The sequence below is a fragment of the Rhodococcus sp. H36-A4 genome (assembly GCF_027158005.1).
Taxonomy (GTDB): domain Bacteria; phylum Actinomycetota; class Actinomycetes; order Mycobacteriales; family Mycobacteriaceae; genus Rhodococcoides.
On sequence record NZ_JAPVLQ010000008.1, the window covers coordinates 1 to 57671 of the forward strand.

Annotated in this window: 52 protein-coding genes, 1 rRNA gene and 1 pseudogene (1 of these 54 running past the window's edge); 23 read left to right on the top strand and 31 right to left on the bottom strand. The window is 62.2% G+C overall.

From position 1 onward, the window contains the following. The first annotated feature begins 9 nt into the window (after positions 1-9). Positions 10-126, top strand: a 5S ribosomal RNA gene (gene rrf / locus O1W68_RS19310). 250 nt (positions 127-376) lie between these two features. On the opposite strand, the gene O1W68_RS19315 is transcribed toward rrf, so the two are convergent. The 4 genes from O1W68_RS19315 to O1W68_RS19330 form a co-directional block, all read right to left on the bottom strand. Next, entirely contained in the window at positions 377-1129 is a 753-nt protein-coding gene (locus O1W68_RS19315; RefSeq protein WP_269306325.1) for a YqjF family protein, read from the bottom strand. 179 nt (positions 1130-1308) lie between these two features. Further along, positions 1309-4581 (bottom strand): DEAD/DEAH box helicase, encoded by a 3273-nt coding sequence (locus O1W68_RS19320; RefSeq protein WP_269306327.1) that lies wholly within the window; start codon positions 4579-4581, stop codon positions 1309-1311. 40 nt (positions 4582-4621) lie between these two features. Continuing rightward, on the bottom strand, positions 4622-5749 hold the full coding sequence (locus tag O1W68_RS19325) for a hypothetical protein (protein WP_269306329.1): 1128 nt from the start codon (positions 5747-5749) through the stop codon (positions 4622-4624). A gap of 15 nt (positions 5750-5764) precedes the next feature. Further along, a complete protein-coding gene (locus O1W68_RS19330; RefSeq protein WP_269306331.1) occupies positions 5765-6430 on the bottom strand; it encodes an SIMPL domain-containing protein in 666 nt (221 codons plus the stop codon). A gap of 81 nt (positions 6431-6511) precedes the next feature. On the opposite strand from O1W68_RS19330, the gene O1W68_RS19335 reads away from it, so the two are divergent. Beyond that, a complete protein-coding gene (locus O1W68_RS19335; RefSeq protein ID WP_269306333.1) occupies positions 6512-7597 on the top strand; it encodes a DNA polymerase IV in 1086 nt (361 codons plus the stop codon). On the opposite strand, the gene O1W68_RS19340 is transcribed toward O1W68_RS19335, so the two are convergent. The 8 genes from O1W68_RS19340 to O1W68_RS19375 form a co-directional block, all read right to left on the bottom strand. Then, the gene (locus O1W68_RS19340) at positions 7555-8550 is read right to left on the bottom strand and encodes an MBL fold metallo-hydrolase (RefSeq protein WP_269306334.1); all 996 of its coding nucleotides are present in this window, start codon (positions 8548-8550) and stop codon (positions 7555-7557) included. The two genes, O1W68_RS19335 and O1W68_RS19340, sit on opposite strands and share 43 nt — an antisense overlap. Positions 8551-8644: 94 nt before the next feature. Beyond that, the gene (locus O1W68_RS19345; protein ID WP_269306336.1) at positions 8645-9055 is read right to left on the bottom strand and encodes a DoxX family protein; all 411 of its coding nucleotides are present in this window, start codon (positions 9053-9055) and stop codon (positions 8645-8647) included. A gap of 29 nt (positions 9056-9084) precedes the next feature. Beyond that, positions 9085-9501 carry a VOC family protein gene (locus tag O1W68_RS19350; protein ID WP_269306337.1) on the bottom strand — a complete coding sequence of 139 codons (417 nt, stop codon included), beginning with the start codon at positions 9499-9501 and terminating at the stop codon, positions 9085-9087. Positions 9502-9570: 69 nt separating this feature from the next. Next, complete coding sequence (locus O1W68_RS19355) at positions 9571-10449, bottom strand: sucrase ferredoxin (RefSeq protein WP_269306339.1); 879 nt, start codon at positions 10447-10449, stop codon at positions 9571-9573. Further along, complete coding sequence (locus O1W68_RS19360) at positions 10446-11705, bottom strand: cupin domain-containing protein (protein WP_442972417.1); 1260 nt, start codon at positions 11703-11705, stop codon at positions 10446-10448. The genes O1W68_RS19355 and O1W68_RS19360 overlap by 4 nt, the downstream gene beginning before the upstream one ends. Continuing rightward, positions 11702-11956, bottom strand: coding sequence for a BatC protein (locus tag O1W68_RS19365; RefSeq protein ID WP_269306341.1), 255 nt, complete (start codon positions 11954-11956; stop codon positions 11702-11704). Before O1W68_RS19365 ends, O1W68_RS19360 begins: the two co-directional genes overlap by 4 nt. Before the next feature lie 174 nt (positions 11957-12130). Beyond that, positions 12131-12418 (bottom strand): hypothetical protein, encoded by a 288-nt coding sequence (locus O1W68_RS19370; RefSeq protein WP_269306343.1) that lies wholly within the window; start codon positions 12416-12418, stop codon positions 12131-12133. A 25-nt stretch (positions 12419-12443) separates the two neighbouring features. Next, positions 12444-14150, bottom strand: a complete 1707-nt coding sequence (locus tag O1W68_RS19375; RefSeq protein ID WP_269306345.1) for a sodium:solute symporter family protein — start codon at positions 14148-14150, stop codon at positions 12444-12446. Positions 14151-14303: 153 nt separating this feature from the next. Between O1W68_RS19375 and O1W68_RS19380 the strand changes: the two genes are divergently transcribed. Genes O1W68_RS19380 through O1W68_RS19390 form a run of 3 tightly spaced genes read left to right on the top strand, consistent with a single transcriptional unit; the run spans position 14304 to position 17271 of the window. Further along, on the top strand, positions 14304-15086 hold the full coding sequence (locus O1W68_RS19380) for a DeoR/GlpR family DNA-binding transcription regulator (RefSeq protein WP_269306347.1): 783 nt from the start codon (positions 14304-14306) through the stop codon (positions 15084-15086). After that, positions 15083-16180, top strand: a complete 1098-nt coding sequence (galT, locus tag O1W68_RS19385; RefSeq protein WP_269306348.1) for a galactose-1-phosphate uridylyltransferase — start codon at positions 15083-15085, stop codon at positions 16178-16180. Before O1W68_RS19380 ends, galT begins: the two co-directional genes overlap by 4 nt. After that, positions 16177-17271, top strand: a complete 1095-nt coding sequence (locus tag O1W68_RS19390; RefSeq protein ID WP_269306350.1) for a galactokinase — start codon at positions 16177-16179, stop codon at positions 17269-17271. The genes galT and O1W68_RS19390 overlap by 4 nt, the downstream gene beginning before the upstream one ends. 23 nt (positions 17272-17294) lie before the next feature. Here O1W68_RS19390 and O1W68_RS19395 read toward each other — a convergent pair whose 3' ends face one another. Further along, a complete protein-coding gene (locus O1W68_RS19395) occupies positions 17295-18650 on the bottom strand; it encodes an MmgE/PrpD family protein (protein WP_269306352.1) in 1356 nt (451 codons plus the stop codon). Between the two features lie 164 nt (positions 18651-18814). Between O1W68_RS19395 and O1W68_RS19400 the strand changes: the two genes are divergently transcribed. Both O1W68_RS19400 and O1W68_RS19405 read left to right on the top strand, forming a co-directional pair. Continuing rightward, positions 18815-19627, top strand: coding sequence for a cyclase family protein (locus O1W68_RS19400; RefSeq protein WP_269306354.1), 813 nt, complete (start codon positions 18815-18817; stop codon positions 19625-19627). Further along, the gene (locus O1W68_RS19405; protein WP_269306356.1) at positions 19624-21048 is read left to right on the top strand and encodes an MmgE/PrpD family protein; all 1425 of its coding nucleotides are present in this window, start codon (positions 19624-19626) and stop codon (positions 21046-21048) included. The genes O1W68_RS19400 and O1W68_RS19405 overlap by 4 nt, the downstream gene beginning before the upstream one ends. Before the next feature lie 3 nt (positions 21049-21051). On the opposite strand, the gene O1W68_RS19410 is transcribed toward O1W68_RS19405, so the two are convergent. Both O1W68_RS19410 and O1W68_RS19415 read right to left on the bottom strand, forming a co-directional pair. Continuing rightward, complete coding sequence (locus O1W68_RS19410) at positions 21052-21891, bottom strand: HpcH/HpaI aldolase/citrate lyase family protein (protein ID WP_269306358.1); 840 nt, start codon at positions 21889-21891, stop codon at positions 21052-21054. Continuing rightward, entirely contained in the window at positions 21888-22688 is an 801-nt protein-coding gene (locus O1W68_RS19415; protein ID WP_269306360.1) for an IclR family transcriptional regulator, read from the bottom strand. Before O1W68_RS19415 ends, O1W68_RS19410 begins: the two co-directional genes overlap by 4 nt. Positions 22689-22929: 241 nt before the next feature. Between O1W68_RS19415 and O1W68_RS19420 the strand changes: the two genes are divergently transcribed. Genes O1W68_RS19420 through O1W68_RS19460 form a run of 9 tightly spaced genes read left to right on the top strand, consistent with a single transcriptional unit; the run spans position 22930 to position 32275 of the window. Further along, positions 22930-24150: an ABC transporter substrate-binding protein gene (locus O1W68_RS19420; protein WP_269306362.1), complete on the top strand. Its 1221-nt coding sequence runs from the start codon at positions 22930-22932 to the stop codon at positions 24148-24150. After that, positions 24147-25136, top strand: a complete 990-nt coding sequence (locus O1W68_RS19425) for a branched-chain amino acid ABC transporter permease (protein ID WP_269306364.1) — start codon at positions 24147-24149, stop codon at positions 25134-25136. Before O1W68_RS19420 ends, O1W68_RS19425 begins: the two co-directional genes overlap by 4 nt. After that, positions 25133-26176 carry a branched-chain amino acid ABC transporter permease gene (locus tag O1W68_RS19430; RefSeq protein ID WP_269306365.1) on the top strand — a complete coding sequence of 348 codons (1044 nt, stop codon included), beginning with the start codon at positions 25133-25135 and terminating at the stop codon, positions 26174-26176. The genes O1W68_RS19425 and O1W68_RS19430 overlap by 4 nt, the downstream gene beginning before the upstream one ends. Continuing rightward, positions 26173-26895, top strand: coding sequence for an ABC transporter ATP-binding protein (locus tag O1W68_RS19435; protein WP_269306367.1), 723 nt, complete (start codon positions 26173-26175; stop codon positions 26893-26895). Before O1W68_RS19430 ends, O1W68_RS19435 begins: the two co-directional genes overlap by 4 nt. Next, complete coding sequence (locus O1W68_RS19440; protein WP_269306369.1) at positions 26892-27596, top strand: ABC transporter ATP-binding protein; 705 nt, start codon at positions 26892-26894, stop codon at positions 27594-27596. Before O1W68_RS19435 ends, O1W68_RS19440 begins: the two co-directional genes overlap by 4 nt. A 13-nt stretch (positions 27597-27609) precedes the next feature. Then, positions 27610-28242 (top strand): hydantoin racemase, encoded by a 633-nt coding sequence (locus O1W68_RS19445; protein WP_269306370.1) that lies wholly within the window; start codon positions 27610-27612, stop codon positions 28240-28242. Beyond that, positions 28239-29594 (top strand): FAD-dependent oxidoreductase, encoded by a 1356-nt coding sequence (locus tag O1W68_RS19450; protein WP_269306372.1) that lies wholly within the window; start codon positions 28239-28241, stop codon positions 29592-29594. The genes O1W68_RS19445 and O1W68_RS19450 overlap by 4 nt, the downstream gene beginning before the upstream one ends. A 30-nt stretch (positions 29595-29624) precedes the next feature. Next, the gene (locus tag O1W68_RS19455; protein ID WP_269306374.1) at positions 29625-31088 is read left to right on the top strand and encodes a dihydroorotase; all 1464 of its coding nucleotides are present in this window, start codon (positions 29625-29627) and stop codon (positions 31086-31088) included. Next, positions 31085-32275 (top strand): CaiB/BaiF CoA transferase family protein, encoded by a 1191-nt coding sequence (locus O1W68_RS19460; protein ID WP_269306377.1) that lies wholly within the window; start codon positions 31085-31087, stop codon positions 32273-32275. Before O1W68_RS19455 ends, O1W68_RS19460 begins: the two co-directional genes overlap by 4 nt. Positions 32276-32399: 124 nt before the next feature. On the opposite strand, the gene O1W68_RS19465 is transcribed toward O1W68_RS19460, so the two are convergent. After that, positions 32400-33131, bottom strand: a complete 732-nt coding sequence (locus O1W68_RS19465; RefSeq protein WP_269306379.1) for an alpha/beta fold hydrolase — start codon at positions 33129-33131, stop codon at positions 32400-32402. Positions 33132-33204: 73 nt separating this feature from the next. Between O1W68_RS19465 and O1W68_RS19470 the strand changes: the two genes are divergently transcribed. Then, the gene (locus O1W68_RS19470) at positions 33205-33903 is read left to right on the top strand and encodes a helix-turn-helix transcriptional regulator (RefSeq protein ID WP_269306381.1); all 699 of its coding nucleotides are present in this window, start codon (positions 33205-33207) and stop codon (positions 33901-33903) included. 158 nt (positions 33904-34061) lie between these two features. Next, the gene (locus O1W68_RS19475; RefSeq protein WP_269306383.1) at positions 34062-35669 is read left to right on the top strand and encodes an MFS transporter; all 1608 of its coding nucleotides are present in this window, start codon (positions 34062-34064) and stop codon (positions 35667-35669) included. Positions 35670-35693: 24 nt separating this feature from the next. Here O1W68_RS19475 and O1W68_RS19480 read toward each other — a convergent pair whose 3' ends face one another. The 3 genes from O1W68_RS19480 to O1W68_RS19490 form a co-directional block, all read right to left on the bottom strand. Further along, entirely contained in the window at positions 35694-36638 is a 945-nt protein-coding gene (locus O1W68_RS19480; RefSeq protein ID WP_269306482.1) for an ABC transporter substrate-binding protein, read from the bottom strand. 41 nt (positions 36639-36679) lie between these two features. Continuing rightward, positions 36680-38968 (bottom strand): excinuclease ABC subunit UvrA, encoded by a 2289-nt coding sequence (locus O1W68_RS19485; RefSeq protein ID WP_269306384.1) that lies wholly within the window; start codon positions 38966-38968, stop codon positions 36680-36682. 112 nt (positions 38969-39080) lie between these two features. Then, complete coding sequence (locus O1W68_RS19490; RefSeq protein ID WP_269306386.1) at positions 39081-39458, bottom strand: PLD nuclease N-terminal domain-containing protein; 378 nt, start codon at positions 39456-39458, stop codon at positions 39081-39083. 252 nt (positions 39459-39710) lie between these two features. Between O1W68_RS19490 and O1W68_RS19495 the strand changes: the two genes are divergently transcribed. Next, entirely contained in the window at positions 39711-40970 is a 1260-nt protein-coding gene (locus O1W68_RS19495; RefSeq protein ID WP_269306387.1) for a DUF4185 domain-containing protein, read from the top strand. 10 nt (positions 40971-40980) lie between these two features. On the opposite strand, the gene O1W68_RS19500 is transcribed toward O1W68_RS19495, so the two are convergent. From O1W68_RS19500 to O1W68_RS19515, 4 genes and pseudogenes are all read right to left on the bottom strand, one after another. Beyond that, positions 40981-41232: a DUF3253 domain-containing protein gene (locus O1W68_RS19500; protein ID WP_269306484.1), complete on the bottom strand. Its 252-nt coding sequence runs from the start codon at positions 41230-41232 to the stop codon at positions 40981-40983. A 15-nt stretch (positions 41233-41247) separates the two neighbouring features. Continuing rightward, a pseudogene (locus O1W68_RS21560) lies at positions 41248-41529 on the bottom strand (DUF2256 domain-containing protein); the annotation flags it as partial. Further along, a complete protein-coding gene (locus O1W68_RS19510; protein ID WP_269306388.1) occupies positions 41435-42973 on the bottom strand; it encodes a glycerol-3-phosphate dehydrogenase/oxidase in 1539 nt (512 codons plus the stop codon). The gene O1W68_RS19510 and the pseudogene O1W68_RS21560, both read right to left, overlap by 95 nt. After that, the gene (locus O1W68_RS19515; protein ID WP_269306390.1) at positions 42970-43551 is read right to left on the bottom strand and encodes a TetR/AcrR family transcriptional regulator; all 582 of its coding nucleotides are present in this window, start codon (positions 43549-43551) and stop codon (positions 42970-42972) included. The genes O1W68_RS19510 and O1W68_RS19515 overlap by 4 nt, the downstream gene beginning before the upstream one ends. A 62-nt stretch (positions 43552-43613) precedes the next feature. On the opposite strand from O1W68_RS19515, the gene O1W68_RS19520 reads away from it, so the two are divergent. Together O1W68_RS19520 and O1W68_RS19525 are read left to right on the top strand one after the other, a co-directional pair. Continuing rightward, positions 43614-45194, top strand: a complete 1581-nt coding sequence (locus tag O1W68_RS19520) for an FAD-binding oxidoreductase (protein ID WP_269306486.1) — start codon at positions 43614-43616, stop codon at positions 45192-45194. Further along, positions 45191-46123, top strand: coding sequence for a diacylglycerol kinase (locus tag O1W68_RS19525; RefSeq protein WP_269306392.1), 933 nt, complete (start codon positions 45191-45193; stop codon positions 46121-46123). Before O1W68_RS19520 ends, O1W68_RS19525 begins: the two co-directional genes overlap by 4 nt. Positions 46124-46125: 2 nt before the next feature. On the opposite strand, the gene O1W68_RS19530 is transcribed toward O1W68_RS19525, so the two are convergent. Further along, positions 46126-47076, bottom strand: a complete 951-nt coding sequence (locus tag O1W68_RS19530; protein ID WP_269306394.1) for a hypothetical protein — start codon at positions 47074-47076, stop codon at positions 46126-46128. Between the two features lie 125 nt (positions 47077-47201). On the opposite strand from O1W68_RS19530, the gene O1W68_RS19535 reads away from it, so the two are divergent. After that, the gene (locus O1W68_RS19535) at positions 47202-48713 is read left to right on the top strand and encodes an acyl-CoA synthetase (protein WP_269306397.1); all 1512 of its coding nucleotides are present in this window, start codon (positions 47202-47204) and stop codon (positions 48711-48713) included. A gap of 73 nt (positions 48714-48786) precedes the next feature. Next, a complete protein-coding gene (locus O1W68_RS19540) occupies positions 48787-49248 on the top strand; it encodes a hypothetical protein (protein WP_269306398.1) in 462 nt (153 codons plus the stop codon). 31 nt (positions 49249-49279) lie between these two features. Here O1W68_RS19540 and O1W68_RS19545 read toward each other — a convergent pair whose 3' ends face one another. The 7 genes from O1W68_RS19545 to O1W68_RS19575 form a co-directional block, all read right to left on the bottom strand. Continuing rightward, a complete protein-coding gene (locus O1W68_RS19545; protein WP_269306400.1) occupies positions 49280-49966 on the bottom strand; it encodes a TerD family protein in 687 nt (228 codons plus the stop codon). A gap of 55 nt (positions 49967-50021) precedes the next feature. Continuing rightward, positions 50022-51269, bottom strand: a complete 1248-nt coding sequence (locus tag O1W68_RS19550; RefSeq protein WP_269306402.1) for a T3SS (YopN, CesT) and YbjN peptide-binding chaperone 1 — start codon at positions 51267-51269, stop codon at positions 50022-50024. Positions 51270-51611: 342 nt separating this feature from the next. Further along, the gene (locus tag O1W68_RS19555) at positions 51612-52988 is read right to left on the bottom strand and encodes an NAD-dependent succinate-semialdehyde dehydrogenase (protein ID WP_269306403.1); all 1377 of its coding nucleotides are present in this window, start codon (positions 52986-52988) and stop codon (positions 51612-51614) included. A 115-nt stretch (positions 52989-53103) separates the two neighbouring features. Continuing rightward, positions 53104-54495 carry a hypothetical protein gene (locus O1W68_RS19560; RefSeq protein WP_269306487.1) on the bottom strand — a complete coding sequence of 464 codons (1392 nt, stop codon included), beginning with the start codon at positions 54493-54495 and terminating at the stop codon, positions 53104-53106. Between the two features lie 100 nt (positions 54496-54595). Beyond that, on the bottom strand, positions 54596-55183 hold the full coding sequence (locus tag O1W68_RS19565; RefSeq protein ID WP_269306405.1) for a TetR/AcrR family transcriptional regulator: 588 nt from the start codon (positions 55181-55183) through the stop codon (positions 54596-54598). Next, the gene (locus tag O1W68_RS19570; protein WP_269306407.1) at positions 55183-56415 is read right to left on the bottom strand and encodes a cytochrome P450; all 1233 of its coding nucleotides are present in this window, start codon (positions 56413-56415) and stop codon (positions 55183-55185) included. Before O1W68_RS19570 ends, O1W68_RS19565 begins: the two co-directional genes overlap by 1 nt. 96 nt (positions 56416-56511) lie before the next feature. Beyond that, on the bottom strand, positions 56512-57671 hold the 3' end of the coding sequence (locus O1W68_RS19575; RefSeq protein ID WP_269306409.1) for an ATP-dependent Clp protease ATP-binding subunit. 1252 nt of this gene lie beyond the right edge of the window; 1160 of the gene's 2412 nt are visible here — the last part of the coding sequence; its start codon lies beyond the right edge, outside the window — the gene reads right to left on this strand; its stop codon occupies positions 56512-56514.

The following is a 57671-nucleotide window of genomic DNA, read 5'->3' on the forward strand; positions in this document are numbered from 1 at the left end:
TCATGGAGTTACGGCGGCCATAGCGGAGGGGAAACGCCCGGTCCCATTCCGAACCCGGAAGCTAAGCCCTCCAGCGCCGATGGTACTGCACTCGACAGGGTGTGGGAGAGTAGGACACCGCCGAACATATTTTGCAGTGAAGCCCCCAACCGTCAGGTTGGGGGCTTTTCTGTGTTCATCCCCCCTTTTTTTTCTTTTGCTGCCGCCCGCTGCAGCGAAAGCGTCGGTGCATTCACACGGGTGCTTGATCGTCGCTTCGATGGCATCGTCGCCACTGTCGCTTCGATGGCGCTTCCACGCTATTTGATCGTATGAATGGACCATTCAAACGATCAGTTGAGCGGCCTGAACTGTCTGGAAGTCGTCAGCGGGTCGATCAACCGAAAGCACGCACCGCGTAGGGCCGTCCGAACTGTGTTGTGACCTGATCCGAGTACAGCACCGATTCCGGTGATCTGCCGGCGGTGCTCGGTAGACCTGCAGTCTCGATCAGCTGATCGGAGAAATGAGTCAGCTCGGCGTCGAGTAGTTTCCAGCGGCTGTGCAGGTTCGGCACATACATGAGCCGGCCGGCGACCGATGTATGTAAACCCCAACGTGCCGTGAGGAATTGGGCCAGCGGGTCGTCTGACATGTCACGAGATCCGCGCGCGACGGCGAAGTCGGTCGATGCGCCGCGGTGTGGTGGAATGAGGCGCCTGCTTCGGTATCTGATGGTGGATTTGTCGTCGTCGATTGTCATCGACGCCCACCGATACGGAACACGAGCCAGGTTGGTTCCCAAGACCACTGCGAGCCGGCTAGCTTCCAATGATCGGAAGACCACTCCGCGCCGTCCCTCGCCATCGATGGAGTACAGCCGAACGTTGATTTCGGGGAAGGTCCCGAAGTAGGGGACTGGTCGGCGGTATCCGAATCCGGCTCCGGCCATTTCGAAACCGATCAGACCAACCCAAGACGAGCCGTCGAATTTGTCCGGTGTGCAGCCTCGGGGCAGCAGCGGAGAGACGACGGCACTCGGGATCCTCCAGTGCAGGAACACCACACGTTCCCAGCGCTGGTCCATCAAGATCGGTCGCGGGAGAATTGGCGGCCGGGGCCAGAGGCGTTGTGCACTATGTCGGTCCACATCTCGAGCCTAGGCGTGGACGAGACGGTGGACGAACTCCGGCGGTCGATCTGTTCGTTTGTCGGTGTCAATCGTGATGTGTTGCCGCTTGAATGGCGCCCACAAGTTATCTGATCGTATGAATGGACCATTGAAGCGGAGGGGAGGGAACCTACCAACGCACTCCCCTCCGCCAGTGCCTACTCGATCAACCCGCGAATGTCGTCTGCTGTGAGTCCGCCGGCAAAGGCGCCGCCGTCGTCCATGACACTTGCGAAGAGTTTGGCCTTGCGCTCCTTGAGTTGCATGACCTTTTCCTCGATGGTGCCGCGTGCGACGTAGCGGTTGACGAACACGGTGCGCGCCTGACCGATGCGATGAGCACGGTCGACTGCTTGCGCCTCGGTCGCGGGATTCCACCAGGGATCGAGTACGAAGCAGTAGTCGGCTTCGGTGAGCGTGAGGCCCACGCCGCCGGCCTTGAGGCTTATCAGGAACACAGGTGCTTCCCCGCTTCGGAAACGTTCGACGACATCACCACGGTTTCGGGTACTTCCATCGAGGTAGACAAGAGCAATGCCTTCGGATTCGAGGCGGTCTCGTACCAATGCCAGAAATCTGGTGAACTGGCTGAAGACGAGCGCTCGGTGGCCACCTTCGATGATCTCGTGTAGTTGATCGACCAGCTCGTCGATCTTGGCGCTGGGTATGTCCGAGTGCTTCTCGTCGACCAGCGAAGCATCCAAGCTGAGCTGACGCAGAGTGGTCAGTGATTGCAAGATCGTGACCCGGTTGCGTTGGAAGTCGTCGAGCAGCCCGAGTATCTTCTGACGCTCCCGGGCCAACCGCGTTTCGTAGACGCGCTGATGGCGTGGATGAAGGTCGACCTCGACGGTCTGCTCCTGCTTCGGGGGAAGATCTTGCACCACAGTATCTTTCGACCGTCGTAGTACCAGCGGCTTGATGCGTCGCCGAAGGGTTCTCAGCTGTTCGGTATCACCGTCTTTTTCGATGGGATTACGGTAGTTGTCGGTGAACTTCTTCGGTGAGGGAAAGAGTCCGGGTGCGGTGATCGACAGCAAGGACCACAGCTCCATGACGTTGTTCTCCATCGGGGTGCCAGTGATGGCGAGCTTGTATGGAGCGGACAGCCGCCGAGCGCACTGGTAGGACTTGCTCTTGTGGTTCTTGACGTATTGCGCCTCGTCGAGGATGAGCCCTGACCAGGACACTGCTTCGAAGTCTTCGTAGTCGAGGCGAAAGACTGTGTAGGACGTCACGACGATGTCGGCACCGAGAGCGATGTCGCCCACCGGGCCTCGCCGTCGTGCTCGGGTTTCACCGGCCGTGACCACGTTGAGGTCGGGCGCGAACTTTTCTGCTTCTTTTGCCCAGTTGTGCACCACGCTCGTAGGGGCCACGATGAGGAACGGGGCCGGCAATGTTCCGCTCTCTCGAATCTTGGTGATCATCGCCAGCGCCTGGATTGTTTTGCCGAGCCCCATATCGTCGGCGAGGATTCCGCCGAGACCGTGGGTCCACAGGAAGAGCAGCCATGAGTAGCCTTCGAGCTGGTACGGCCGCAACTGAGCGCCTATACCCGCAGGAGCGGGCTGAGGGGGGATCGAATCGAGTTTCAACAGCGCTGTGACCTGCTCGCGCCACGCTGTTGCCTGACGAGTCACTTCACCGAGTTCGGCGAGCTCCTCCCATAGCGAGGCTTGGTATCGGCTGATTCTCAACGGTCCGTTCACGTTGTCCTGCAACGACCGCGCTTCTTCGACCAGCCGTCGAAGGGTGAGCAACGAAGAGCGCTCCAGTGAGAAGAACCGGCCGTCGGAGAGCATCAGGTGGGTCTCGCCGCGAGCAATGGCAGTAATGACCGTGGCGAGTTCGACATCGGTGCCGTCGACAGTGACTGCGATGCCGAGATCGAACCAGTCGTTGTCTCCTCGAATTGCGTTGGTGGACAACGATATGCCGACGTCGTCGCTGACATTGCGAAAATCTGGAAGCTCACCGACAGTCGTCACATACACGTTGTCGTACTCGTTCAGGAGTGGTAGCTGGTCGGTGACCAGGATGCCGGCCGCGATGCCGACGGCAGTGAACGAGATGAATTCGTTGCCAGGGGGTCGGCTCAGTACCGGAAGGACTCTGCGCAGCAACGCAACCTCCGAGTCGGGATCGCGAATTCCCTCGGCTGATCTGTAAACGTCTGCGGGATAGTCGAGTTCGGCACTGTCGAGGTAGTAGCGCCACTGGGCGGCGAACGTCAGTCGGTTGTCTCCGGTGTGGGTCACCGTGATGTGGAGTTCGGGCCCGGTGACGACGGGTGCGGTGTACGAGCCGTCCGAAGATACGACATCGCTGGCTCGCTCGAGTGCAGGAAGATACTTCGTCGTGAAGTCTGCACGATCCGAGGACGGTATCTCGATGGGGTCGATGGTCGTGGCGATCCGTCGAAGCGCGGACGGGACCGGCCTCGACAACCGCGCGAGTCGAAACTCGCGGGTTGCGTGGTTTGTGTGCGCTTCGTCGTCCCAGTACACAATCCCTGAACCGTCATTGCCGAGGAAGCTCCGACGGTTGGGCGGAATTATAGTGCTGTCGAGGGTGATTCGGCCGACCACGGAAAGGGATCCGGAATCACCGGAAGTGATGTCGACGGTGAACTCTCCTTCTCCTGGCCAAGGGATTTCACCGAGTATGCGATGTGCGTTGATCAACGGAAGTTCGACTTCGCGTGCCTCGCCCAGCAGATCCCACAGCAGCCGACCGGAGATGTCTGCGAGGTCGATCGTCGCGGAGTCGGTCCGTTGGAACGAGTATGCCGAGCGCCCACGCGAGCGCACTTGATGAAGCGCATACAGCTCCCGCAAAATGTCGACCTGACGCTGGACGCGTCGATCCGTGGTGGACGGCAGCGACGACCACGAGACGCCGCCGCCGACCCAGGCTTTACGCTCGTTGAACATCACCGGGCGGGCCAGTAGTCGAATTGCGTCGGCTCGGTCGACCGACGGTTCCAAGCCCAATTGAAGCCCCACGCGAATGCGCCCGCTGCTCGGCCTGTCGAGCTCGGCGGGCTTGGCGGAGATGACGGATGCAAGCACCTGTGACCAATGGCCCGCTGTGTTCACAGGTCCGCGCGTCGGCGTTCGGACGCTGTCGGCTTTTGCCTGCAGAATCAGCGCGACGGCGTGTTTGCAGTTGAAGACGACGGGGCAATTGCAACGGCCGTATTCCACGGCCACGATGGCGCCCATCCGGGTCGACATGGTGGCCACTGTCGAATACGGGGTGGCTCGGTTGCCCCGTACTCGAGAGGACAGTGTGGAGGCCCGTCTATCCCACGTGACCTGCCCAACCCTGCCCTCCTCGAAGTATTTCGATCCGCGCGTGAACGTGTCGGTCCCGAAGCGGATTTCGAGGGCGTCGACTTCTAGCTCGTCCATGGTAGGAATGGTCACGGTTACCCATGGTAGGCGTGATCTCCGACAGGTCGCAGGCTCAGGTCACATCGAGGCCGTCAGCAGTGGCGATCGTTTCGAGGACGTCGAAGGGGAGGGGTTCCGCGCCGGAAGAACGTACGACAATTCGCGTGCCGGATGCTTTGGTTACTGTCACGATGTCGGTCCGTGGTGTCATGTCGTTTCCTTGCCCGGTCGACGACTTCGTCGAGCGTTCGACGACGAGTCCGTCGGGCGGGATGCGCGGAGTAACCCCGCCCACTGCCGGCGGAAACGGTTGACCTCCGATCACTTCTACCGTCAGTTCCATCGCGCCACCGACGGCGTGCAGAGTCTCACATACTCCTCCGGTCATCCATTCTTCCGGAAGCAACGATCCGAGCCGGCGGTCGAATTGCAAGCCGCTCAGAGGAATTGCGTCGAGCACGTCGTTGAGTCGCCGAGTGGTCTTCTCGTCGATCGGTGGTGCGGTCGAGGAGACGGAGTCGATCGTGCAGATGCCAAGCGCACCTGCGGTCGCAGCAGGAACCGGCGTCGACACTCGCAAGCCGGGCGCGGTGACCAGGTCGAGGAGTTGCTCGATGGTCAGCGTGTTGTCGGCCGAGGCATCGATCGAGGTTCCCTCCGGCGTGTATGCGCGCACTGCGCCCTTGCGGAGATCGACGACGGTGCCGTCGTCGAGGGTGCGTCGCTCGTCGATGTATCCCTCGAAGCACGGGCCGGGCGGCTCGTCGGACTTCTGGACCGAGACTGTCAACGGGCCGGTCTTGCCGCCGACGGCGATTGTGCCGCGGGCCGTCGTGATGCCACCGGCCGGGTTTCCTTCCTGGCTGCCGATCGGCCCGAAGTACAGCGCGCGTGCTGGAGCATCGAAGGCAACATCTGTTCCGGCTGGTAAGGACTGTGCCAGGGCGTCGGACATCGCGGTTGCCTTGGTTTCGGTGAACCAGGGGTGGTCGGGGTTGTCGTAGGACTCTTCGCCGACGAACGCGAAGTTGATCCGTTGTGCTTCCTCGGGTTGGACGACCTCTTCGCACCCAGCAATGTCGGTTGCGGGATCTTCGAGCAGGCCCGCTACGGCGGTACCTGCGGCGACGATCGAGAGGATGACAGCGACAGTCGACCACTTCGAGCTGTGCGTCCCTGCGGTCTTCATACGACCCTTCATGCGAACACGGTCCGATCAGTTGGCGGCGAACCGCGCGTGCACTTCGGCCCGTAGGGCGATGTCCTGGGGCTTGAATTCGAACCCCTCGGCTTCTCGGCCGGCGTAGGCGCGTGCGGCCATCCCGTAGTCCTGATGTCCTGCGGTAACGCCGAGCAACCCGGGGTCGGCGATGGCCAGTGCCTTCACCGACACGAGTCCGACGCTCTGGGCGTACACCTCGGCCTTGTCGAGAGCATCTTGGACTGCCAGCTTGCGAACGTGCCGTGTGTTTTTCTGCACGCTCTCCTCGGTCAGCGTCCAGTCGAAGCTGCCGATGTCGACGCCGTCGAGCGCGGACACCGCATAGACGAACGCGTCGATGACATCGAGCTGGCTGAACTCGACGTCGATGGAGGCTACGGCCTGATAAACGTAGGGGAGTTGCTCGCCATCGTGATTGAACGGCCGATTTCGGCTGTGCCGCACCTGGTCGAGAGACCACCTGTCGATCGGGCCGGACTTCTGGTTGTAGAGCGGATCGATGAGTTCGGTCAGCTCTCGGACCAACCGGTGGGCGGGCTCGGTAGCAGCCTCCGCGGAGCGGCCGTCGGACCTCACCGTCAGCGATATCGTGCAACGTTCCGGTGCAAACGTGGCCTGGCCCTGTCCGAGGACGGTGATTTCGACGGGGTTCGAGTCCATGGTTGCGAGTGTTCCACAGCGCTGGAGGTTCATCGTCGCAAAGGAACGCGCGTGCGCCGGTAGACGGGTCACAATGAACTTATGACGATCTCGGCGAGCCGACGATGGGTCATGCATGTCGATATGGATCAGTTCATCGCCGCGGTGGAGGTGCTTCGTAATCCGGCACTGGCGGGCAAACAGGTGGTCGTCGGCGGCCGCGGCGATCCGACGGAACGCGGGGTGGTCTCCACCGCGTCGTACGAGGCCCGGGCTTTCGGTGTCGGATCCGGGATGCCGCTACGAGTCGCCTTGCGAAAACTACCTGACGCGATATTCCTGCCCGTCGACGCCGAGGCATACACCGCTGCGTCGAAGAGTGTCATGGACACGCTTCGATCGCTGGGTGTCGTCGTCGAGGTAATGGGTTGGGACGAAGCATTTCTCGGGGTCGACACCGCGGATCCGGTGTCGTTTGCGCGGTCGGTGCACGACGCCGTGTTCGCGGCGACGGGGCTGCATTGTTCGGTGGGTGTCGGCGACAACAAGTTGCGGGCCAAAATTGCCACGGACTTCGGTAAACCCCAGGGCATTTATATGCTCACAAAAGAAAATTGGTTCGAGGTGATGGGGGAGCGAACAACCGATGCACTGTGGGGGATCGGAAGGAAGACTGCGAAGAAGCTTGCGGTGCTGGGGATCACCACGGTATCGGAACTGGCGTCGACGGACGATGGGCTACTTGCCACCGCGTTCGGCTCGAAAAATGGTCCGTGGATCGGGACGAAGGGCCGCGGCGTCGACGATTCGCCGGTGTCGGCGGAGCCGTGGGTTGCGCGCTCGCACAGTCGCGAAGCGACATTCCAACAGAATCTGACCGATTGGGTGGCGGTGCGCCAGGAGATACGCCGACTCGCCCGCCGCGTTCGTGACGATCTACTCGCCGAGAAGAGGCAGGCGGTGCGCGTCACCCTGAAGATTCGGTATGCACCGTTCGAAACCCACACCACCACAGCAGCGCTCGCCGCGCCGACGTTCGATGTTGACACGATCGTCGACGCGGCTGCTGCTCTCGTCGATCGCCTGGATCATGCGAGAGAGGTCAGGCTGTTGGGTGTTCGGCTCGAGATGACTCCGCCGATCGATCAGACTCTGGCGAAGAGGGCAGGCGAGGAATCCTGCACCTGAGCAACTCGGTTCAGTGCCACCAGGTGGCGGAGGTGTGCAGCTGCTTCGGACAGTGCCATGGTCTTGCCGAACGGAGAGATGTCCGCCCACGGCTTGTACCACTTCATTCGTTCGGCAACCTGCCACACGGTGATCTCGTTGTCGCCGAATGCCTCGTACAGGTGATCGAGTCGTTCCCCGTGATGGCTGATCAGTTCACCCGCACGGCCTGCGACGTCGTCGATCGGGATGCCGTGCGCCCCGAGGCCACGAGTGATGTCCAACGTTTGGACGCGTCGAAGTGAGTCCATGAACTCAGCGAGCGCGTCGCGTTCTTCCAAGGGATAGACAAAGTTCCCGACGTGTGGCGTCGTCTTCTGAAGAACGTGGTCGCCGGTGAACATGACGTCGGATTCGGGTAGATAGAAGCACACATGGCCTGGGGTGTGCCCCGGGGTGTAGACGACTTCGAGTTCGCGGCCGGCGAGCTTGATGATCTCGCCGTCGGTGAGCACGCGGTCCGGGGCAGACTTCGGCCCGGTAGGGGCCGACGGTGCGTGCTTCTGCCATGCCTCGATGTCGGCAGCAGGGGCGCCGGCAGACACGAGGTTCTCGAGTTCCCGATTCGACCACTCCGGGCCGCGAACGGCAGTCATGGCCTCGAACTGCGAGTGATCGGCCTCGTGCATTGCGATCCATGCGCCGGAAGCTTCCCGGACTCGACCGCACAGTCCGATGTGATCGGGATGAAAGTGCGTCAGCACGACGCCTTCGACGTCGGTGATCGAATGCCCCAGCGACTCGAGGCCGGTGGTCAGGCCGTTCCAGGCGTTGTCGTCGTCCCACCCTGCGTCGACCAGGATCAACCCGCCGGGGGATTCCATTGCGTATACGAGGGTGTTACCCAGCGGATTGTCCGTGATGGGGACCGGGATCTGGAAGATACCGTCGCCGATTGCTGCTGCATCGCTCACTACGCCACCTCGTTGCTTAGTTCATGTAATCAGTTGTACTTACCTCCATACTGACCGTGCGGTTACGGGCGGTCGCATCCGGGTGCTGTTCGAACTACCGCACCCGGGCACCTGATCGCCGCGATCGCCAGGCGGCCCACGCACCTGTGCACCACAACGCCCATGCCACGAGTACTGGTTGGAGGAGCAATCGGATACCGCGAGCTGCATCGGTATCGAGGCCGAAAGCATCGCTGTGAGTGAGGAATTGCGAGATATTGCCGGGGAAGACGGCAACGAAGAATGTTGCGACGATCCAGCCGAGAGCTACTCGCCGACGTACCAGCACGACAAGGGCCAGGCCCAAGGCGATCTCCACTACGCCGGAGGCCAGTACCACGAAGTCCGCGTCGAGCGGCACCCACGAGGGAACCTGGGCACGAAACGCCTCACGCGCCCAGAACAGGTGACTCAGCCCGGCGAACATCAAGAACGAACCGAGCAGAATACGTGCAATCGTCTTCATCGGTTCATCGTGCACCCAGTGCTATCCGATCAAGAGTGGGTACCGGTGATGTTGACCAACCAGCTGATGCCGAACTTGTCGGTCAGCATGCCGAAGGTATCGCCCCACGGTGCTTTCTCGAGCCCCATCGTCTGCTTCGCGCCGACGACAAGTTTGTCCCAGTAGCCCCGCAGTTCCGCTTCGTCTTCGCCGCTGAGGGAGACGGAAATGTTGTCGCCGACGCTCAACGCCATGCTCGCGGGGGTGTCGGAACTCATCAGGGTCAGCCCACTCGGCGAGTCGAGTTGGCCGTGCATGATCTGGTCCTTTTCGGAAGGTTCGGCGACGGCCCCGAACTCCCCGAAGGTGCTCAAAGTCAGTTCACCCCCGAGCACGTGCTGATAGAACTCCAACGCCTCGCGTGCTTGCCCGCGGAAGTTCAGGTAGGGATTGAGTCGAGTAGGCATGTGTCCTCCTCTATCGATGGGTTCGTCGACCATCGTAGGCAGGTGGAAGGGCAGCCTGCGGGATTTCTGCTACGGCATCGCGATGTCGATCAACTCGAAGGTTCTGACGGCGCCGGAGCGCACTGCCGCGCAGGTCGTGTTGATGGGCTCGGACACGCCCTGCTCCAGCGTCACGACGATACGAGCGCCGTCGTGGTCGAGCTCTACGGTCCATGTGCTGCCGTCTTGCGCTGTCGACAGCGGGTTCAAAGTGTCGATTCTTTCCTCGCGCAATGCCGCACGGGCATGATGTTGGGCGACCTGGACCTGGGCCGACAGTGAGCTTCGGCCCCGGAGGAAGCGGGGATCGAGAAATCCCGACCGGTGCCGATCGACGATCGTCGCGACGTCGGCGTCGTCGACGTTGCCGTAATACAGGCCCTGCGGAAACACGATCATTGTTCCGGCGAATCGGTCGCCGCCCAGGTGAGAGCACTCCCAGGTCACCGACTCGTGGTGCTCCCTCAATGCCGGGAGCACCTTCCGTCCACGGACGGCGCAGCAGCGGTCGTGGCGGCCGTGAGTGCAGACAGCGACGATCTGATCCGGCGACGGTTCTCCGGTCGATCCGTCGAGTGGAACATCGAGAAGCGCCTCGTAAGCGTCGACCTCACCCCATAGGATCGACTCCGAACCTACCTCGCAGTCGACAATGGCCCATCTCATTCGGGCCTCGCTCAGCCGCCGAGCAGGTCGCCTGATGGCAAGCGTGCGCATGCCGGCACCTTCGATGCGGCGAACTATGCGCAAACCGAGGTCCGGATCGATCACCCTGGCCGAATTCAAGAAAGCAGAGTGTCCCCAGGGGCCGTCGATCTCGACGAGAAACCACCGACTTCCCGGCGACCCGGACCCGGCCAAGGCGTCACCGCGCTCGCGGGCGCGGTCGCTGCAGCCAGGCCCGCTCATTGCGCCGGTACCAGTACTCCCTCGCGGAGCAGACGGCGAGTCACGACGATGGCACTTTCGGTGTCCAGGCCGGCTAGATCGCCGACGCGGCAGACCTTCCCTGCACGAAGTTGGATCACCGCCGCCGAACACTCGGCAGGGAGCGAGATCGTTGTGCCGCGAAGACCGAGATGAACTTTGCCTCCGTCGACGTCGATGGAGGCAGTCGATCCGCGACGCCACACCACCGAACTGTCGGCGTCGAGCGAGGTCATGAAGGCGACAGTTTTCAGCGGCTGCACAGGTTCGGGTCGCGTGGCGGCGACGAAGCGTTGTGCGAGTCCTCTGGCGATGCGGCGTCGGAGTTCGGGGTCGCCTTGGATGTCGGCGAGGATCGATCCGATGGAGTCGAGCACTCGGTCGATATGCGGTGCGAGAGCGTCGGAGTCGGTGAGGTCGATGCCGGCGGGTAGCGGTTCACGAAGACCGGCGTCATTCGCGAGCAGTCCGATCAGCTGGGTCGCTACGTCGAAATCATTGAACGATGCAACGCCGATGGTGAGGTGAATAGTGGTATCGCCCAATGCTTCTGCCGAGTGTATCCATCCACGTGGCAAATACAGTGCGTCGCCGGCCGCGAGCACCGTATCGACAGTGGGCACCTCGCGTGCCTGCTGCTCGACGGCACTGCGCCGGTCGGACCAGGGCTGATCGGCCAAGGGGTGCGTGTGCACGGGCGGATGGAGAATCCACCGCTTCTCACCGCTGATCTGGAGGATGAATACATCGTGCACGTCGTAGTGCGGATCGAATCCCCGAGACGAGGCCGGGGTGATGTAGGCGTTGACCTGTGACGGGTGACCGATGTCGTCGACCAGATCGCGGACGAAGTCGATCAGGGGAGGCCACAACCGATGCAGGCCTTGTAGAACAAGAGTGTGACCTGCGGCGAACGCGGACAGAATCGCCGCGGAGTCGAGCTGATCGGGCATCTCGGCGCCGAAACCACCGGACGAAGTGAACTGGGATTGGTCCAGCAGTGAGCCATCTTTGGCCATCCTCGCGAAGGGAGTGCGCACCCCGCGACGCGATATCAGTTCGTCCGCGGCCGAGGGCGTCATCAAATCGTCGAACGAAGCGGTGAGGTCGGAAGCCCGCGAGAGGAGCGGCTTCTTCCCCCAGTACTCATCGGCGAAGGTTCGCCCGTCGACGGATATCAAACGACCGAGCGCGGACCGGAATTCCGGTCCGCGCTGGTCGATATCTGTCAGGCTCAAGCCGCGCCGTCCGCACCGCCGTCGTGGCCATTGGGGTTCGATCCGCCATCGGCTGGACCCTCACCGGATCCGGCTGGGCCGTCGGCGCCACCGTCGTGGCCACCTGGATTGGAGCCGCCGTCCGCTGGGCCTTCGCCGGGGCCAGCCGTGCCGTCGGCCCCGCCGTCATGTCCGTTGGGGTTGGAGCCGCCGTCGGCTGGGCCTTCGCCTGCTCCGCCGGTTGTGGTGATGTCGTCGTCGTTGATGTTCATCGAATACCTTTCGCTCGACGGTAAAGAAGGATCGACGGGTCTAACCCGTACCAGCGAGTGGATTGACGAATCTTTCACATTCCAAACACTGTTCTCGACTGTTACATGTTCCCTCCGGTTTGGGGCCACAACCCTGGAAAGAGACAAGAACACAGAAGTAACGGTGCGCGGGAATTACTCGGTCGCCGCGCCCACGACTGCGGGTCGCGCGATTGCCCAGACGGCGAAGATGAGCGCGACGGCGAGCATGACAAGACCGACCCACAGGTTGGCGCTTGTTCCTACGCTCATATCGACGACGTTGTTCGACGGAGACGAGTGAGTCTTGTTGCCGAATACCGAGGGAAACAGGCCTGCGAGTGTAAGCAGGATTCCGTAGATACCCAGTAGAGCGCCGATGACGGATCGGATGTCGAACAGTCTTGCGACTAGACCTGGTGATGTCTTCTCGGGAGTGGCCATGGCAGTTACCTTTTCGAATCGGATGTCAGTGGAAGACGATGTTGAGGACGACGACGAGCCCCAGGGCGAAGCCTGCCAGTGGGACTGGGCGTCGGTACCACGGGTTGGTGGCGTCCTCTGGATCGGTGAACATCTCGCGCGGTGTCTCCGAGTAGACGAAGCCGACCAGTTCCTTCACCGGTTTAGGCTGCGTGACCATGCTGACGCCGATGCTGACGACGATATCGACGACGAACGCCGCGGAGGCCGCTACGAACGGCATTCCTTGCCCGGGCAGATCGATGACGCCTACCTGGGAAAGGATGAAGACGAATATGGCCGCACCGGTTCCCGAGACCAGTCCGATCCACCCTGCTGCGGGGGTCATCTTCTTCCAGAACATACCGAGGATGAACGTCGCGAACAGCGGAGCGTTGAAGAACCCGAACAGTGTCTGGAGGTAGTCCATCAAGTTGGAGTAACCCGACGCGATCAGCGCGGTGAAAATGGCGAGGACAGTCGCGGCCACCGTCGCGACACGACCCACGGAGATGTAGTACGTGTCCTCTCGATCCTTCACGATGTACTGCTGCCACAGGTCGTAGCTGAAGACAGTGTTGAATGCCGAGATATTCGCGGCCATACCGGCCATGAAGGCTGCCATGAGACCTGCGATCGCGACGCCGAGCAGTCCGTTGGGGAGAATGTCGCGCATCATCAGCAGCATGGCGTCGTTGTAGGTGATGTCGCCGGTGCCGGTCTTCTTGAGGTTGATCATGTCGCCGATTGCGGCGGCCGCGATCATGCCGGGAACGACTACGACGAAGGGCACCAACATCTTAGGAATGGCGCCGATGATCGGGGCGCGCCTGGCTGCAGACATCGAACTCGACGCCATGGCGCGCTGGACCTCGACGAAGTTGGTGGTCCAATAACCGAAGGACAGGACGAAGCCGAGTCCGAACACGATACCCACGATGGAGAGGATGGGGGACTCGAAACCGCTGAGCGCTTGTCCTGGCCACGACGAAAGTTGCTCTGTCGTCGAGGCCGTGATGGACCCGTCGGTGACGGTAGGTACGACTTTGTCCTTGAGGCCGGACCACCCGCCGACCTTGATCAGACCGATGATCGTCAGAGGTACGAGGGCTGCGAGTATGACGAAGAACTGCAGGACCTCGTTGTAGATCGCGGCAGACAATCCACCGAGCACGGTGTAGGTCAGCACGATCGCCGCGGCCACGATCAGTGATACCCAGAGTGACCATCCCAGAAGTACTTTCACGACCGTTGCGAGCAGGAAGAGGTTGACGCCGGCGATGAGGATCTGCGCGACGGCAAAGCTGACGGCGTTGACGAGATGCGCCTTGGCGTCGAATCTTTTGCGCATGAACTCGGGGACGCTTCGGACTTTCGACCCGTAGTAGAACGGCATCATGACGATGCCGAGGAACAGCATGGCAGGAATGGCGCCGATCCAGTAGTAGTGCATCGTCGCGATACCGAGTTGGGCGCCGTTGGCCGACATGCCCATGATCTCGACGGCGCCGAGATTCGCCGAGACGAAGGCAATACCGGTAACCCAGGCCGGCAACCTGCGTCCGGAAAGAAAGAAGTCGAGGCTCGTCGACAATTGTCGTCGAGCGACATAGCCGATCCCGAGAACAAAAACGAAATACACGGCGATGAGTACGTAGTCCAGCGCGTTCGTGTTGAACGAAAGAGCGCCTTCTGCCGCAAGGTTCGACGTCACGCGTCAACCTCCCTGGTCGAGTGAGCTGGCTCACGGGCGTGAGCGATCTGAACACAAAGTAACAGGTCCAAACAATTACTTACATCAAGAGTGGATATTTCAAGAAGGAATGTTTGGTAATGTTCGTTTCACCCGATCCAGAGGTAGGTGCGGATGCTAGCAGCCGAGCGGCACGCCAAGATTCTCGCTGCGCTTCGCAGCGACGGTGCAGTGAAAGTGGTCGATTTCGCCGAACTGTTCGATGTCTCCGAGATGACGATCCGACGCGATCTCGACGTTCTCGACGAGCGGGAACTTCTACGGAAGGTCCACGGTGGTGCGATCGCCAGAAACAATCGCGGAGAGGAACCACTCTCGACGGCCAAAGCTGCCCGTCAACATGCCGAAAAGGTCGCCATCGGGCGGGCTGCAGTCGATACGGTCGAGGACGGTATGACGATCGCCGTCAGTGCTGGGACGACAACACTCGAACTTGCTCGTCTGCTGCGCGGCCGGGCAGCGATCACCGTTGTCACGAACTCGATTTCGATCTTTCAGGAGCTGACAGGTCACCACTCGGAACCCAACCCGATCGTCTATTTGACGGGTGGCTCTCGGACGCCATCGGACGCGCTTGTCGGACCCATAGCTGACGCCGCCCTCGCCGCTTTTCGTGTCGACGCCGTCTATCTGGGCGTTCATGGATTCGACGTCGAATCTGGCCTGACCACACCGAACATTGCTGAAGCAGAGACCAATCGGAGACTCATCGCAACCGGTCGGCGTCTCTTCGTACTTGCCGACAACACCAAACACCGAGAGGTAGGGACCAACGTGTTCGCACCGATCTCGGCGGTGAACACCCTCGTCGTCGACGATGGGCTCGGCGCGTCCGACCGCGCTCTGCTTGCACCACATCTAGAGACCATCCTCGTGGCCGAGACGGAGAAGTTATGAGCGAGCGCAGGGAGCCCGTCACCAGCGTGCTCGCCGACGGCCGAGAAATTCTGTTCTTCTCGCTGCCCGGTCACGCTCCTCTCCCGGTACCGGATCTGCGTCCCTTGGCGGCGAGGTCCGCGACCACAGCGTCGGAAGTTCGCCTGGACCGACAGACCGGCGACTGGGTTACGGTGGCCGCACTGAGGCAGGATCGGACGTACAAGCCGCCAGCAGATCAGTGCCCGTTGTGCCCGTCACCTCGAGGTGATTCGAGTGAGGTGCCTGCGGCGGACTACGACGTCGTAGTGTTCGAGAATCGATTTCCCAGTTTGTCTCATGCCGGGGACGGAGCCGAGGTCCTGCGGGAAGGATCGGTGTCCTCTCCCGGAATCGGCCGGTGCGAGGTCATTTGTTTCTCCAGCGATCACACGACGTCGTTCGCCGAGCTGAGTCACCAGCACGCGCGACTGGTGTTCGACGTATGGCGACAACGTACCGAAACGCTGTTCGGCTTGGGCGGCGTCGAACAAGTCTTCTGTTTCGAGAATCGAGGCGAGGAGATCGGCGTGACGCTGTCTCATCCGCACGGGCAAATCTACGGCTACCCGTACCTGACGCCTCGAAGTACGTCCATGTTGCGCCGAGCGGAGCGTTTCGCGGAAGCGAACTCGGGCACAAATCTGTTCGCCGACATACTCGCTCGCGAACTCGACGAAGGCACAAGGGTCATCGTCGAAACCGAGCACTTCACGGCGTTCGTTCCATTCGCAGCGCGATGGCCGGTAGAAGTGCACATTTTCCCGAACAGACACGTGCACAACCTGACAGAGTTGTCGAGGGATGAACTGGACGATCTCACTGCCGTTTATCTCGATGTGCTCGGGAGATTCGATCGGATGTATCCGATTCCGTTGCCGTACATCTCGGCGCTGCACCAGTTCCGGCCAGACCGTGGCCAGGAACGCGGATACTTCCATATCGAATTGATGTCGGTGCGAAGAGCTGCGAACAAGCTCAAGTTTCTGGCCGGGTCGGAATCGGCGATGGATGCTTTCATCACAGATGTCACTCCGGAACAGATGGCTGATCGATTGAAGGGGTTGGCTTCGTGAATGTAGTGGTGGCGCGGGCGCCCGGGCGGATCAATCTGATCGGTGAGCACACCGACTACAACCAGGGCTTCGCAATGCCGATTGCCCTGGAAGAGCGCACCACGGTCCGATTCGAGCCGGACGGCTCCGATGTCATCACGGTCGGGAGCACTCAGGAGGTCGGCAGGTCCACCTTCGCATTACAAGTGCAGGCAGGCGAGGTCGAAGGCTGGGCTGCCTACCCGGCTGGGGTGGTGTGGGCACTCCAGGCAGCGGGGCAGCCGGTGGTCGGCGGCGTTATGTCGGTGACGAGCGACGTGCCGATCGGTGCCGGGTTGTCCTCCTCCGCTGCGCTGGAATGCGCTGTGTTACTTGCAATCAACGCAGCCACCGGGACGAATCTGGAACTACTCGAAGTGGCCCGTATCGCGCAACACGGAGAGAACGATTTCGTCGGAGCCCCCACCGGGTCGATGGACCAGCTGGCGTCCCTGCACGGTGAAGTCGATCGAGCACTGCTCATCGACTTCGAGGACTCTTCCGTCACGCCGGTGGTCTTCGATCTCGCTGGCCATGGGCTCACCTTGCTGGTGGTGGACTCCAATGCGGCACACCGTCATTCCACCGGGGAGTACGCATCGCGCCGGGAATCGTGCACACGGGCTGCGGCGGCTTTGGGCGTTGATTCGCTGCGACGGGTTCAAGGCGACGACGACGCAGCGTTGTTGGAGCGTATCGATGACGAGGTGGATCGCCGCCGCGTGCGGCACATCATCAGTGAGAACCAGCGTGTGCTCGATTGCGCGAAGGCGCTGCGGGCGATGGACTTTCGTAAGGTCGGTGAGCTGATGACGCAATCGCATGCCTCGATGCGTGACGATTTCGAGATTACGACCGCGCATGTGGACCTGATCGCGGATTCCGCCGTACGTCACGGTGCTTTGGGTGCGAGGATGACGGGTGGTGGTTTCGGCGGCTGCGTCATCGCGATCGTTCCCGCCGAGGATGTCGATGCGATTGCCGGCGCCATCGAAGACGACATCACCCGCGGCGGCTTCCCGGCCCCTACGGTATTCACGGCCAGAGCGGGAGCGGGCGCGTCATGGTCGTGAGCGGAGGTTGAGCGCTGAACCTGCTAGGGGAGACGCTCGAACAGTTCTGCGACATCGGTGGTGTCGGCGATGCTCGATACGACCGCTACGAGAGCGGCCGTATCCACTTCTCCGATGAGCTGTGCGACCTTTGCTTCGATTGCCGGGTAGTCCATCGGAAAATGGTCGACGTCGCCGACCGGATTCGGTGTCATCGCGGATATTTCCTCTCCGCTGTGTAGGACGACCGTGACCTCGGCGGATCGACGTCGGGGCAGCAGTTCATCCAATTCTGTTGCTGCGGTTACGTGTACTCGATTACTGAACTGTTCGGCGATCGTGAACACCGGCCCCGCGGGGTCGAGGGCTTCGGTGTCGATTCTGTCGGTGACGAATGCGGCTGCGACCGCGAACGGCAGGGAGAACATCGCACCGAGTCGTGTTGTGGGATGACGTTGAAATAGTGGTGCCGCCAGTGAATGTGTCCGTACCCGAACATGTTCGACGTCTTCGGCGTTCCATGGTGCATGGGCCCGCAGGCTCTGCACGGTGTCGATGGCGGCATGGGTGTAGGAACAGCTTGCGTGTTGTTTCGCGTAACCCTCCATGGTGAGCCAGTGTGCGCCGAGGTCGTTGGTGAGGCGGGGGTAGTCGAGGGTGCCGACAATGTCGCCGAGAGAATGCACAAGCGCCCCCGAGTTGTCTACCAGCGCAGCCTCGGACAGCCGTGCGGCATCGAGTCCGGCACGAACTGCGCCTGCGATCCAGAAGTTTCGAGCGAAGTTTCCCTCCAGCACGACGCCCCAGGGAGATACGTGGATCAACGCCGCCGATGCGTCGATCGCGGCGGCGACTCGGTCGGCGTCGGCGCCCCAGATGCAAGCCGCTGCGGCAGCGGCTCCCGTCGCGCCCCAATGGCCGTGCGTGTGCCATCGCGAGTCGCGGGTGAGAGCGTGACCGAACCTTGCCGCGACCTCGTACCCTGCAACGACCGCCGCGAGGAATGCGTGGCCGTCGACGGGCGTCGAGGACATCCGGACCGCGGCTATGGCGGCGGGAACCACGTGGGCTGCCGGGTGCCCTGCGGCGTACTTGTTGCCCTCGTCCAGTTCGAGGCAGCACGCCGCTATCGCGTCGAGTTCGGCTGCCGCGGTGACCGTGGTTTCGATTCTGCTTCCCAGAGTGCGGGTTCTACCTTCTTCCAGTCGCCAGGTGGCCGACAATGCTCGCAGCTCGTTCGTGCGCGCGCCGGCAATGGTGACGCCGAGCAGATCGAGCAGGATCGACCGAGCGCGCTCGCTGAGTTCGGGTGGGATATCCCCGTCGCGCAGTTCGCACACCATCCTTGCCAGTGATGCTGTCGAACGTTCCGCTGAAAGGAACGTAGGGTCGGACGTCATCGGTCAACTGTACGAATTCCGATTGGTGTGGTCAATGAACGGAGATTAAAAGACCAGCGATGCTAGCCTGTGAAGCACGGCAGCCACCCTCGATGCATCGTTTCGTTGAGCGGAACGGCACGACTCATCAGCCGTTCATGTTGCGAGCGAAGGAGACAAACGCAATGTCCGATCAACTTCTCCAGGCAGTTCAAGCTGGGGTACAGATCGTCGACCTGGGTCGGCAATTGCGCGTGGGAATGCCGCAATCGCCCAATCACCCACAGTTCTGGCATACGTTGCCTCGCCGTCACGGCGACATGACGCGATCGGACGGCGGTAGCGCTGCCAACGACATGATCACGACCGGGACGCACGTCGGCACCCACATCGACGCGCTCGCGCATGTCTCACACGACGGCAAATTGCACGGTGGCGCCGATGCAGGCCAGTCCTGCATCGGTGGAAAATATGTCGAGCACGGGGTTCATACCATTGCACCGATGGTCAGGCGCGGCGTCCTACTGGACATTCCATCGGTGCTCGGAATCGACCGCTGCGAAGGCGGATACGAGATCACCGTTGCCGACTTGGAAGCGGCCGCGAGCGCGGAGGGGGTAGCGGTGTCCGAGGGGGACGTCGTACTGATCCGCAGCGGTTGGGGTCAATTGTTCGACGAGGGCCAACCCTACGTTGGGGGTCCTTCGGGAGTTCCCGGCGTCAGCGAAGCAGGCGCGCAGTGGCTCGCATCCAAGAAGGTGCATGCCGCAGGTGCCGACACGATCGCGTTCGAACAGCTCGCGCCAGGTGGTGGGCACGCACTTCTTCCTGCCCACCGAGTTCTTCTCGTAGAGAGCGGGATCTACATCATCGAAGCGCTCGACCTCGAAGAACTGTCCACGAAGAAGCAGTACGAGTTCACCTTCGTGCTGGTCCCGCTCAACATCTTCGGCGCTACAGGTTCCCCTGTTCGACCGCTGGCTGTGACCAACTCATGACCGATACCACTCTTGCCCAGCACCTGGCGCGCTTTGCCGCCGGGACCACGTTCGAGGACCTGCCCGACGCAGTCGTGGACAGCGTCGGAATGCGCGTACTCGACACGTTGGGTATCGCCATTGCGGCGACCGATCTCGATACCAGCCGCGCCGCAATAGCCTGGGCAACCGAGCAAGGCGGAGCGGCAAAGGCTTTCGCGGTAGGCGTCGAGGCTGCCCTCCCGGGACCGATGGCTGCCTTCGTCAACGGCGTGCTGGCACATTCTCTCGACTTCGACGACACCCACCTGCCCTCGATCCTGCACCCGAGCGCCACCGTCGTACCTGCCGCACTGGCGGCGGCCCAACAACACGGTGCCGACGGTCGAACGCTGGTTCGTGGCATAGCGATCGGCTTGGAAGTGTGTGTCCGGATCGGGATGGCAGGTTTCGACCCCGAGACCCAGAACTCGGTGTTCTTCGAGCACGGTCAGCACGCGACGTCGATCTGCGGCGCCATGGGTGGAGCGGTAGCAGCTGCCGTCATCGGCGGCGCATCGGAAGCGAAGATCGTCGACACTCTCGGAATCGCTGCGTCGATGGCGTCGGGAATCATCGAGGCGAACCGCACCGGCGGCACCGTCAAGCGCATGCACTGCGGGTGGGCAGCACATTCGGCATTGGCTGCCGCGGGACTTGCGCGACACGGCATCACCGGCCCGCCGACCGTGCTCGAAGGCCGATTCGGCTTCTTCGAAGCGTGGCTGCACCAACCGGGCCGGGCGTCGGAGATCGTCGACGGCCTCGGAACGGATTGGGCTGTACCCGATATCTTCTTCAAGCCTTACCCGGCGAACCACTTCACTCATGCTGCGGTCGACGCGGGTGCTGCACTTCGCAATCGTGGCATCGCACCGTCCGATGTGGAGAAGTTGGTTCTCGGCGTGCCGGCGGCGAACCTGCGAACCATCGGTGAGCCGATCGAGGTCAAGCGCACACCGACGACGGGATACATGGCCCAGTTCAGCGGACCGTATGCACTTGCAGTGGGCATGTTCGGCGGCGGCGGGCTCGGAGCAGCGTTGGAAGATTATTCGGACGAACTGGCCAATGCCGAGGACCGCCGAGCACTGATGGCCAAAGTCGATGTGGTTCCGGATGCTCGCTGCGACGCCATCTTCCCGCACCAGTTCCCGGCAGTGCTGACCGCAACGTTGACCGATGGAACCACGGTGGTCGAGGAAGTCCTCACCACCCGAGGTGGCCCCGAGCGACCACTGTCCTTCGAGGAGGTCTCGGCGAAGTTCCGTGCGAACGCCGGACCGTTCATGTCCGAATCGGATGTGGCCCAGCTGGCCGAGCGGTGCCATGGACTGCCCGATCTGACGGACATCGGCACCCTGCTCGCCCCGCTGAGGAGAATCGGTACTGTCACTCGGTAGTGACTACGCCCGAGCCAGGACTTCCCGCGCACCGCGCATCACGGCTTCGTCGACGAAGCGGCCATGGTCGTCCACAGTCGGACCGCCGTCGGACAGTTCGTACAGTTCCACCAATCGGCGGGCCGAGGCGATTGTTTCGTCCGACGGCGTCAAGGCAGCGTTGATGATGGAAACCTGGCTCGGGTGCAGTGCTGTTCGGGCGCGGAAGCCCATGTCCACGAAGTGCTGGGTGGTGGTCACGAAGCCGTCGAGGTCCCGGAAGTCTGTCGACGTCGGGGCAACGGGAGCAGCCAGAGATGCTGCAGCGCAACCTATGACGACCTGCATGCGGATGGTGTCGATCACGGCTTCGGTATCCGGGGTGCGCGCGATGCGCAGGTTGGCAAGCAGGTCCACCTCGCCGATCCCGAAGGTGCGAACACGCGCGCATTCGGCCATCGCGGCAATGGAGCGTAAGGCGTCGGCGGTTTCGAGTAGCCCGATCACGGCGAGGGTGTCCAGCGTGCGTGTCGACTCGAGTTCGGTGAGGAGCACGTCCGCGCGGGCCAGCGTGGCGGTCGAGCATTTGGCGATCATGATGCCCGCGACGCCGGACTGGACGGCTGCGTCGAGATCCTCTGCCAAAAATTCGGGAGTGATCCGGACCCAAATCTCGGTATCGGTACACTCGCGCGTCTTCAACCATTCGCTGACGGCTTCTCGTGCACTTGCCTTCTGGGACAGAGGTACCGCATCTTCGAGGTCGATGATGACGGCATCCGTGTCACCGCGGACAGCTTTGTCGAAAAGAGCGGGTTTGATTGCAGGGACATAGAGGAACGAGCGAGGATCTGTGCGAGTCATCGAGTAGCACGAGCTTCCAGGATCTGGGTGATCGACCGAGCCGCGGTGACCACCTGGCGGGCGTGGATGGCATGTTTCTCGTCCGCGGTCGAGGCGTAGCGGAAAGCAGGGCCGGAGGAACTGACCGAGCCCAGAACATGATTGGACGCGTCGAAGAACGGTGCAGCGATGGATGCCGCGCCCGTGTTTCTTTCGTTGATCGATGTCGCGTATCCGATGTCGCGGATCTCGGCGAGACGCTCACGAAAGGACACAGCGTCGACGTCGGGGGTGGTTCCCCGAAGTTCCTCGAGTGCTTCGACGGCGAAGTGGTCCGGCAGGAAGGCCAGGATTGCGCGGCTCGATGCCCCCGAATGCAGCGGGAACTGGGGACCGATCTCGACGACCATCTTCACTTCCTGTGGACTTTCGTACTGATCCAGATAGACGCGCCGGTGGCCGACGAGAACGGACAGTGTCGCCGTCTCACGGGTTTCCGCGCGCAGTGTCCGAAGCACCGGGGCGGCGATCGATCGGACGTCGAGTTGGCTCCATGCCTTCATGCCGAGGCCTATTGCAGCCGGGCCGAGCGAGTACGTCGATTCGCCGGCCATCGGCTGCACGATCGAGCGTGAGGCCAGCGACTGCAGAATCCGATGCACGACGGCTTTGCTCAGGTGCAGGCGTCGGGCGATCTCGGACACTCCGAGCGCGCGGTCGGACTGTGCGAATGCGAGGAGCACATCTGCCACACGATCTGCTGACTCTGTGCCGGTGGATGTTTCGGCCAGTGATGTGGAGCTGGGCGGCGTGACCATTCGGCCATCCTTCCGGATTCGGGGGGAAATTGTGGTTCACCAAGCGAGTCGACTGTAGCGTTCCGCTGAGCGAACCGTATGCGTAACAAGAATTTCATCAAAGATGCTGTTCTATGGCCGTGATGCGTGCCATACTCGGTTTTACGCGAATAGATCACCGATTCCCTGGTGCGCTGAGCGGAACGCTCGACGCAGTGGGAGACGGTTCGACTCGACGCCTCGTGGGCGCGAAAGGCAGACAATGAAGAAGCTTGTAGGCGTGCTGAGCGCCGTCGCGGTAATGGGTGCAGCAGCGTGTGGATCCTCTTCGGGGTCCGACGACGCGGGCTCCATCAAGATCGGCTCCATTCATCCCACCACTGGTGCCCTCGCGGGGGTCGGTGGATTGATGAACGACGGTGCCGCATTGGCGGTTGCCGATATCAACGCCGCCGGTGGAATCTCCTCGCTCGAAGGCCGGCAGTTGGAGCTCGTCTCCGGTGACAGTCAAGGCAAGGCGGAGGTCGGGCAGAGTGAGGCGCAGCGGTTGATCGACGAGGGTGCCGTCGCACTAGTCGGTACCTATCAGAGTGACGTCACGCAGAATGTCGCCTCGGTCGCCGAACGGTCCCGCGTGCCTCTCGTCATCGATGTGGCTGTGGACGACAAGATTCTCGATCAGGGTTACCAGTACTCGTTCCGTATGCAGCCCAACGCATCCAGCATGGGAACCGACGGCGCCAAGGCATTGGCGGCAATCGAACAGCAGACCGGACAATCGATCGACAAGGTGTCCTACCTGCACATCGAAGGATCGTTCGGAGACAGCGTTTTCAACGCATTCGAAGCGGAAGCCGCCAACCAGGGCATCTCCTCGGTGCAGGAAATCACTTATCCCGCAACGAACTTCTCCGACGCAACCACTCAGGTTCGGGAAGCATCCGTCAGCAACCCCGACGTCATCGTCGCCACCGGTTACTACCCGGACGGTCTCCTTATCGCCAAGGCGGTTCAGCAGCTGAACCTGAAGGTCAAGGGCGTCTACGGAATCGCCAACGGCGCCTTCGACGACAGCTCCTTCCCTGCTGCGGCCGGAGCTGCCGGTGAGGGTGTGCTCAGCGCCAACTACCACTTCGACGCGACGAGCGAGCGCACCAACGAGATCCGAGGCCGCTTCCAGCAGCAGTTCGGACGCCCGATGGAGACCGCAGCGATGCTGTCCTACCAGGCCGTCGAGGTCATCGCTGCAGGCCTCGAGGATGGGAAGGACTCCGATCCGGAGGCTTTGCGCGAGGCCATTTCCGGTGTCTCCGTCGAAGATCCACTGCTCGCGTTCGACGGACCCATCGAGTTCGACGAGACCGGTCAGAACAAGAACGCAACGGTCATCGTCATGCAGGTCCGCGATGGTGCAGTAGCGCAGGTCTTCCCCGAAGAATTCGCCACGGACGCAATCGAGTTCCCGGTCGGGGCCGGACAGTGACCGACGCAGCAACTGCGACGGTACCGGTCAAGCGGCGCACGCTGTCGGGGATGAACCCCGCAGTGGGCGTGGCGGCCGTCGTCGTGGTGATCATGGCCGTCATTTATCTGGTGGGCGGCAAAGATCAAGGGCTGGTGACCCAGTCGCTGGTATCAGGACTGCTTCTCGGTGGCGTGTACGCACTGATCTCGGTCGGTCTGACACTGATCTTCGGAGTACTGGGCATCGTGAACTTCGCCCAGGGCGCGATGCTGACGATGGCGATGTACATCGTGTACGCACTGTCCACCGCCGGGCTGCCGGTGTATCTCGCCACCGTCATCGCGGTGCCACTGATGTTCGTGTTCGGCATGATCGTTCAGGCAACTCTGCTGACCAAGCTGACGATCAGCGGTAGCCACGACGGCCCACTGCTGGTCACACTCGGTCTGTCTCTGCTCATCATCAACGTCCTGCTGATGGTCTTCGGGGGAAGGCCGAAATCGGTTCAAGCCCCGATCGACGGCTCGGTTTCGATTCTCGGAGCCGTGGCGTCGTGGCCGCGGGTTCTGGCCTTCATCGGAGCCGCTCTCGTCGCCGTCGCATTGACTGCCGTGCTCAAGCGCACCCCGCTCGGGCTGTCCATTCGCGCAGTGGCGTCGAACTCCGAGGGAGCCAAACTCGTCGGAGTCGACATCGGCCGCGTCTACGCCCTGACCTTCGGCATCGGTGCGGCATGCGTCGCCGTCGCCGGGGGATTGATGACCCCGTTCACCAGTCTCACCCCGTCGGTGGGAGAGCAGTTCACCATCCTCGCGTTCGTCATCGTCGTGCTCGGCGGCCTCGGAAGCGTCGTCGGTGCCGTGATCGGCGGTTTGGTGATCGGCCTGGTGCAGACGGTCGGAGCTCTCTTCCTTCCCGGTACCGGGTCACTCATTCTGGTGTTCGCGGTGTTCATCCTCGTCCTGTTTCTCAAGCCCGAAGGATTGTACGGAGCCCGCCGATGACCGCCACTGTGACAGCACCGACGTCAGTGCCAGAAGATTCTCGTTTGAAAGACACCTGGCTGAAACGGCAGCTCATCGCACTCGTCATCGGATTCGCGGTCGTAGCGGCGCTGCCACTGATTCTCGGTGAGCAAGCCCAGACCGTTGCAGTTCGGACGCTGATCTTCGCCCTCATGGCAGTGGCGTGGAACATCATGAGCGGCTTCGGCGGGATGTTCAGCTTCGGCCACGCCGCGTTCTTCGGTATCGGTGCGTACACCGGGGCCTACCTGCTGGTGGATCACGGAATTTCGCCTTGGATCTCGATGGCGGTCGCCGCGGTGATCTCGGCCTCGGTCGGAACGCTGCTCGCCTATCTGTGTCTGCGCTATCGGCTCGCCGGTTCGTATTTCGCGTTGGCTACCTTCGCCTTTGCGCAGATGTTCCTGTTGCTGGTGCAGAACCTGGAGGTCTTCCACAAGACCGAAGGATTCAATGTGCCGCTCCTGCCTCGTGATTCGTGGTGGATGCTGCAGTTCGAGAAGGGCAGTCCCAACTACATCTGGATCCCGTTGGTGATTCTCGCGCTTGCCGTGCTCGGCACCATCTTCTACGTGCGGTCCCGAGCGGGCCAGTTCGTGCAAGCGGTGCGCGACGACGAGACCGCAGCCGCGTCGCTGGGCATCGATACGATGAAATACCGCCTCATCGCGGTCGCAGCCAGCTGTGCACTTATCGCGGTCGCCGGCGTGTACTACACGCAGTACTACTTCTTCGTCGGTCCGGAACAGGCCTTCGGATCCGCGGTATCGGTGGAAGCCATCGTTCCTGCCGTCATCGGTGGGATCGGCACGATCTGGGGCCCAGTCCTCGGTGCCGCAGTAATCGGGCCGCTGTCCGAGATCATCAACGAACTGCTGCGCAACCCACCGGGATTCCTCGGATTCCTCGATGGCGCTATCGGTCTCGACGTAGCGGTCTACTCGGTGATTTTGATCCTGATCGTCATTTTCCTACCCAAGGGAATCTTCGGCACTATCCGTGAGAGGTGGTTTCGATGAGCTTGCTGAGCATCGAAGGTCTGAGTAAATCCTTCTCTGGAATTCATGCCGTGCGAAACGTCACCCTGGACGTTTCCGAGCACGAATTTCTGGGCATCATCGGTCCCAACGGTGCGGGGAAGACCACACTGTTTTCGCTTCTGTCCGGTGAGCAACTACCCACCGAGGGCCGAATCATTTTCGACGGCAAAGACATCACCGGTTGGCCGGCCAACAAGATCGCACGCAGCGGACTCGTTCGAACCTTCCAGCTCATGCGACCGTTCGAATCCATGTCCGTGCTCGAGAACGTCACCGTTGCAGCGCTGAGTAAGCGTCGCTCGCGCAAGGACGCGCGCCGACACGCACTCGAGGTACTCGATCGAGTGCAGCTCTCGGATCAGGTCGGCGGCAACGTGTCGACCATGTCCACTGCCGGTCTCAAACGGCTGGAGCTGGCACGTGCCCTGGCCATGGAGCCACGTGTCGTGCTGCTCGACGAGGTACTCGCCGGATTGGTACCAGCCGAGCGGGCACCGATGATCGAGTTGCTGCGCACTCTGCACGACGAGGGCCAGACCGTGTTGTTCGTCGAACACATCATGGCGGCCGTCATGGCGCTGTCCGAGCGACTCGTCGTCATGCACGAAGGTGCGGTGTTGACCTCCGGGGATCCACGCACGGTCATCGAGGACAGTCGCGTCGTCGAGGCATATCTCGGTGAGGAGAAGACGGCATGATGCTCGAGATCGACAACTTGCACGCCGGATATCGGCGTCTGGAAATTCTGCATGGACTGGATCTGTCCATCGCCAAGAACGAAATCGTGTCGCTCATCGGCGCGAACGGCGCAGGCAAGACGACGACCTTGCGAGCATTGTCGGGGCTGGTCTCACCGACCGGTGGTCGAATCATGTTGGACGGGGTCCCCATTCACGGGATGCGGGCCGACCGGATCGTCAAGGCGGGCTTGGTCCATGTGGCACAGGACCGTGCACTGTTCGGTGCCCTGCCGGTCTTCGAGAATCTCGAAATGGGTGCTTACACACAGAAGCGCATTACGGTCAAGGAGTCCCTGGACCAGGTATACGACTTGTTCCCCATCCTCGCCGAGCGTCGTGATCAGCTCGCCGCCACCATGTCCGGCGGACAGCAACAGATGCTTGCCATCGGTCGTGCGTTGATGGCGAAGCCCCGGCTTCTCACGCTCGACGAACCATCGGTGGGGTTGGCCCCCAAACTGGCCGCTCAGGTCCTGGACGCAATCGTGCGTATCCGCGATACCGGTGTGACAGTGCTCATCGTCGAACAGAACGCTGCTCAAGCGCTCGACATCTCCGATCGCGCCTACGTGATCGAGAGCGGCTCGATCGTGCTCACAGGCACAGGATCCGAGCTTGCTCACGACGATCGCGTCAAGGCCGCCTACCTCGGAATTTAGGAGTTACGCCTACATGCGCCTCTTGGCATTCACCCCCATCGATGTCGACGACACAGAACTGCGTCGTCGACAGGAACGCTACGATCAGCTCGCACCGGAGACAGTGTCCGTCGAACTACGAAACATCGGCGCAGTCGCACCTTCGGCTCTCGACACCGAGGAAGAGATCCGAGCATCGGAAAAGGTTCTTGCAGAGGCATTTCGGACAGTCGATCCGACCGGATTCGACGGGTTTCTACCAGACTGCGTTCTCGATCCATGTGCGGAAGAAGCAGATTCGTTCACGCGTCCGCTGTACGGATTGTCACGATTGACAGCCTCGTTCTTCCTCTCGCAGGGTCTGCACGTCGGCGCACTGGCTCGAAACGAGGCCATCGCAGCGGAATTGGACCGTCGATTGGCGTCGTACGACATCATTGCCGATCCGACGAAAGTCCTCGGCCTCGATGTTGCCGATATCGCCGACTCGCAGGCCTGGGGCCGCGCGGTGACCGAGCGTGCGGCATCGATGACCTGTGACATCGCCATCAACGCCTGCTCGGCGGTGGAACTGGCTGATCCCCCCGTGCGACCACTGGTCGTCGACCCGACCGCGATTGCGCTCCAACTCTTGGGGCTGCAGTCGAGATGGGTGACGTCGGCATGAGCGAGAACGGACCCGACCTCGTCGTGGCCGGAGCGGGCGGCGGACTCGTCGCGGCGCTTCGGGCCGCCGAACGTGGGCTCGATGTCTTGGTCGTCGAGGCGAGCGAGCACTTCAAGCGCGGCAACAACACCGCGATGTCGACGGCCATGATTCCAGGGGCCGGATCACGCTGGCAGCGTGAGTCCGGGATCGATGATTCGCCTCGACAGTTCGTCGACGACATCTTGCGTAAGACCAACGGTACGGCCGACGAACGCCTTGCTCACACTCTGGCGAATGTCAGCGCGCAACTGGTGGAATGGTTGGCCGATTACCTGCAGATGCCGCTGGAACTTGTTACCGACTTTTCCTATCCGGGTCACTCGCAATTGCGTTGCCACACAGTCGAGGGCCGCCACGGTACCGCCATCGTCGATCATCTGGTCCGCGCAGTCGCCGAGGAGCCGAAGATCGATCTGTTGGTGCCGGCTCGGCTCACCGACGTCACAGTCGATGTCGAAGGCAGAGTCGACGGTGTTGTGATCGTACTTCCCGACGGCAGCACCGAATCGATACCGACGAAGTCTGTGCTGTTGGCTACCAATGGTTACGGTGCCGACCCCGATCTCGTCGCAGACTACGTTCCGGAGATTGCGGCGGCCCGGTATCACGGCAGCGAATATTCGGTAGGCGATGCGCTGAGTATCGGTGCGCGCCTTGGCGCCGAGTCGAAGTTCCTCGATTCCTACCAAGGGCATGCGGCGCTGTCGAAGAAGGCCGGAACACTCGTCGGTTGGGCAACGGTGATGCACGGTGGAGTCGTGCTCGATCTGGAAGGCCGACGGTTCGGTGACGAGACCACCGGCTACTCCGAGTACGCGGCCGCCCTCGCGGCCCGACCACACTCCGAGGGGTGGATCATCATCGATCGCTCGATCTACGAAAAGTGCCTGTCCTTCACCGACTTTCGGCAGACTGTAGAGTCCGGTGCGCTCGTCTGGGCGGACGACGCCGCGGAGCTTGCCGAGGCGACAGGTCTACCCTCGGACGCAGTCGTGGACGAACTCTCCACTCTCGACAGCTTCGCCCGGGGCATACTGGCAGATCCATACGGTCGCACCTCGTTCGAGCACCGGATGGCAGCGCCGTATGCAGCGATCAAGATCGTCCCAGCGTTGTTCCACACCCAAGGTGGACTCGTCGTCGACGAGAATGCTCGGGTGCTGCGGCCGTCGGGCACGGCTATCGACGGGCTGTTCGCGTCGGGCGGTGCGGCGATGGGAATTTCCGGTCACGGTGCCGCTGGTTACCTTGCGGGTAACGGATTGCTACCTGCTCTCGGCCTGGCGTACCTCGCTGCCGGCTACATCTGATTTTCTCCCCATTTCGAAAGGATCCACCAGATGTCTACGTTGATCACCAATGCACGTGTCGTCCGTCCAGGCGCGGATGCCCCCGAAGACGGTGAGCTCCTCGACCTGCTCATCGAAGACGGCAAGTTCACTCGAATCGAGGCCGGGATTTCTGCCGACGCGGCGGACACCGTGATCGATGCTGCAGGCAAGATCGCCTTCCCCGGAGTGGTTGATGCACACCAGCACTGGGGTATCTACAACCCGCTCGGTGAAGATGCCGAAACCGAGTCTCGCGCCTGCGTGCAGGGCGGCGTCACGACGTCGTTGTCCTACATGCGCACCGGGCAGTACTACATGAACACTGGTGGGTCCTATGCGGATGTGTTTCCGAAGGTCCTCGAAGCAACCGAGGGGCGCCCGTACGTCGACTACGCGTACCACCTGGCGCCGATGTCGAAAGAGCACATCGCGGAGATCCCCTCGCTCATCGCCGACCACGGCGTGACGTCGTTCAAAATCTTCATGTTCTACGGCAGCCATGGCTTGCACGGGCGCAGCGTCGATCAGAGCGAGTTCCTGATGACGCCGGAAGGTGAGCGGTACGACCTGGCGCATTTCGAATTCGTCATGCGTGGAATTCAGGCCGCCCGTGAACAGCTGGGCGACAAGGCCGAACACATCTCGCTGTCGCTGCACTGTGAGACCGCCGAGATCATGAGTGCCTACACCAAGATCGTCGAAGAAGAAGGAACCCTGCAGGGCCTCGCCGCCTACAGCGCGTCCCGCCCGCCGCATTCCGAGGGACTTGCGGTCACCATCGCGGCGTTCCTGGCAGACGAGACACAGTTGCCGAACATCAACTTGCTGCACCTGTCCTCGCGTAAGGCAATGACGGCCGCGATGCGGATGGCGAAAGCGTTCCCGCACGTCAACTTCCGTCGTGAGGTCACCATCGGTCACCTACTGGCCGATATCGAGACCGCCTACGGACTCGGCGGTAAGGTCAACCCGCCACTTCGCCCGCGAGACGACGTCGAAGCACTCTGGGAGCACCTGCTCGCCGGTGACATCGACTGGGTCGTCAGCGATCATGCATGCTGCAAGGACGAGAAGAAGTTCGCCGAAGATCGTGGCGACATCTTCGCCGCGAAATCCGGTTTCGGTGGTGCCGAGTACCTGCTCCCCGGTTTGGTCTCCGAAGGCCGCAAGCGTGGACTCAGCTGGCGTCGCATCGCCGAGCTCACTTCGCTCAATCCAGCTTCGCGCTATGGACTTCCGGGTAAGGGCGACATCGCTGTCGGCATGGATGCGGACATCGCACTCGTGGACCCTGATCACACGTGGACCGTGCGTCCGGAAGATTCGGAGTCGACTCAGGAGTACACCCCGTTCGAGGGCTTCGAGCTGGGAGCGAAGGTGACGGACACGTTCGTCCGAGGACAGCGTGTGCTGGCCGACGGTTCGGTATCCGGCAGCCCGGCCGGCCGCTACCTGCATCGCCCGTACAAGTGACCGGCCCACTCGAGGGCATCAAGGTCCTCGACATCTCCACGATTCTCGCCGGGCCCTTGGTGGCGCAGATCCTCGGCGACTTCGGTGCCGAGGTCATCAAGATCGAACATCCGACCCGGCCCGACGGTATGCGCGGGCACGGGTTGGACAAGGACGGTCACCCGCTGTGGTGGACGATGGTGAGCCGAAACAAGCGCACCATGACGTTGAACCTGGGTGAGGAGAAAGGCGCAGAGATCTTTCGCCGTCTCGTCGCTGAGGCCGACGTCGTGGTCGAAAACTTCCGGCCTGGCACCTTGGAGCGCTGGGGTCTCGGCTACGACGTGTTGTCGGCAGACAACCCAGGTTTGATCCTGTTGCGTGTGACAGGCTTCGGCCAGACTGGGCCCTACGCGAAGCGGCCTGCGTTCGGAACACTCGTCGAATCGATGAGCGGATTCGCGCACCTGACCGGTCCTGCCGACGGACCGCCGACGTTGCCTGCTTTCGGCCTCGCCGATTCGCTGGCCGGAATCGCAGGCTCTTCGGCAGTCTCCATGGCATTACTGCATCGAACGAACAACGGTGGTAAAGGCCAGGTCATCGACTTGGACCTGCTGAGTCCGATCATGACTGCGGTGGGGCCGGGGATCATCTACGCCGATCAGCTCGGGATCGATCTCGAGCGCTCGGGCAATAGGTCGAGCAACAATGCACCGCGAAATCTCTACAAGACCTCCGATGGTTTCTGGCTGGCCATCTCCACGAGCGCGAACTCCATCGCCGAGCGGGTGTTGCGGTTGGTCGGTCACGCGGAGGTCATCGACGAACCGTGGTTCGCGACGGGGCGTGAGCGTGCCGCGCATGCCGATCTACTCGACGGATACGTGGGCGGTTGGATCGCAGATCGAACCCGTGACGAAGTCGTCGCCGAGTTCGAAAAGGCCGGTGCTGCGGTGGCTCCGGTGTACAAACCGAGTGAACTACTCGATGATCCCCAGGTGAACGCGATCGAGATCGTGACCACCGTCGAGGACGAGGATCTGGGTCCTGTCCGCATGCAGAACGTCATGTGGCGCATGGGTGACAGTCCCGGCAGCATCCGGCACACCGGGCGCGCGCACGGAGCCGACACCGACGAGGTCCTCGCGGAGTTGGGTTGCAGTGTGGATTCGATCGAGGAACTGCACAGATCCGGCGTCGTCTAACTGTATCGACCGGATACTCGAGCAATAGCAGCGGGCGCAGGCCCAGCAGTCGGCCCATAGTGCGGCGTACGCATTCGAAGGGGCCAGCCGGATTCTGCTGACCCCTTCAGGTTGTGCGTGCGGTTCAGTTGGTGCGAGAAGCCGCTGAGTGAATGGCCTTGGCGAGTTCGAGGGGACGGCTCCACATAGGCCAATGCCCCGTCGGGAGGTCGATGACGTCGAGAAGTTCGAGGTTCGCGACCTCGGCGAACATGGCATGGCCTGCTCGGGCCAACTCGAGCACCTGCGCGCTCGAGATCGAGCAGCACACCAGGGTGGTCTGGACCTTGCGGCGGGCGTCGTTCGTGAGCTCGACCTGTTGACGAAGTACGGGGCCGGGTTCGGGGACGGCCCGGGCCCGAAAACGCTCGAGGACCTCTGCGCTGAGTCCTTCGAGGCTCGCCTGCTGCGCGAGGATGTCGAATGACGGCAGCGGAAGATCCTCCGACTCCTCCGGGAGGTCTGGGGCGTGGACACTTCCCGTTGCTACGGGGCCGGAGTCGACCCACACCACCCGCTGGACAAGCTCAGGGTGTCGGTCGATGACGAGACTGACAGGGGCGTTGGCCCCACTGTGAGCGACGAGAATCGCGGGCTGATTCCCGTGTCGAGCAATGACGTCCAGGATCGCCTCGGCTTGGTCGTCGAGAGTCCTCGCCGCACGCTCCGGATCGTCCCTGTCGAGGCCTGGCAGTGTTATCGCGACTGCATGTGACTGGTCTGTTTTCAGGTGTTCGAGGACTTCGTCCCACGCCCAAGCACCCAGCCAGTGGCCGGCAACAAGGATGATGGTCGGACTGCTGATAGTGGTCGACATGCCACAACTCTCGCAGGCCTGATGGACAGTGGTATGTCACTATTTGTGTCATGAATTGGCCGCGGTCCGATTAGTGAAGCGAGCAGAACGGCTCCATGCTCTGTCAGAGATGTTGCACCGCAGTGGCGCGCGTGGGGTATCCGCCGAACGGTTGGCGAGAGAGTTCGAAGTGTCGGTGCGGACAATCAAGAGAGACCTCGACGCGTTGGAGAACAGCGGCAGGCCTCTATGGTCGCGCCCAGGTCCGGGCGGTGGATACGGATTTGCCAAAGGCGCGTTCTTGCCGCCCGTCAGTCTGTCTCCGGCGCAGGCTGTGGCGCTCATGGCGGCCGTGTCCGCCGCGGCCGATGCCCCCTACTCCGATCTGGCAGCAGCCGGCATCCGAAAGGTCATGGACGTTCTCGATCCCATCACGCGTGCAAGGGCCGACAATTTAGCTCGCCGTGTGTGGGTAGACGCGGGTCCCTCATCGTCACGCTCAACCAAGTCGGCCATGGAAGAGGCGATGGCCGAGCAGCGAGTGCTCCGTATTCGCTACACATCGAGAGACGGCGCCACGACCACCCGCGACGTCGAGCCCGTGCTGTTCGCCTCCACGAACGGCCTGTGGTACTTGATTGGATGGTGCCGCAAGCGCGACGCAATGCGATGGTTTGCTCTCTCGCGCGTCGAGCGGGCCACCGTAACCAAGACGGCCTGCAGCGGCCATACCATCGACGAAGTCGGCGAACCCCCGGCGAACGCCAGACCGGTAACCGGCCGGGGGGAGTGAATCGATCGATCAACCTGTGCGATCGAGACATCTGGACACCTTGCTGGTGATCCCGCCTCGGCGATGGCGGTTGCGGGTGATCGGCCTTGGTCACCTTCAACGGGTGATCTCCGGCGGATCCAGCTGCGCAATACTGAGCCCCTAACACAGGGGTGTCCATGACTGCCACAACGAAGACTGGCTCGGGACTGGTGCTGACGGTGCTCGCATCGAGCCAGTTCTTGATGACTCTGGACAGCTCGGTCATGAACGTGTCGATGGCTACGGTTGCCGAGGATCTCGGCACCACGATAACGGGCATCCAAACCGCGATCACGCTGTACACGCTCGTCATGGCGACGCTGATGATCACCGGCGGAAAGATCGGCACCATCCTGGGAAGGCGAAGAGCTTTCGCACTCGGACTCGTGATCTACGGGGTCGGGACGTTGACCACCGCAGCGGCTCCCAATCTTACGGTGCTGTTGATCGGGTGGGCTTTCCTCGAAGGCGTGGGCGCGGCGCTGATCATGCCGGCGATCGTGGCTTTGGTCGCGGCAAATTTTCCGCCGGAAAAGCGAGCTGCCGCATACGGTTTGGTTGCCGCCGCAGGTGCCATGGCGGTGGCAGCCGGCCCGCTGATCGGTGGTGCGGTCACTACGTTCGCGTCGTGGCGATATGTCTTCGTCGGCGAGGCATTTCTGGTCGTGGCAATCTTGATGGTGTTGCGCCGCATCAATGATGTTCCGCCGGTCCGTGTCCGACTCGATCTCGTCGGCTCCGCATTGTCGGTGGCAAGCTTGGGAATGCTCGTCTTCGGAGTTCTCAGATCGGGGGAGTGGGGGTGGATTCGTCCCACCCCGGGCGGCGCCGAGATAGCAGGACTGTCCCCGGTGATCTGGCTACTGCTGGCAGGCGCGTTGCTCCTGTACGTGTTCATGAGATGGCAGACGCACCTTGCCGAGAGCGGACGGGAGCCGCTGATCGATCCCAAGGTGCTTCGCAACCGGCAACTTTCCGGCGGCCTCACGATGTTCTTCGCGCAGTTCACGGTTCAAGCCGGCGTCTTCTTCACAGTGCCGTTGTTCCTGTCGGTGGTCCTGGAACTGAGCGCACTGCAGACCGGGCTTCGGATCCTTCCACTCTCGGTCGCACTCCTGCTCGCGGCCGCAGGTATTCCCAAACTCTGGCCCCGCGCCAACCCTCGTCGAGTAGTTCGATTGGGTTGGGGGGCGATGATCGTCGGCATTCTCGTACTGGTCACCGGATTGGATCCCGGAGCCAATGCGAGCATCGTGGCGGTCCCGATGGTCCTGCTGGGGCTGGGACTCGGGGCATTGGCCTCGCAACTTGGCGCCATTACCGTCTCCGCCGTGCCGGATTCGCAGAGCGCGGAAGTCGGCGGGTTACAGAACACCGCAACGAACCTCGGAGCATCACTCGGAACCGCACTGATCGGGTCGGTACTCATCGCCACCCTGAGCGCGGCGATCGTTGCCGGCGTGCAGCTGAACCCCGACGTTCCGGACTCGGTGAAAGCGCAGGCGAGCACCGAACTCGCGAGCGGCGTTCCATTTCTTTCGGACACGCAGCTCGAGGCAGCACTGGCCGGCGCAGCGGTCCCGCAGTCGAGTGCCGCGCAGATCGTCGACGTCAATTCCGATGCTCGCCTCGAGGCCCTGCGTGTGGCCCTTTCCATTGCCGCATTGATCGGCGTATGCGCCCTGTTCTTCACCGGTAGGGTCCCGCGAGAGGCGCCTTCCACTTCGGTGACCGCAGATCCGTGAGTGGACCTGGCAAGAGCGTCGGGGTTATTTGTCGCCGGTGAGCACCGCTGCAATCGCCTCGACCTGATCGGCGATACGTGGGCCCCATCGGCTCGAGAGGTCCTCGTCCATCGCGTAGATCCGTCCATCCCGCACAGCCTGCATCGAACTCCACCCAGGCCGCGCGGCAACCAATTCTGCGGTGACGCCGCAGCACTGCGAATCCGCCAGAAAGATGATGTCGGGATCGTCCGTCACCACCGACTCGGCGGCGAGTTGCGGGTAGTTGCTTCCCGCGCCGTCGGCGATGCTCGTGAGACCGAACAGTCCGTAAAGTTGGCCGACGAAACTCTGGCTCGTCACGGTGTACAGCTCGGCGTCGAGTTCGTGAAAATAGGTGAGCTCGCCTGCGGGGACACTGGCGACCGCGTCCTCGATGCGGGTCCGAGTCTGCTCGACCACCGAGTCGGCTTCGGCTTCACGACCGGTGGCGTCACCGACTCGCTCGATCTGGGCGTAGGCGTCGTCGATGCTCGTTGCGGCAGGCAGCAGCAGCGTCGGAATCTGTGCCGTTACGAGGCCGGAGACCAACCCGCCGATATCGTCCGAGGCGATGACGAGGTCTGGTTCGTATCCCACGATCGCTTCGAGACTGGGGGTGTAGGCCGACAAGTCGGTCTTCGGCGCATCGGTCGGATAGTCCGACTGGCTGTCGACGGCAACCACCTGATCGCCCGCACCTATGGCGAACAACGTCTCGGTGGCAGTCGGACTGAGAGACACGATCGACTTCGGGCGCGACTCGATGGTGATGTCGACTCCGGAATCGGCGGGACCGGAAACCACAGTCTTGGGAAACGAGCCGTCGGCCGATGACGTCGACGAATCCTGTGCCGATATGTCTGGCGGGTCGTCAGCTGACCCACTGCATCCGCCCACCACCAGGGCGAGTACTGCCGTGCCGAGTATGGCCTTGAACGATCGCCGCATGTGCACGAAAAATTGACCTCCAGCTCGTCGGACGAAATGAATTAACGCCCGAGACTACGAGCCAAGTATGTCCCGGTGTGCGTCTCGGTCTGCACCAGGTCTGCCACAGTTCCGGTGAAGGTGATCAGCCCACCATTGTGGCCACCATCCGGGCCGAGATCGATGACCCAGTCCGCAGCAGCGACGACGTCGAGGTTGTGTTCGATGACGATGACAGTGCGTCCCTCGTCGACCATGCCGGACAGCAGTTCGATCAGGTTGGCGACATCCGACGGATGCAAGCCCGTCGTCGGTTCGTCCAACACCAGAATCGGTGACGACCCGACGAGTTCTGCCGCCAGTTTGAGGCGCTGGCGTTCGCCACCGGACAACGACGACAGGTTCTGTCCAAGCGAAAGATAGCCGAGGCCGACGTCCATGCATCGACGAAGAATGTCGCGAATCTTCTTGACGTCGAAGAAGTCCTGAGCGTCCTCGACGGACATCTCGAAGATGTCGGCGATGCTGACGCCGTCGACGCTGTGCCGGATGGCTCCGGGGCGGAAGCGTCTGCCCTGACACGTTTCACACGTGCTCGAAACCGGATCGGTGAATCCGAGGTCGGTGAAGATGACGCCGCTTCCTTGACAATCGGAGCACGCGCCATCGGAGTTGGGGGAGAACAACGACGCCGGTTGGCCGGTCTTCTTGGCGAAGTACGCGCGAATGGGATCGAGCAGACCCGTGTACGTGGCAGGCGAGGATCTTCTGGACCCGCGAATCGGTGCCTGGTCGATGATGACGGCATCGGGTGCAACCTCGCGAAGATGCCCGTGAACGAGACTCGACTTGCCGGAGCCGGCGACGCCGGTGACGACCGTCATGACGCCCAGGGGTATCTCGACGCTGACGTTCTGAAGATTGTGGGTGTTCGCTCCACTGATATGCAGGTACCCGGTCGGAGTCCTGGGTGTGCGGACCGTGGCATTCTCGCGTCGCAGGGCGACGCCCGTACGTGTATCGGCCTCGGTGAGCTCTTCGTACGTGCCCTCGAATACGACCGTTCCGCCGGCTTTACCTGCACCGGGACCGATTTCGACGATGCGATCTGCAATCGACATGACCTCGGGATCGTGTTCGACCACCAAGACGGTGTTTCCCTTGTCTCGCAATGCAAGCAGCATCTCGTCCAGCCGGTGCACGTCGCGTGGATGCAACCCCGTGGTGGGCTCGTCGAAGACGTAGAGCATGTCGTTGAGCGTGGCGCCGAGATGCCGGACCATCTTGATGCGCTGCGATTCGCCCCCGGAGAGTGACGCCGTGGCGCGATCGAGGCTGAGATAACCGAGACCTAGGTCGACGAGTCTGCGCAGTTGAGTCACGATCTCCATGCGCGGACCGTCGAGATCTTTCAGCCTCCACGTGTCGATGCGGTCCGCGAGATCGGAGACCTGCATGGCAAACGCGTCGGGAAGGGAGAGGCCTTCCAATGTCGCATTGCGGATGGTCTCGTTGTATCGAGTGCCGCCGCAGTCCGTGCAAGTTCCGCGAGTGACGATGCGATCGTAGGCGAGCTTCGCTTTGCCCTTGAGCGCGTCGGCATCCTTGGACAGATAGCTGCGCCGAAACCGAGAGAGGATCCCCTCGTAGCTCTTCATCACGGCATCGGGGTTGAGCACGTCGATCTCACCTGGTTTGGCGTCGAAGAAGATGTGGCGTTCGCGGGCGGAGTATTGCTCCACGGGCACATCGAGATCGAACAATCCGGAATCTGCGAAAACTCGGTACGGCCATTTGCCGGGTTCGAAATCCGGATGTTTGAAAGGTCCCTCGCGCAGTGACTTCGACACGTCGACGAGTTCGTCGCGATCGACGACCTTGGCCTCGCCGAGCCCGTCGCATTCCTGGCACATACCCGCAGGGTCGTTGAAGGAGAAGGCGTTGGCGTACCCGATGGACGGCGTGACTCCCCGCGACCACAGCATGCGTAGCCAGTCCCCGATGTCGGTGATCGTGCCGACCGTGGACCGGGGCCCACCGAAGAGTCGCTTCTGGTCGACGACGATGACCGCAGAGAGATTGGCGATGAGGTCCGCGTCGGGCCGTCCGTAGGACGGGAGAAATGTTTGAGCGAAAGCCGTGAACGTCGAGTTGATCTGCCGCTGCGCTTCGGCGGCGATGGTGTCGAACACGAGGGAGGACTTGCCCGATCCGGAAACTCCCGCGAATACGACGAGCTTTCGCTTCGGAAGGTCCAGATCGACCTCGCGGAGATTGTTCTCGCGTGCTCCGCGCACAAGGATGGTGGACAGTGGGTCGGCCGAGGTTGTGATGGGAGTGTCACCTTTCACGGAGCCGGATGGTCTCGCACTCGAAGCGTGCAGCTCGCCATCCTACCGTACACTGTACGGTGACGCTAGTAGTGACGCGTACTCGCCCGCCTGTAGTTCGCCCGCCTGGCGTTCAGTTGCCGGCTTCTCGTTGACGCCGCTCGCGCTCGGTCCTTCGTTGGTCCTCTGCTCTCGCCCGGCACTGGCGCAGAAACTCCTCATCTGCCGCCGGGTCTTGCGCAAGATGACGACCCGGGCGGGTTTCGTATTCCGGGAACTCGGACGAGTTCTGCCGCCGCGCGATACTTCCGCCGCCGGCTCCGCCCCAGATGCCGCCACCGATAGGTCGGCCCGCCACCAGCCATACAACCGACCCCGCCAACGGAACGAAGACCACGAGCAGCAACCACACCATCTTCGGCAAGTACCGCACCCCGCCGTCGTCCGCGGTGATCACGTCGATGAGACAGAACACCCACAGCAGCGTCACCAGTAATCCGAAATAAGGCATTCCGACACCCTTCCACATCCGAGACCACACGGTCTTTTACCGATGGGATCGTAACAATCGCCACCAGTCGGGCATCCTTGCGCTGGGCCCGGACGAATCCCATGTGTGTAACTCTGCCAATTGCGCATTTGTCAAGTATCGACACGCCTCGGCTTCTTGCGCGATGAAACGATTTGAGTAACACTCTCCCCAACAGTCGCAGTGGCAACACCAGTAACACCACGAAGGACACACCAACGAGTGGGAGCGTTCATGCGCGCACGTAGTCGGCAGATCGCGGTGGGTGCGGTCCTGACCCTGCTGGCCAGTGGACTCAGCGTTCTCTCCTCACCCATCGCGACCGCCGAACCGTGTGGCGGCGCGGGCGGTTCAGGATCTTCGCCGCTGTTCGGCTCTTCGGGCAGTTCGCGCGGAGGACCGGGGAAAGCTCCCGCAGGACCTCAAGGCCCACTACCTGCAATCTCGGGCAATACCTCCTCGGTAGCGTGGGTGACCGGCCCGGTCAGCCCCAACAACACCTACGACCGATTCGGCATTTCGGGGACCGACCTCGGCATCAGCTGGGACAACGGTGCCGGTCAGACATTGATGGCGTTCGGTGACACGTTCGGCAACTGCTCGCTGCCAGGATCGGAGTGGCGCAGCAACGTACTGATGCGGTCCAACGACACCAATCTGTCCGACGGCATCACCATCACCGACGGAGTACCACTCGACACGAGTTCCGGTGCCGTCGTCGAGCCCGGAGCGCCAAGATTTGCAAGTGAGGTCGTGCCGAGTCTCGGAGTGGCAGGCGTCGAGGACACGGTCATTCCCACCGCAGCTATTTCCATCAAGGGTGTGCAGTACATGAACTACATGTCGGTGCGGGAATGGGGTGCACCGGGACGGTGGGTCACCAACTTCTCGGCGATCGCGACCTCCACCGACAACGTACAGACCTGGACGACGTCACTGCCCACCATTCGAGCCAATGCAGGCGTCACGATCCCGGGACTGGCGCAGGTCGAGGAGAGCAACGGCAAGTATCAGATGAATGCGTATGCGAAGGGCCAGGATGGGTACATCTACCAATTCGGTACGCCCAACGGACGTTTCGGCGCAGCCTTCGTGGCACGCGTGATGCCCGACGAAATTTTGAACCTCGGCGCATACGAATACTCGACACAGGATCCGGCCGATCCGTGGTCGAAGAATGTCGCTGACTCCGTTTCCACCGTCAAGGAGCCGGTCAGCGAGATGTCCGTTGCCTGGAACGATCACCTGCAGCGGTACGTGATGATGTACGGCAACGAAATCGATCGAACTCTGTTGGCGCGCACCGCCGAGAAGCCCGAAGGCCCGTGGAGCGCTCCGACCACTTTGCTGGACTCGCGGCAGACGGCAGGCGGCATCTACGCACCCTTCATCCATCCGGTGACTAGTGGCAACAAGCTCTACTTCACGGCCTCGAGGTGGTCGGACTACAACGTACTGCTGCTCGAGACCAACCTCGACGCACTCGCCCGCTGACAGTTCGTACCTAACGAGCCCAGCGGATTCGAATCGGTCCCCTTGCTGTCGACGGGTCCACTATCGAGCCCTTCTGGGTGATCTCCACCTCGCCGGCGTCGACCAGTCGTCTGGCGGCCTTTCGCACCGGTTCCATCAGATCCCGCCAGTCGTTGTCGGACATCGCCCGGGCGACGTCGGACGGACAGATCGTCGCATCCCGCGCCCGCGCGTCGAGTAGCTCTCTGATCTTCTGCTCGATCCGGAGGTCGGTGCTGCTCACCTTGTTCCTTCGGCATGCGTCGCTACAGAATTTGACGTCATCGAAGTTGTTTTCCCATTTCTTACGCCACTCGATGCGCCGCCCGCAGGACATGCAGGTCTTGTCCTCGGGTGAGGGCTGTGCGCGCTTCTTGTGGGCCACCTCATCCAATGTAGTTCGATCCGCTGTAGTTCGATCCGCAGTAGGTCGGCAGCGGGCCGGGCTAATGGACGAACGTTGCGGCGACGTCGACCACAGATGCACGATCCTCGGCGACCAGGCCGATTCGGGTGCGGCGGTCGACGATGTCGGACACATCGAGTGCGCCCTCGTGCCGAACAGCGAATTCGAATTCGGCGCGGGTGACGTCGATCCCGTCGGCAACCCGCTCGAGGGGGCGTTCGCACGTTGCATTTTCGATGACTGTCGAGGCTTCGCCTCCGTACCGTGCGACTGCGGATGCTGGCACGCTGTCCCGCGGGGGAGCGAGTGGCGTCGCCGGATTTCCTGGAGCACCTACCAGTGGCAACGAACGAGTCCGGCACGGCGCGAGTTCGAGACCCCGGGCACACCCGGCGCGGTCGAGGACGTCCTGTGCCATATGTCGGAACTCGGTGAGCTTCCCGCCGACCACGCTGAACACGCCGTTCGGGGACTCCAGCACCGCATGGTTGCGAGACACATCCGAAGTTCGCCCCTCGCCGGTATCGATCAACGGCCGGAGGCCTGCAAAACTACCCAGCACATCCTTTCGGGTGACTGCGGTGACGAGTGCGGTGTTCACGGTAGCGAGCAGAAAGTCGATCTCCTTGTCCGTCGCTACCGGTTCGTCGGGGATCGGACCTGGGGCTTCTTCGTCGGTGAGGCCCACGTACACCCGGCCCAATTGCTCCGGCATCGCGAAGACGAATCGGTTCGTCTCGCCAGGGATCGGTACCGTCAATGCTGCCGTCGGGTTCCCGAACGACTTCGCGTCGAACACCAGATGTGTTCCACGGCTGGGGCGTAGGCGGATGGAGGTGTCGACCTCGCTGGCCCACACGCCGGTCGCGTTGATGACGAGACGAGCCGCGAGATCGAAGCTTTCCCCGGTCAATTGGTCGGTCAATCGCACCGATGAACCCGTGGCCTCGGACGCCGCGACTTTGGTGAGAATTCGCGCGCCGTGCTGAGCCGCCGTGCGAGCAACCGCCACGACGAGGCGGGCGTCGTCGACGAGCTGTCCGTCGTACGCGAGCAAACCGCCGGTAAGCCCGTCCCTTGCCACAGCGGGCACCAGCTCGATTGCCCGCGCGGTGCTGACCTTGCGCGAGCGAGGCAGCGTCGACGCCGGGGTGCGCGCGGCGAATCGCAGCACGTCTCCAGCGAGAAACCCCGTCCGCACCAATGCTTTCGAACTGGCCGACATCGATGGCAACAGGGGCACCAACTGTGGCATCGCCGTCACCAGATGAGGTGCGTTGCGGGTCATCAGCAAGCCACGCTCGACGGAGCTGCGTCGTGCTATCCCGACGTTGCCGGTGGCGAGATACCGGAGTCCTCCGTGGACAAGTTTGGAACTCCACCGACTGGTGCCGAAAGCGAGATCGTGCTTCTCCACGAGAACCACGCTGAGCCCACGTGATGCTGCATCGAGCGCAACTCCGGTGCCGGTGATGCCACCCCCGATGACGACGACGTCGACAGGCTCAGTTGCGTTGCCGAGTGCGGACAGGTCGTTCGTGCGGCGCACGCGATCGAGCGATGCGGACAAAGTAGTCACGAGGTGAGGTATCCGTTCAACATGTAGGCGAGTTCTGTTGTGAGTGAATCGCCGTCGAGAATCGACTCGACGAGCTCTCCGGACTGGAGGACGGACTGCACGGTGAGCAGCACCATAGCGGCCAGTTCGCGGGTGTTGCCGTTGCGGATGCTGCCGTGAGCCTGTCCTCGCGCTATCCCGCTTTCGAGTGTCGCGATCGCGAAGTGCTGACTGGTGCCGAGTCTTCCGGTGATGTAGACCATCAAGAATTCGGGTGCAGTGTGCAGCACCGACATCACCACTGCGTCACTGCGCAGCAGGTCTGCGATGGACACGATTCTCTCCACCAACTGCTCACGCGAAGCGCCGTGCTCGGGAACCTGAACGACGGCTCCGGTGATTCGATTGGTCAATACCGCGGCCAACACGGAGTTCATATCCGGCCATCTTCGGTAGATCGTCGGTCGGCTCACTTCGGCGCGACGGGCAATTTCAGCGAGCGTGACCCGCGCGAAACCGTAGTCGACGACGCACTGCGCCGCAGCTTCGAGCACCTGAGCCTCGACCGTGTCGACGCTATCGTTACAGGTTGACAACATGTGTAACAATGTAACACGTGACTGCAACGGACTCTCGTACGGGCGGACTGCCGCTACCCCCGATGAAGTGGAATGCGTGGGGAAGCGCGGATGCCGCGAAGCCTCTCTCCGCAAACATCAGCAACTTGCTCGAGCAAGTGCTCGGCGTGCACAAGGCGGACGACAACGGTCTCGGTGTGGAGCAGGTACGGCTGCGGTCGACCGCGATCACGGAGAATGATCGCGCGGCACTGGCCGAGATCGTCGGCGAAGAGCACATCAGTACGGCAGACGCCGACCGCCTGTACCGAGCAGGCGGAAAGTCCACCTTGGATCTGCTGCGCCGTAAAAGCACGGAAGAGCAGGATGCGCCGGACGCGGTGCTCGCGCCTTCGAATGAAGACGAGATCGCCGCAGTTCTTGCCTATTGCTCGTCCGTGCGGGTGGCCGTCGTTCCCTTCGGCGGAGGAACCAGCGTGGTCGGCGGTCTCGACCCCGAACGCGGACAGGGCAAGGCAGTCGTCTCCGTGGATCTGCGACGCTTCGACGAACTCCATTCGCTCGACGAGGTTTCCGGAGAGGCCGTGCTCGGCGCTGGTGTGACCGGGCCGAACGCCGAGGAGTTGTTGCGTAGCAAAGGCTTTTCGCTGGGGCACTTCCCGCAGAGCTTCGAGTTCGCGACCATCGGAGGATTCGCAGCGACGCGATCCTCCGGTCAGAACTCGGCTGGGTACGGCCGTTTCGACGACATGATTCTAGGTCTGCGGATGGTCACTCCCGCCGGAGTTCTCGATGTCGGCCGTGCACCTGCATCGGCGGCGGGTCCTGATCTGCGTCAGTTGCTCGTCGGCTCCGAGGGCATCTTCGGGATCATCACTCAGGTTCGCGTACAGGTGCATCGTGTCCCCGACACCACGCGCTACGAGGCCTGGAACTTCCCAGATTTTGCAACAGGCGCAGCAGCGTTGCGTGCGGTCGAGCAGACCGACAGCGGACCCACTGTCATCCGATTGTCCGACGAGGCAGAAACCGGCGTCAACCTCGCGACTTCGGACAAGATAGGTGGTGAACAGCTCGCCGGTGGATGCCTGGCGATCACCCTGTTCGAAGGTACCGAAGCGCACTCCGCCAGCCGGCACGCGGAGACCCGCGACCTGCTCTTGGCTCACGGTGGAACATCTCTCGGCGAGGACATTGCGCGTGATTGGCAACATGGTCGGTTCGGGGCACCCTACTTGCGGGATGCACTGCTCGACTCGGGCGCACTCTGCGAGACGCTGGAGACCGCAACCACCTGGTCCAACCTGCTTCACCTCAAAGCCACCGTCACCGAGGTCTTGACCTCGGCACTGAGTGAAACCGGCACCCCCGCTCTGGTTCTGTGCCATATTTCGCACGTGTACCGAACCGGCGCGTCGCTGTATTTCACCGTCGTTGCAGGTCAGCGTGGCGATGCCATCGTGCAGTGGCAGACAGTGAAAACTGCTGTATCGCAATCGATCGTGAGCAACGGCGGCACCATCACTCATCATCACGCAGTCGGCGCCGACCACCGGGTCTGGATGACCGAGGAAATCGGCGACCTTGGAATCGAGGTGCTGCGCGCGGTGAAGCGAACATTGGACCCCGCAGGCATACTCAACCCGGGTAAGCTGATCCCGTGACCCGGGAAGGTGAACGACGCCAACGCGAGATTCGCCGCATCACGCTCCTGGCCAACCCCGCAGCTGGGCACGGTAATGCGCCGCACGCGGCCACCCGCGCAGTGACGCGGTTTCAGCAGTTGGGGATCGACGTGCGTGCCATCGTCGGGATCGACAGCGCACATGCGCTGACCCTTGCGCGTGAGGCACTCGAACTCGGTACCGACGCATTCGTCGTCGTGGGCGGAGACGGAGTCATCTCCATTGCCTTGCAGGTGCTCGCGGGCACCGACGTCCCGCTGGGGATCATTCCAGCCGGAACCGGAAACGACCACGCCCGTGAATACCAGCTTCCCACAGACGATCCCGAGGCGGCAGCCGAGATCGTGGCCGATGGCTGGACCGAACACGTCGACCTCGGACGTATCCGCACGCAGGACGGCACCGAACGCTGGTTCGGCACCGTCATGGCGTCCGGGCTCGATTCACTGGTCAGTGATCGCACCAATCGGATGCACTGGCCGCACGGGCGGATGCGCTACAACGTTGCCATCGTCGCCGAGTTCCTGAACTTGAAACCGTTGCCGTTTCGGCTGGTACTCGACGGCAACGAGGTCCTCGAACTAGATGTGACCCTGGTGGCGGTCGGCAACACCCGCTCCTACGGCGGCGGCATGCTCATCTGTCCCGATGCCGACCGAACCGACGGACTGCTAGACATCACTGTTGTCGCATCAGGTTCGCGCATGCGGCTGATTCGGTTCTTTCCCAGTGTATTTCGCGGTACTCACGTCGAGCGGGAAGAGGTGAGCACCTACCGAGCCCGATCCATCACCGTCGACTCGCCCGGAATCAACGCCTATGCAGACGGTGAACGCGTCGGCAGGCTGCCCGCCGAAGTCGAGTCGGTGCCACGGGCGTTACATGTCCTGGTGCCTCACAGCAGCTAGAGCTACTCGGCGTCGAGGAGCTGTCGATACGCCTCGGCAACAAGGTCGTTCGCGAGATCGTTGTTGTGATAGCGGGCGTACGGCGAGCCCTTCTGGTTCATCAGGCGGGTGTTGAGGCTGTACGCGAGATCGTCGAATACATCGTCCGCTACCCCGAAGTCGACCTCGGCGTCGCCGGACAACAGTGCCCCGATGTCGATCTGCCATGACCACACATCGTGGCTCTTGTATTCCCCTCGTGCAGCTGTGACGACATCGTTTGCGAACTCGAGTTGAGTGTCGGAGTAGCCGGCCGGAATATCGGTATTGACGGTCATGACCAGCTCGATCGAATCGTCTTCGTCGTTGGTGTACTCCGTGACGAACAACGTCTCCAGGCTGCCGCAATTCAATGTCAGAAGTCGGCGTCTGCCTTTGGCTTTCGCGGTCGAGGGTAGCGCGGTCACATTCCAGAGGTAGCGCGCAGTGTTCGCGGGATCGGAGATCGACGCGTTGATGTAGTCCGCGACTATGCTTCGAATGTCCTGGTACGCAATATGATCGGACAGCTCCCAGAAGCGTGACCGATGGGCGGTCGTCGCGCCGTCGGTGATGGTGATGCGCTCACTGCGATCGGACGGAAACGGAGACGGACCGGTAACTGCGTCTGCCGTCTGCGCAGTTCGAGCCCTGAGCGCAGTGGTCCGAGTGAGAAGCTGCTGCAACTCGGCGAGCGCATGTTCGGCATCGTCCGCGGGCCAGGACGCAAACTCGAGGAACTCGATATCGGACCACTCACGACGGTCGTCGAGGAACCGCGCAGCGACATCCATGGATCGGCCCGCATAGGCCTCGTCGTTCGTGAAGTGCAGTACGTACAGACCGCTGGTGAATCCCTTCGCTGCGAAGAGTGCCGAGATCGAACCCACCTCCGATACGTCGAAACGGGTGAGATCGAACGAAGGGGAGTTCATGGTTCTGATCTAACTACAGTCCGTGTCCTGGCTGTAGGCCAGATGCCCATCGATGACGCCGACGTGTCCAGGCGGGCAGTTCGCAAAGCTATCTAAATTGCTTGGACGTCCTATAACCTTGAGAGATGAGCACAGGTACGCGCGTCAACACTGTCGATGGCATCCTGCGGCGGTCGGCCGCACGATTCCCGAACCGCCCAGCCATAGTCTTCGACGGCCGTAGCCTTACCTACCGTCACCTCGACGAGACAGTCAGTCGGGTGGCCCGGTATCTGCTCTCGCTCGGACTGGTGAAGGGCGATCGCGTCGCAGCCTACGGAGTCAACTCCGACGCGTATGTCGTCGGTTTCTTGGCGTGTGCGAGGGCGGGACTGGTTCATGTCCCGGTGAACTACGCGTTGGTGGGGGAAGAGCTCGGCTACCTCATTGCTCAGTCGGGGGCGCGCGCCGCACTCGTCGATCCGGAACTCGCCGATGTCTTGCAGTCGGTTCGACGTGAACACGACATCGATGTGGTTCTCTCCCTTGCCGACTTGATGGATCTGGCGTTCGACGAAGATGCGTCCGAACTCGACTCCGCTGTCGAATCCGGCGATCTCGCACAGCTCCTCTACACCTCCGGAACGACGTCGAAGCCCAAGGGCGCCATGATGTCTCATGGTGCACTCGTAGCCGAATACGTGTCCTCGGTGATAGCCCTCGGTCTCGGCCGAGACGATAATCCGCTGGTGGTGATGCCGCTCTACCACTCGGCCGGAATGCATGTATTCACGCTGCCGTACCTGTCGGTCGGTGCGACGATACATCTGATGAGCAAGCCCGTCGTGCCGGAAATCCTTCGGAGGATCGAAGCGGATCGAATCGGCTCGTTGTTCTTGGCGCCCACAGTCTGGGTCCCGCTCGCCAACCATCCAGATCTCGAGACCCGAGACCTGTCCTCCTTGACCAAGGCGCAGTACGGGGCGTCGATCATGCCGGTGACGGTCCTCAACCGATTGCGTGCAAAGTACCCGAACATCGAGTTCTACAACTGCTTCGGTCAGTCGGAGATCGGGCCGCTGGCAACGGTATTGCAACCCGAGGAGCACGAGGACCGGCCGGCTTCCTGTGGGGGGGCCGTTTTCTTCGTCGAGACTCGTGTCGTCGACGCCGAAGGCAACGACGTTCCCGACGGCGAACCCGGTGAGGTGCTGTATCGATCGCCGCAGCTGTGCGACGGCTACTGGGACAATCCGGATGCGACGGCAGATGCATTCCGCGACGGGTGGTTTCACTCCGGAGACCTGGTGACGCGCGACGCGGAGGGCTTCATCACCGTCGTCGATCGCATCAAAGACGTCATCAACACTGGCGGTATTCTTGTAGCTTCGCGTGAAGTCGAGGATGCGATCTACACGCACCCAGCCGTCGCCGAGGTCGCCGTCATCGGGACCCCCGACGACAAGTGGATCGAGGCTGTCACCGCAGTGGTCGTGCTCAAGGATGGCCACGGCGCCACCGCCGATGCACTCATCGCCCATGTAAAGGGATCGATTGCGCCGTTCAAGGTTCCCAAGAACGTGGTGTTCGTCGACGAGTTGCCGCGCAACCAAAGCGGCAAGTTGCTCAAGCGTGAACTGAGGTCGCCGGTGAAGTGACGGCTGATACGTAACGCGACCGACGTGGCAGTCGATATCTCTCCCGACACGAATCTTCTACTTCGGGGGAGTCATGAACAAACGCACGGGTATTACCGGTGGAACTTCGCGAATTGGCAGGTTCATTGCAATTGCGTTCGCGGCTTTGGCAGTGATGTTCGTGGTTACACCGTCCGCGGCGGCCCAGCCGAGTGTCGGTTCGACCAACTTCTCGTTGCCAGTCGTCGGTCTGAATATTCAGAGTGACGGCTATGTGGGCAGCGAAAGCCTCTTCGTCTACTCGACACTGGTTGCACACACCGATGCCAGCCAGCCGGGTAAAACGCTCTTTCTTCACAACGGCAGCCATTGCGGTTGCACCGTGAACTGGCGCAACCTCGACACCGGCGCCACCGGATCGTGGACCATGCCGCCTGTGGCGGAATGGGATCCGTGGAAGCCGACCGGTGTCGGGCGCATCGAAGCGACTGCCCGAATCGATAGCAATATCGGCCTGACGATCATCACCGGCCGCGGATCCTGGACCGTTCCCTGACTCAGAGATTAGTAAAGGGGCAGTGGGATATCTACTTCCGCCCTGCTGCCCACTTCATGCCCCATCCGTACTTCTTGTCCAAGTCCGACTGGCTGCCCTCGATGTACTCGACCTCGCGGGTGACGGTAATGCCCTGCTTGGTGTTCTCCAGCAGTGCGATCGAGCAGATGCGGGCTGAATTGTTGTTGGAGTCGAGTCGAACCTCCACCTGAGGTCCGGTAGTGGGGAAGAGGGTGACGACGCCATCGACCGCGGCCCAGTTGGGTGCGCCGTCGTAGATCATGGCGAAGATCAGTATCCGCTTGAAATTCTCCGGCCGCGCGAGGTTGATGTGCATGTTCTCGCCGCCGGTCACAGTGCCCGAACGGTCGTCACCATCGAGGGCGATGTAAGGCGCTGTCTCGAGCGAACCGAAACTTTTTCCGAGCGCTTGGATGACACCCTTGGTGCCGTCCGCCAGCTCGTACAAGCATCCGAGGTCGAGGTCGACTCCGCCGCTGCCGTACGAGGCGGCAGCGAGCTTGGCGAGGAAACCTTTCTTCTTCGGCTGCGGTGCAGCCGCGCCGCTCGACCAGTTGAGATTGACGCGCATCGCGCCTTGTTTCTCACCGGACTTCGTCAGGCTGATCGTGGGTGCTGCCTTGGACAAGGTCACCTTGCTCAGGCTCACTGCCGCAGCCGGCGGCGTCGTGGGCTTGCGGGTGTAGTCGATGGCCATGGAAAGAAACCTTTCGCGCTGCGTCTGCTGTCCGGTTTGCGTATTTCAACTCAGACTAGTCGCGCTTTGAATCATCATGCGACCGGGAGTGGCCAGGAAACGAACGCGTCTGTCGTCCGGATCCGATGGTCCGATGGCCCGGACCATCGACGACGAAGCGCAGCGCCGCACGCATCGATTCCTCGGCTCGACGCCATATTTCGGTGTTGCGGCGGAGCAATGTATCGTCCTTGCCCTCTGCGATGGCGTGATCCGCGAGCTCGGCGATGCAAAGGTGCTCCCGCGCACACACCCGGAGGAATTCCAGGATCACGAGTCGATCATGCTCGCAGACCGAGGCCACGTGCCGCGGGTCGGGCATCAAGCCCGGCAGGTCCGAGTAGATCAGCGAACGCAGCTCGGCGGGCAAAATCTCCTCTTCGATGGAGGGCTGCTGCAGCTGGGCTGCCAACGCGTCGCCGCACTCGGAGATGAAACGAACGAACATCCCGAGCCCACGCCCGAGGTGCTCCTCGACCAGTGGTGAGCAGTCGATTCTCGTGGTCGCGACCACCGTGTCACCGGGGAATCGGAAATTGATGTCCGGCCAGGAAAGAGCGAGATCTGTAGTGATCGACGTTGCTGCTCGGCACTGCGGATCGACGTCGAAGGCGATGAACAGTTCCACGACGGGTTCGGTTTCCAACACTCGTAGGTAGGCCGTCCCGCAGTCGAATGGGAACGCGATGTCGCCGTCGGCGTCTTTGCTCGGCTCGGCGAACATGATCGAGTCGAGTATCGCATCGACCTGCGAGGAAAGCCGATCGTGTGGAGTGGGCGCATCCCAGCCTTCCAAGGCGGAATCGGTGTCGAAGACCGCCGACGGGGGACTGCCGTCGGCCCAAGCGGCAAGAAACGACGGATGCGTGACGCCGTGGATCTCGCGCAACAGGGTGGTGATCGCGGCCGACGCAAATTCTGTGTCGTCAGCTGCCGCGAGGACGTACAAGTCGAGTGAGTGGTGCGCTGAGGGGGAGCCGCTGTCGGCACCGTCCCAGCCTGCGTGTGCCAACATGATGCGATCTTCAGCTGTCATTGCTCGTACGATCGCGCGCCGAAGCGTCACATCGACGCGGACGGCCCCATCGAAACGTCCGGTGACAGTCAGTGACAGATCGTCGTCGCTGAGCCTCTCGCGTGTAGTCGTGGTGCAGATCGAGAGTGTGTCGCCGCAGCGCATCGCTGCGAAGTAACACCCTAGGCGAACAGTGAATCGGATCCATGCTGCGTCGAGTCCGGCATCGAAATCGAGTTCCTCGGACACGAGGTACCTCCTTGATGGCACGCGGGAACCGTGGGTTCAACTGGTCACCGCTATCGAGAGGTACTCGATGCGGGTTCGTTCTTGCCTGATGAATTCAGCTTAGTAGCGTGCTCCGACACTGCAGACCGGCGAATTCGCCGTATCGTTCTTTGTGGCCACGAACAAGATGGTTGCAAGCGAAAGTTTGGGTGCCGCAGTCTTATTGGTCGTGTCATTCAATCGAATGACACGACTTGTCGGGGATGCCTCGTTTGCGGCGTGTCGAAGCCTTGTATGTGGGTCTACACACGCGAAAGGCCGCGCCCGGAATGCTTCCTCGGCGCGGCCTTTTCGATCGGCGGTTTACTTCTTGGAGACGCGAACGAGCTTCTTGTTCACGAACTCGTCCATGCCCCAGGGGCCCAGTTCGCGGCCGACACCCGAACGCTTGACGCCGCCGAACGGGAGGCCGGGGAGCGTGGTGCCGTGCTCGTTGACAAAGGCCATGCCCACATCGAGTTGCTCTGCCACCGTTCGAGCATTGTCGAGATCGGTGCTCCAGACCGACCCGCTCAGACCGTACGCGGATGAATTAGCCAGTTCGATTGCCTCCTCGGCGTTCTTGACCTTGTAGATCACGCCCGCAGGCCCGAACAGCTCTTCGCTGTACGCACGCATATCCGGGGTGACATCGGTCAGGAGAGTCGGCTCGACATATGCGCCGGGGCCATCGATTTTCTTGCCGCCGGTGAGCAAGGTGGCTCCCTTGTCGACAGCGTCGTCGATCTGCTCGATGAGGTTGTCGGCAGCGGTCTGCGAGGACAATGGGCCCATCGTGGTGTTCTCGTCCAACGGATCGCCGGTCTTCGTGGCCGCGAACGATGCGGTCAGTTTGGTGACGAACTCGTCGAAGTACTGCTCGGTGACAATGATGCGCTTGGCGGCGTTGCAGGCCTGGCCGGCATTGGACAGCCGCGCGCGGGTAGCCGATGCGACGGTGGAGTCCATGTCATCGGAGTCGAGGAGGATGAAGACATCGGATCCGCCGAGTTCGAGGACGACCTTCTTGAGGTTGCGGCCGGCTGTTTCCGCAACAGAAGTTCCTGCGCGCTCGCTGCCGGTGAGGGACACTCCCTGGACCCTGGGGTCGGCGATCATGTCTGCGATCTGCTCATTGCTCGCGAAGATGTTGATGTATGCGTCTGCGGGTAGTCCGGCTTGCTGAAAAATTTCCTCCATCAGCAGAGCCGACTGCGGACAGTTCGGTGCATGCTTGAGCAGAATTGTGTTGCCGACCATCAAGTTCGGCCCGGCGAAGCGAGCAACCTGGTAGTACGGAAAGTTCCACGGCATGACGCCGATGAGTGCACCGATCGGCTTGCGCTGCAAGACGGACTCTTCCGCTCCGGGTACGTCGAGCTTCTCATCCTCGAGCAAAGTCGGGCCGTTGTCAGCGTAGTACTGGTAGATGGCCGAGGACAGCTGAACCTCGCCCTTTGCTTCTGCGAGTGGCTTGCCCATTTCGACGGAAATGCTTCGCGCGAGCTCGTCGGCTCGTTCGGTATAGAGGTCGGCGACCTTGTGCAGGATCTCTGCGCGGTGTTTCGGTGACGTCTTACTCCACGTCAGGTAGCCGGAGTGTGCAGCGGCGAGCGCACGCTCGACACCGGCAGTGTCGAGGGTCTCGAATTCCTTCACGGTCGTGCCGTTGGCAGGATTGACAGTTTTGTAGGTTGTCATACCCGATTCAACAGGATGTGGGTCTCTCGTTGTTCCAATTCGAGCATGCCAATCGTCGCGCAGCTGGTCAGCAGGGGTAGAGGATGCTTTCACGTTCCGATCACGTCGTGATGCTTCACAGGGTGCGCACCCTGATGAGCCCACTGAGCGTGCCCTGTAGGTACTCGCCCCTCGAAGTGATGAGTCCTGACGTCTGCAGCGTGTCGTTCACTACCGAGCCCGGCAACTGCGCAGTGTCCAGCACCGAACCGGTAATGGGATCGATCACCGTGTACTCGTATCCGTCCAACGCCGAGGTAGCGGCGGACGACAGTGGAAGAACCTGACGGGTCACGGTGTACAGGTTGCCGTCCGCTGTGGACAGGCGCGGCACGGCGGCGCTACGCACTTCGTTATCCCACACTGTGTGGCAACCGGAGCCGCCGAGGTCGACCCGCGTCATCCCTCCGGTGAAGGGTGCTGTGGCCGGCACCGCGGGGCCGGCGTCCGCGGGCACCCTGGGGTACGGGTATCCATATGTGCTGGCCACGAATACCGACTTACCGACGCCGATCGGTGAGTTCTCGCTACCCGGGCCTCCGGTGGTGAGGACGGGTTGCGAGCACACGAGCTCTCCGGTCGAAGCGCGATATACCTGCAGCGCTACTTGAGCGTCGGCATTGTCGACGACGGTGAGGTAGTCGGCTCCGGTGGTCGGGCCGAAGTATGTCGGTGTGGAGCCGGTGCCCCAGCTCAACTGGCCGGGCTTACGCGCGCTACCGCGATCGTAGGGGGCACGCCAATCTATCTCCGGAGCGCCGTTGTCGGCGCTGAGCTGGTAGAGCGCGTGGGTGGTGGCTACCGCAACCCCGCTGGTGGAGCTGGAGATGCTGTTTGCGACGTGCTCGCCTGCGGGTAGTTGCAGGGTTCCAACGGTGTCGGTGCCGTCCACGATACCGACTCGGCCGTCGCCGGTGGCGAACCAGATGTTGCCCTGCCAATCCGGTACGAGCCCGGTCACGTTGTCGCCGTGGGGGATTGCCGCGGTCAAGTCGACGGACCGATCGATGGTCAGCGTCCAGATGCCCAGTGGCGTCCGGTGGTGCCCCACTCGGACGACCATGCGGTCGCCGCCGACAGCGACGAGTCGGTCGGCGTTGTCGAGGAAGGCGTACACCCCGCCGAGGAGGCTGCCCTTCGGAAGTGCGAGGTTCGCGACCGATGCCGCTGCACCGGTGCCGAGTACCGCGGTGTCGATCAGGTGCACGATCGGTGTCTGGTCGAGGATTGCGGTGCACAGCGCGAGAACCATCCCGTCGGAACCTTCCAACAGGGTTGGGCAGGCGGCAGCCAACGGCAGCGAGTCCACCGTGAGCGGTCCGCCGGGACCGGCGAGATGTGTCGCGTCGGAGGAACCGGCATCGCCATGCATCGTGGATGTGCCGACGGGACCGAGGAATGGGTTGGCAGGGGCGAGGGGACCCCAAGTGGGCTGCGCCGAAGCGACACCACCACCGACGGTGGCCATCAGGGCGAAGGTGAGTGCGAAAAGGAACAGCGCCTGCTGGGACTGCCGGTTCACGATTGCTCCCTCCTTCCGTGCCTCGATGCGATGCGATGCGATGCGGTCAGAACGGTGCCAGCAAGGCCGGCACCACGAACTGTTCGATCATGGCGCGTTCGTCGGCCTCGTCGGCGCCGGGGACGGTGAGCAGCGACACGATCACCCGAACCAGCCACCGGGAGCGTCGGAAGAGCTCTTGTTGGTCGCCGGTCCCGGCGTCGGCGAGCAATTCTGCGCCCAGCACCTCGATAACCTCCGAGGTGTTGGCGATTTCGGAGGCGATGGCTGCATCGCCGAGTCCGAACCAGGCGGCCAGGATCGGTGTCGCGCGTACCTCTCGTAACGCACCGAGTGTTGCCTCGACGACGCGTCGTCGCGGGTCGGCGACTGTGGCGACCTGCTCCGCCAGCTGCTTGCCTAGCCGTCGGGCCTCCCGGTGTACGAAGGCCAGGTGCAGTGCTCGACGGTTCTCGAAGTACCGGTACAGCGTTGCCCGCGAACATCCTGCGGTCTTCGCGATCTCGGCCATACCGGTGGTCGCCACACCGCGCACCACGAAAAGCTCCGCGGCAGCGTCGAGGATTCGTTCTGCCGCGATTTCGGTGCGCTCGTCACGCAGCCAGGGTGAGGTCGCTGCATCGGGTCCTGCCATCAGCACACCGCGAACGGCACGTGGGTGGGCCGACGCACATAGTTGCCGGGCGCGTACTCGACGGCGTCGATGTCGACGGTGAAGTCCGGATATCTCAGCAGTAGTTCCTCGAGCGCGACGCGGGCCTGCATCCGTGCGGCGGCTGCGCCGAGACAGTGGTGGGCTCCGTGGCTGAAGGTCAAAATCTGGCGCGGAGCACGCAGCACATCGAACTCCTCCGCGTCGGGGCCGTACACACGCGAGTCGAGATTGGCGGACCCGTAGACGAGCAGGACCTTACGTCCCGCTGGGATGGTGACGCCCTCGATGGTGACGTCGAGTGTGGTGGTGCGGGCCAAGCCCTGCACCGGTGAGGTCAGGCGTAGCAATTCCTCGACAGCGTCGGGAATCCGAGACGGGTCGTCGAGCAACAGCGCCCGCTGGTCGGGTCGCTGGGTCAGCAGTTGGACTGCGCCGCCGAGCATCCCGGTCGTGGTGTCGTTACCGCCGGTGACCATGGTGAAGGCGAACCCGAGGATGGACAGCAGCCCGGAGATGTCTCCGTCGGCGCCGACCCCCGCGCCGACCAGATGCGAAATGGTGTCGTCACCGGCTTGTCCGGCCGCGGACTCTGCTCGGCGGCGTTCGATCAATGCGCCGAAGTAGCCCATCAGGTCACCCACGGCAGCCGCTGCGTCGAGGGTGTTGCCAGTCGCGGTAGCTGCGACAATCGAGTCGGTCCAGCCGTCGAACCTGTCGCGATCCTCGGCCGGGACGCCCAGGTAGTGCGCGACGACCATGCTCGGGAGCGGTTTGAACAGCGTCGTGACGATGTCTCCGCTGCCGGCGGCGCGTAGTCCTTCCAGTCGTTCGACGACGAACTCGCGGACGGCAGGCTCGACGGAGTCGACCTGCCGAGGGGTGAAACCGCGGGCGACGAGGCGCCGAAACTCGGTGTGCTGCGGCGGGTCCTGCATCACCATCGGCGGGTTGTCGCGCATGCCGATCTTGTCCAGCTCACCGTATTGCGTGGTCAGACCTTCCGCGGAGGAGAAGCTCTCGTGATCGCGGGCTGCGGCGTATACATCGGCGTGTCGGGTGAGCACCCAGTAGTCGTTATCGGGCGATCCAGCCGGCACTACATGGTGCACGGGATCGCGATCGCGCAGCGCCGTGTACATGCCGAACGGGTTGCGCCACGTCTCACCGGAGGGCGGCACGTACGAGGCCTCAGAGGACAATATGCTCGACATGTATCGACAATGAGACAAACAGCCTCATATGTCAATAGAAAAAACCCTCCGGTGTTCGCGTAGACCGACTATGCGAACACCGGAGGGGGAGTGGAATCAACCTACGGTCAGGGCTAATTCGTCATCTGCGACGTCGACCGACACCGAGCCGCCCTCGGCAAGAACGTCGTCGAGTAGCAGGTCGGCGATACGGTCGTCCAGCGAGCGTTGGATCGACCGACGCAACGGACGTGCACCGAACTCGGGTTGATGCCCGTTCGAGGCGAGCCAGTCGACGGCCGCGTCGCTGAACTTGATCTCGATACCCCTGGCCGACAGACGCTCTCGGCTCTCCTGCAGCATCAGATCGGTGATCGTATGCAGCTGCTCGGTGTCGAGCTTGCGGAAGACGACGATTTCGTCGATCCGGTTGAGGAACTCGGGGCGCATTGCTTCCCGTAGCCGTCCCATCACCCGATCTCGAATCGGCTTCTCGTCCTGAGCGCCGGTGGTGAAGCCCAGTCCGCCCGACTTGCTCGAGATGAATTCCGACCCCAAGTTACTGGTCATGATCACCACAGTGTTGCGGAAGTTGACCGTGCGGCCCTGGCCATCGGTCAGACGGCCGTCGTCGAGCACCTGTAGCAACGTGTCGAACACGTCCGGGTGTGCCTTCTCGATCTCGTCGAGAAGGATCACCGAATACGGATTGCGCCTAACCTGCTCGGTGAGCTGCCCCGCCTCGCCGTAGCCGACGTAACCGGGAGGGGCACCGACGAGTCGACTCACGGTGTGGCGTTCGCCGAATTCGCTCATGTCCAGACGCACCATCTTCTTCTCGTCACCGAACAATGAAGCAGCCAATGCCTTTGCGAGCTCGGTCTTTCCGACTCCGGTCGGACCGAGGAACAAGAAGCTGCCGACGGGGCGGTTCGGGTCACTCATGCCGGTCCGGCTGCGGCGCACCGCACGTGAGATTGCCTTGACGGCCTCATCTTGTCCGACGACGCGCTCGTGCAATTCCGATTCGAGCAACCGCAGCCGTTCCTTCTCCGCCTGCGTCATCTGGCTCGCGGGGATGCCCGTTGCACGGGAAACCACGAATGCGATGTCGGTCGCCGTCACCTCGGGTACGTCTTCTTCGGATTTGGTGCCGTTCAGACGCCCCTGGAGTTTCACGGCTTCGTCGCGGATGTGCGACGCGCGTTCGTAGTCCTCGTCGGAGATCGCCTTTGCCTTGTCGACTTCCAAAACGGTGAGTTGCTCTTCGATCGCTT

Bases quoted from the DNA above. Each gene is read 5' to 3' on its own strand.
- O1W68_RS19355 (WP_269306339.1), bottom strand. From the start codon at position 10,449: ATGAGCGGGCCTGGCTGCAGCGACCGCGCCCGCGAGCGCGGTGACGCC.
- O1W68_RS19465 (WP_269306379.1), bottom strand. From the start codon at position 33,131: ATGTCGACCACTATCAGCAGTCCGACCATCATCCTTGTTGCCGGCCAC.
- O1W68_RS19435 (WP_269306367.1), top strand. From the start codon at position 26,173: ATGAGCTTGCTGAGCATCGAAGGTCTGAGTAAATCCTTCTCTGGAATT.
- O1W68_RS19395 (WP_269306352.1), bottom strand. From the start codon at position 18,650: ATGACGTCCGACCCTACGTTCCTTTCAGCGGAACGTTCGACAGCATCA.
- O1W68_RS19345 (WP_269306336.1), bottom strand. From the start codon at position 9,055: ATGAAGACGATTGCACGTATTCTGCTCGGTTCGTTCTTGATGTTCGCC.
- O1W68_RS19535 (WP_269306397.1), top strand. From the start codon at position 47,202: ATGAGCACAGGTACGCGCGTCAACACTGTCGATGGCATCCTGCGGCGG.
- O1W68_RS19540 (WP_269306398.1), top strand. From the start codon at position 48,787: ATGAACAAACGCACGGGTATTACCGGTGGAACTTCGCGAATTGGCAGG.
- O1W68_RS19555 (WP_269306403.1), bottom strand. From the start codon at position 52,988: ATGACAACCTACAAAACTGTCAATCCTGCCAACGGCACGACCGTGAAG.
- O1W68_RS19330 (WP_269306331.1), bottom strand. From the start codon at position 6,430: ATGGACTCGAACCCCGTCGAAATCACCGTCCTCGGACAGGGCCAGGCC.
- O1W68_RS19380 (WP_269306347.1), top strand. From the start codon at position 14,304: ATGCTAGCAGCCGAGCGGCACGCCAAGATTCTCGCTGCGCTTCGCAGC.
- O1W68_RS19440 (WP_269306369.1), top strand. From the start codon at position 26,892: ATGATGCTCGAGATCGACAACTTGCACGCCGGATATCGGCGTCTGGAA.
- O1W68_RS19325 (WP_269306329.1), bottom strand. From the start codon at position 5,749: ATGAAGGGTCGTATGAAGACCGCAGGGACGCACAGCTCGAAGTGGTCG.
- O1W68_RS19445 (WP_269306370.1), top strand. From the start codon at position 27,610: ATGCGCCTCTTGGCATTCACCCCCATCGATGTCGACGACACAGAACTG.
- O1W68_RS19560 (WP_269306487.1), bottom strand. From the start codon at position 54,495: ATGGCCACCGTCGGTGGTGGTGTCGCTTCGGCGCAGCCCACTTGGGGT.
- O1W68_RS19530 (WP_269306394.1), bottom strand. From the start codon at position 47,076: ATGAACTCCCCTTCGTTCGATCTCACCCGTTTCGACGTATCGGAGGTG.
- O1W68_RS19365 (WP_269306341.1), bottom strand. From the start codon at position 11,956: ATGAACATCAACGACGACGACATCACCACAACCGGCGGAGCAGGCGAA.
- O1W68_RS19455 (WP_269306374.1), top strand. From the start codon at position 29,625: ATGTCTACGTTGATCACCAATGCACGTGTCGTCCGTCCAGGCGCGGAT.
- O1W68_RS19545 (WP_269306400.1), bottom strand. From the start codon at position 49,966: ATGGCCATCGACTACACCCGCAAGCCCACGACGCCGCCGGCTGCGGCA.
- O1W68_RS19430 (WP_269306365.1), top strand. From the start codon at position 25,133: ATGACCGCCACTGTGACAGCACCGACGTCAGTGCCAGAAGATTCTCGT.
- O1W68_RS19350 (WP_269306337.1), bottom strand. From the start codon at position 9,501: ATGCCTACTCGACTCAATCCCTACCTGAACTTCCGCGGGCAAGCACGC.
- O1W68_RS19570 (WP_269306407.1), bottom strand. From the start codon at position 56,415: ATGTCGAGCATATTGTCCTCTGAGGCCTCGTACGTGCCGCCCTCCGGT.
- O1W68_RS19475 (WP_269306383.1), top strand. From the start codon at position 34,062: ATGACTGCCACAACGAAGACTGGCTCGGGACTGGTGCTGACGGTGCTC.
- O1W68_RS19515 (WP_269306390.1), bottom strand. From the start codon at position 43,551: ATGTTGTCAACCTGTAACGATAGCGTCGACACGGTCGAGGCTCAGGTG.
- O1W68_RS19495 (WP_269306387.1), top strand. From the start codon at position 39,711: ATGCGCGCACGTAGTCGGCAGATCGCGGTGGGTGCGGTCCTGACCCTG.
- O1W68_RS19480 (WP_269306482.1), bottom strand. From the start codon at position 36,638: ATGCGGCGATCGTTCAAGGCCATACTCGGCACGGCAGTACTCGCCCTG.
- O1W68_RS19405 (WP_269306356.1), top strand. From the start codon at position 19,624: ATGACCGATACCACTCTTGCCCAGCACCTGGCGCGCTTTGCCGCCGGG.
- O1W68_RS19490 (WP_269306386.1), bottom strand. From the start codon at position 39,458: ATGCCTTATTTCGGATTACTGGTGACGCTGCTGTGGGTGTTCTGTCTC.
- O1W68_RS19420 (WP_269306362.1), top strand. From the start codon at position 22,930: ATGAAGAAGCTTGTAGGCGTGCTGAGCGCCGTCGCGGTAATGGGTGCA.
- O1W68_RS19565 (WP_269306405.1), bottom strand. From the start codon at position 55,183: ATGGCAGGACCCGATGCAGCGACCTCACCCTGGCTGCGTGACGAGCGC.
- galT (WP_269306348.1), top strand. From the start codon at position 15,083: ATGAGCGAGCGCAGGGAGCCCGTCACCAGCGTGCTCGCCGACGGCCGA.
- O1W68_RS19400 (WP_269306354.1), top strand. From the start codon at position 18,815: ATGTCCGATCAACTTCTCCAGGCAGTTCAAGCTGGGGTACAGATCGTC.
- O1W68_RS19410 (WP_269306358.1), bottom strand. From the start codon at position 21,891: ATGACTCGCACAGATCCTCGCTCGTTCCTCTATGTCCCTGCAATCAAA.
- O1W68_RS19520 (WP_269306486.1), top strand. From the start codon at position 43,614: ATGAAGTGGAATGCGTGGGGAAGCGCGGATGCCGCGAAGCCTCTCTCC.
- O1W68_RS19370 (WP_269306343.1), bottom strand. From the start codon at position 12,418: ATGGCCACTCCCGAGAAGACATCACCAGGTCTAGTCGCAAGACTGTTC.
- O1W68_RS19450 (WP_269306372.1), top strand. From the start codon at position 28,239: ATGAGCGAGAACGGACCCGACCTCGTCGTGGCCGGAGCGGGCGGCGGA.
- O1W68_RS19335 (WP_269306333.1), top strand. From the start codon at position 6,512: ATGACGATCTCGGCGAGCCGACGATGGGTCATGCATGTCGATATGGAT.
- O1W68_RS19415 (WP_269306360.1), bottom strand. From the start codon at position 22,688: ATGGTCACGCCGCCCAGCTCCACATCACTGGCCGAAACATCCACCGGC.